The 57,671-nt window shown below is 61.0% G+C and carries 44 protein-coding genes, 1 pseudogene and 1 riboswitch (1 of these 46 running past the window's edge); of the genes and pseudogenes, 24 read left to right on the top strand and 21 right to left on the bottom strand.

The genetic code is table 11. The annotated features are described in order from the left end of the window. From MLC59_RS12225 to MLC59_RS12205, 5 genes are all read right to left on the bottom strand, one after another. On the bottom strand, positions 1 to 248 hold the beginning of the coding sequence (locus tag MLC59_RS12225; RefSeq protein WP_248234583.1) for a 1-acylglycerol-3-phosphate O-acyltransferase, YihG family. The gene continues 646 nt to the left of window position 1, outside the view; only the first 248 of its 894 coding nucleotides appear in the window; the start codon lies at positions 246 to 248; the stop codon falls past the left edge of the window. Positions 249 to 283: 35 nt separating this feature from the next. Then, complete coding sequence (locus MLC59_RS12220) at positions 284 to 742, bottom strand: ATPase (protein WP_248234567.1); 459 nt, start codon at positions 740 to 742, stop codon at positions 284 to 286. A gap of 90 nt (positions 743 to 832) precedes the next feature. Further along, positions 833 to 1,927, bottom strand: coding sequence for a lipocalin-like domain-containing protein (locus tag MLC59_RS12215; protein WP_248234566.1), 1,095 nt, complete (start codon positions 1,925 to 1,927; stop codon positions 833 to 835). Between the two features lie 2 nt (positions 1,928 to 1,929). Then, a complete protein-coding gene (locus tag MLC59_RS12210; RefSeq protein ID WP_248234565.1) occupies positions 1,930 to 4,161 on the bottom strand; it encodes an FtsX-like permease family protein in 2,232 nt (743 codons plus the stop codon). Between the two features lie 3 nt (positions 4,162 to 4,164). After that, positions 4,165 to 4,821 carry an ABC transporter ATP-binding protein gene (locus MLC59_RS12205; protein ID WP_427901726.1) on the bottom strand — a complete coding sequence of 219 codons (657 nt, stop codon included), beginning with the start codon at positions 4,819 to 4,821 and terminating at the stop codon, positions 4,165 to 4,167. Positions 4,822 to 4,869: 48 nt separating this feature from the next. On the opposite strand from MLC59_RS12205, the gene MLC59_RS12200 reads away from it, so the two are divergent. Together MLC59_RS12200 and MLC59_RS12195 are read left to right on the top strand one after the other, a co-directional pair. Continuing rightward, positions 4,870 to 5,370: a DUF6231 family protein gene (locus MLC59_RS12200; protein ID WP_248234563.1), complete on the top strand. Its 501-nt coding sequence runs from the start codon at positions 4,870 to 4,872 to the stop codon at positions 5,368 to 5,370. Positions 5,371 to 5,478: 108 nt separating this feature from the next. Next, the gene (locus MLC59_RS12195) at positions 5,479 to 6,288 is read left to right on the top strand and encodes a 5'-nucleotidase C-terminal domain-containing protein (RefSeq protein ID WP_248234562.1); all 810 of its coding nucleotides are present in this window, start codon (positions 5,479 to 5,481) and stop codon (positions 6,286 to 6,288) included. A 45-nt stretch (positions 6,289 to 6,333) separates the two neighbouring features. Here MLC59_RS12195 and MLC59_RS12190 read toward each other — a convergent pair whose 3' ends face one another. Then, complete coding sequence (locus tag MLC59_RS12190; protein WP_248234561.1) at positions 6,334 to 6,789, bottom strand: META domain-containing protein; 456 nt, start codon at positions 6,787 to 6,789, stop codon at positions 6,334 to 6,336. 309 nt (positions 6,790 to 7,098) lie between these two features. Between MLC59_RS12190 and MLC59_RS12185 the strand changes: the two genes are divergently transcribed. Together MLC59_RS12185 and MLC59_RS12180 are read left to right on the top strand one after the other, a co-directional pair. Then, positions 7,099 to 7,509 (top strand): YkvA family protein, encoded by a 411-nt coding sequence (locus MLC59_RS12185; RefSeq protein ID WP_248234559.1) that lies wholly within the window; start codon positions 7,099 to 7,101, stop codon positions 7,507 to 7,509. A 100-nt stretch (positions 7,510 to 7,609) separates the two neighbouring features. Further along, the gene (locus MLC59_RS12180) at positions 7,610 to 8,857 is read left to right on the top strand and encodes an acyl-CoA dehydrogenase family protein (protein WP_248234557.1); all 1,248 of its coding nucleotides are present in this window, start codon (positions 7,610 to 7,612) and stop codon (positions 8,855 to 8,857) included. Positions 8,858 to 8,895: 38 nt separating this feature from the next. On the opposite strand, the gene MLC59_RS12175 is transcribed toward MLC59_RS12180, so the two are convergent. Beyond that, complete coding sequence (locus tag MLC59_RS12175; RefSeq protein WP_248234555.1) at positions 8,896 to 10,878, bottom strand: acetoacetate--CoA ligase; 1,983 nt, start codon at positions 10,876 to 10,878, stop codon at positions 8,896 to 8,898. A gap of 134 nt (positions 10,879 to 11,012) precedes the next feature. Here MLC59_RS12175 and MLC59_RS12170 point away from each other — a divergent pair, with 134 nt between their 5' ends. The 14 genes and pseudogenes from MLC59_RS12170 to MLC59_RS12105 all read left to right on the top strand — a co-directional run bounded on the left by MLC59_RS12170 (position 11,013) and on the right by MLC59_RS12105 (position 29,156). Next, positions 11,013 to 12,965, top strand: a complete 1,953-nt coding sequence (locus MLC59_RS12170; protein WP_248234554.1) for a helix-turn-helix domain-containing protein — start codon at positions 11,013 to 11,015, stop codon at positions 12,963 to 12,965. Positions 12,966 to 13,201: 236 nt separating this feature from the next. Beyond that, the gene (locus MLC59_RS12165) at positions 13,202 to 14,899 is read left to right on the top strand and encodes a tannase/feruloyl esterase family alpha/beta hydrolase (protein ID WP_248234553.1); all 1,698 of its coding nucleotides are present in this window, start codon (positions 13,202 to 13,204) and stop codon (positions 14,897 to 14,899) included. A 364-nt stretch (positions 14,900 to 15,263) separates the two neighbouring features. Beyond that, positions 15,264 to 16,523 carry a branched-chain amino acid ABC transporter substrate-binding protein gene (locus tag MLC59_RS12160; protein WP_248234552.1) on the top strand — a complete coding sequence of 420 codons (1,260 nt, stop codon included), beginning with the start codon at positions 15,264 to 15,266 and terminating at the stop codon, positions 16,521 to 16,523. Between the two features lie 71 nt (positions 16,524 to 16,594). After that, positions 16,595 to 17,539 (top strand): branched-chain amino acid ABC transporter permease, encoded by a 945-nt coding sequence (locus tag MLC59_RS12155; protein ID WP_248234551.1) that lies wholly within the window; start codon positions 16,595 to 16,597, stop codon positions 17,537 to 17,539. A gap of 35 nt (positions 17,540 to 17,574) precedes the next feature. Next, positions 17,575 to 18,846 carry a branched-chain amino acid ABC transporter permease gene (locus MLC59_RS12150; protein WP_248234550.1) on the top strand — a complete coding sequence of 424 codons (1,272 nt, stop codon included), beginning with the start codon at positions 17,575 to 17,577 and terminating at the stop codon, positions 18,844 to 18,846. Further along, on the top strand, positions 18,843 to 19,598 hold the full coding sequence (locus MLC59_RS12145) for an ABC transporter ATP-binding protein (RefSeq protein WP_248234548.1): 756 nt from the start codon (positions 18,843 to 18,845) through the stop codon (positions 19,596 to 19,598). Before MLC59_RS12150 ends, MLC59_RS12145 begins: the two co-directional genes overlap by 4 nt. Continuing rightward, positions 19,598 to 20,296, top strand: coding sequence for an ABC transporter ATP-binding protein (locus MLC59_RS12140; RefSeq protein ID WP_248234547.1), 699 nt, complete (start codon positions 19,598 to 19,600; stop codon positions 20,294 to 20,296). Before MLC59_RS12145 ends, MLC59_RS12140 begins: the two co-directional genes overlap by 1 nt. Before the next feature lie 54 nt (positions 20,297 to 20,350). Beyond that, positions 20,351 to 22,150 carry an acyl-CoA dehydrogenase gene (locus MLC59_RS12135; protein ID WP_248234546.1) on the top strand — a complete coding sequence of 600 codons (1,800 nt, stop codon included), beginning with the start codon at positions 20,351 to 20,353 and terminating at the stop codon, positions 22,148 to 22,150. 240 nt (positions 22,151 to 22,390) lie between these two features. Then, a pseudogene (locus MLC59_RS12130) lies at positions 22,391 to 23,698 on the top strand (3-hydroxyacyl-CoA dehydrogenase); the annotation flags it as partial. Positions 23,699 to 24,178: 480 nt separating this feature from the next. Next, positions 24,179 to 25,363 carry an acetyl-CoA C-acyltransferase gene (locus MLC59_RS12125; protein WP_248234545.1) on the top strand — a complete coding sequence of 395 codons (1,185 nt, stop codon included), beginning with the start codon at positions 24,179 to 24,181 and terminating at the stop codon, positions 25,361 to 25,363. After that, positions 25,363 to 26,142 (top strand): SDR family NAD(P)-dependent oxidoreductase, encoded by a 780-nt coding sequence (locus MLC59_RS12120; RefSeq protein ID WP_248234544.1) that lies wholly within the window; start codon positions 25,363 to 25,365, stop codon positions 26,140 to 26,142. The genes MLC59_RS12125 and MLC59_RS12120 overlap by 1 nt, the downstream gene beginning before the upstream one ends. 140 nt (positions 26,143 to 26,282) lie before the next feature. Next, positions 26,283 to 27,434 carry an AI-2E family transporter gene (locus MLC59_RS12115; RefSeq protein ID WP_248234543.1) on the top strand — a complete coding sequence of 384 codons (1,152 nt, stop codon included), beginning with the start codon at positions 26,283 to 26,285 and terminating at the stop codon, positions 27,432 to 27,434. A gap of 72 nt (positions 27,435 to 27,506) precedes the next feature. After that, a complete protein-coding gene (locus tag MLC59_RS12110) occupies positions 27,507 to 28,577 on the top strand; it encodes a GGDEF domain-containing protein (RefSeq protein ID WP_248234541.1) in 1,071 nt (356 codons plus the stop codon). A 123-nt stretch (positions 28,578 to 28,700) separates the two neighbouring features. Continuing rightward, positions 28,701 to 29,156 carry a potassium channel family protein gene (locus tag MLC59_RS12105; protein ID WP_248234539.1) on the top strand — a complete coding sequence of 152 codons (456 nt, stop codon included), beginning with the start codon at positions 28,701 to 28,703 and terminating at the stop codon, positions 29,154 to 29,156. 35 nt (positions 29,157 to 29,191) lie between these two features. Here the strand turns inward: MLC59_RS12105 and MLC59_RS12100 are convergent, their stop codons facing one another. From MLC59_RS12100 to MLC59_RS12090, 3 genes are read right to left on the bottom strand one after another with little or no spacing between them, the layout of a single operon-like run. Further along, positions 29,192 to 29,953 carry a ParA family protein gene (locus MLC59_RS12100; RefSeq protein WP_248234537.1) on the bottom strand — a complete coding sequence of 254 codons (762 nt, stop codon included), beginning with the start codon at positions 29,951 to 29,953 and terminating at the stop codon, positions 29,192 to 29,194. 18 nt (positions 29,954 to 29,971) lie between these two features. Continuing rightward, on the bottom strand, positions 29,972 to 33,100 hold the full coding sequence (locus MLC59_RS12095; protein WP_248234536.1) for an efflux RND transporter permease subunit: 3,129 nt from the start codon (positions 33,098 to 33,100) through the stop codon (positions 29,972 to 29,974). Next, positions 33,097 to 34,338 (bottom strand): efflux RND transporter periplasmic adaptor subunit, encoded by a 1,242-nt coding sequence (locus MLC59_RS12090; RefSeq protein WP_248234535.1) that lies wholly within the window; start codon positions 34,336 to 34,338, stop codon positions 33,097 to 33,099. The genes MLC59_RS12095 and MLC59_RS12090 overlap by 4 nt, the downstream gene beginning before the upstream one ends. 392 nt (positions 34,339 to 34,730) lie before the next feature. On the opposite strand from MLC59_RS12090, the gene MLC59_RS12085 reads away from it, so the two are divergent. The 3 genes from MLC59_RS12085 to MLC59_RS12075 are packed head-to-tail and all read left to right on the top strand — an operon-like array spanning position 34,731 to position 39,679. After that, positions 34,731 to 35,795, top strand: a complete 1,065-nt coding sequence (locus MLC59_RS12085) for an HlyD family secretion protein (protein WP_248234534.1) — start codon at positions 34,731 to 34,733, stop codon at positions 35,793 to 35,795. A 12-nt stretch (positions 35,796 to 35,807) separates the two neighbouring features. Next, positions 35,808 to 38,555 (top strand): ribosome-associated ATPase/putative transporter RbbA, encoded by a 2,748-nt coding sequence (gene rbbA / locus MLC59_RS12080; protein WP_248234533.1) that lies wholly within the window; start codon positions 35,808 to 35,810, stop codon positions 38,553 to 38,555. 2 nt (positions 38,556 to 38,557) lie between these two features. Then, entirely contained in the window at positions 38,558 to 39,679 is a 1,122-nt protein-coding gene (locus tag MLC59_RS12075) for an ABC transporter permease (RefSeq protein ID WP_248234531.1), read from the top strand. Positions 39,680 to 39,681: 2 nt separating this feature from the next. Here MLC59_RS12075 and MLC59_RS12070 read toward each other — a convergent pair whose 3' ends face one another. The 5 genes from MLC59_RS12070 to MLC59_RS12050 all read right to left on the bottom strand — a co-directional run bounded on the left by MLC59_RS12070 (position 39,682) and on the right by MLC59_RS12050 (position 44,686). Next, entirely contained in the window at positions 39,682 to 40,023 is a 342-nt protein-coding gene (locus MLC59_RS12070; RefSeq protein WP_248234529.1) for a zinc ribbon domain-containing protein YjdM, read from the bottom strand. A gap of 174 nt (positions 40,024 to 40,197) precedes the next feature. Then, positions 40,198 to 40,968 (bottom strand): ABC transporter ATP-binding protein, encoded by a 771-nt coding sequence (locus MLC59_RS12065; protein WP_248234527.1) that lies wholly within the window; start codon positions 40,966 to 40,968, stop codon positions 40,198 to 40,200. Then, on the bottom strand, positions 40,968 to 41,882 hold the full coding sequence (locus MLC59_RS12060) for a FecCD family ABC transporter permease (RefSeq protein ID WP_282450974.1): 915 nt from the start codon (positions 41,880 to 41,882) through the stop codon (positions 40,968 to 40,970). Before MLC59_RS12060 ends, MLC59_RS12065 begins: the two co-directional genes overlap by 1 nt. 46 nt (positions 41,883 to 41,928) lie before the next feature. Beyond that, a complete protein-coding gene (locus MLC59_RS12055) occupies positions 41,929 to 42,819 on the bottom strand; it encodes a cobalamin-binding protein (protein WP_248234525.1) in 891 nt (296 codons plus the stop codon). 34 nt (positions 42,820 to 42,853) lie between these two features. Continuing rightward, entirely contained in the window at positions 42,854 to 44,686 is a 1,833-nt protein-coding gene (locus MLC59_RS12050) for a TonB-dependent receptor plug domain-containing protein (protein WP_248234524.1), read from the bottom strand. 127 nt (positions 44,687 to 44,813) lie between these two features. Beyond that, positions 44,814 to 45,030, bottom strand: a riboswitch (cobalamin riboswitch). 129 nt (positions 45,031 to 45,159) lie between these two features. Here MLC59_RS12050 and MLC59_RS12045 point away from each other — a divergent pair. Together MLC59_RS12045 and MLC59_RS12040 are read left to right on the top strand one after the other, a co-directional pair. Beyond that, a complete protein-coding gene (locus MLC59_RS12045) occupies positions 45,160 to 47,031 on the top strand; it encodes a DUF294 nucleotidyltransferase-like domain-containing protein (RefSeq protein ID WP_248234523.1) in 1,872 nt (623 codons plus the stop codon). Between the two features lie 33 nt (positions 47,032 to 47,064). Beyond that, positions 47,065 to 47,799 carry a 3'-5' exonuclease gene (locus MLC59_RS12040; RefSeq protein WP_248234522.1) on the top strand — a complete coding sequence of 245 codons (735 nt, stop codon included), beginning with the start codon at positions 47,065 to 47,067 and terminating at the stop codon, positions 47,797 to 47,799. Position 47,800: 1 nt separating this feature from the next. On the opposite strand, the gene msrA is transcribed toward MLC59_RS12040, so the two are convergent. The 5 genes from msrA to MLC59_RS12015 all read right to left on the bottom strand — a co-directional run bounded on the left by msrA (position 47,801) and on the right by MLC59_RS12015 (position 54,621). Next, entirely contained in the window at positions 47,801 to 48,928 is a 1,128-nt protein-coding gene (gene msrA, locus MLC59_RS12035; protein ID WP_248234582.1) for a peptide-methionine (S)-S-oxide reductase MsrA, read from the bottom strand. 307 nt (positions 48,929 to 49,235) lie between these two features. Next, on the bottom strand, positions 49,236 to 50,132 hold the full coding sequence (locus MLC59_RS12030) for an SMP-30/gluconolactonase/LRE family protein (RefSeq protein WP_248234520.1): 897 nt from the start codon (positions 50,130 to 50,132) through the stop codon (positions 49,236 to 49,238). Between the two features lie 12 nt (positions 50,133 to 50,144). After that, positions 50,145 to 51,119 carry an NAD(P)H-dependent flavin oxidoreductase gene (locus MLC59_RS12025; protein ID WP_091848906.1) on the bottom strand — a complete coding sequence of 325 codons (975 nt, stop codon included), beginning with the start codon at positions 51,117 to 51,119 and terminating at the stop codon, positions 50,145 to 50,147. Positions 51,120 to 51,261: 142 nt separating this feature from the next. Beyond that, a complete protein-coding gene (locus tag MLC59_RS12020) occupies positions 51,262 to 53,010 on the bottom strand; it encodes a carboxylesterase/lipase family protein (protein WP_248234519.1) in 1,749 nt (582 codons plus the stop codon). 216 nt (positions 53,011 to 53,226) lie between these two features. Beyond that, complete coding sequence (locus MLC59_RS12015; RefSeq protein ID WP_248234518.1) at positions 53,227 to 54,621, bottom strand: DUF1329 domain-containing protein; 1,395 nt, start codon at positions 54,619 to 54,621, stop codon at positions 53,227 to 53,229. Positions 54,622 to 55,012: 391 nt separating this feature from the next. On the opposite strand from MLC59_RS12015, the gene MLC59_RS12010 reads away from it, so the two are divergent. Beyond that, a complete protein-coding gene (locus MLC59_RS12010; RefSeq protein ID WP_248234517.1) occupies positions 55,013 to 56,689 on the top strand; it encodes a methyl-accepting chemotaxis protein in 1,677 nt (558 codons plus the stop codon). 27 nt (positions 56,690 to 56,716) lie between these two features. Here the strand turns inward: MLC59_RS12010 and MLC59_RS12005 are convergent. Then, the coding region (locus MLC59_RS12005; RefSeq protein ID WP_248234516.1) for a diguanylate cyclase at positions 56,717 to 57,671 on the bottom strand (955 nt) is incomplete at its 5' end.

Below are 57,671 nucleotides of genomic sequence, written 5' to 3'. Positions count from 1 at the left end.
GGCTGGTCCCGGCCCAGCTCGACGTCACTGCGGATATCCCAGATGGTCGGAGTCAACAGGCGGAACAACCATTTGAGGCCTTCTGCCCAGGCCTCCGCAATCCACATCACCCCCAGGGAGCAGACCCGCTGTAGCGGCCTGAACGGCACCAGGGCTTTTACCAGCCCCATCACCAGCATGGGGCCAATACCAATCAGGGTAATGAGCAGGACCAGCAGGCAAAAAAGCGTCGCCCGGAAAAGGTGCAAAACGAACACGTGCGTAACCCCGGCTGGCCGGCCCCTCAGATATCCCTGCTGTTGCTAACCTGTCGCGCCAGGCGCATCGCCTCGTGCTCTTCCATTTCCTTGAGCGAATCCATCAGTTCCTTGGCTTCCGCAATCTCAGCCTTGCCTGCCAGGCTGTCATAGAGGTCGATTACCTGGTCATGGAACTGGAAGACCTCCCGGGCGATGTCATCGAAAGTCAGGGAAGCAAAGTGGGTATCTGACGGATCAGAAACCTTCACGGGCTGATGTTTCATGTAATCGTACAGGCGGGTTCTCAGGGCCTTGGGATCTGCCTGACGTTCAAACTCTTCGGTTATCCGCACCAACTCCTGTTCGTGGTCTGCCAGGTAAGTCAGCAGTGCGCTTGCCTGGTCATTGGCATTACCGGCAGCGCTCTCCCGCAGGCTGCGTGCGAGAAAGCCGTGCATATCACGGACCCAGTCGATCAGGTCTTCAAACGTCTTGATTTCCATAGGCTTCCCTTTTGATGAGATCAGCAACTTTTGGTCTGGCTATACAGGAATCCTACCTCACCAACCCGCTTTCATCCATTCGCGCTGTCATCACGGCCCTCCGCCATAGCCGGTGAGCTCCATATAACCGCTACCGTCTACGGAACCTGAGACAGAGACCGGGCTCTCCCAGTAGGGATACAATCCTTCGTTCCAGTATGTTCCCAGCGGCGCACGGATCTCCAGGGATAACCCCCTGTCCGGAATATCCAGTTGCCAGGCGACCGGCACACGGCCCTGGTTGATCTCCCGGTAATCCAGCGCAGCCAGGTCAATTTCATCGGACGCCAGGGAGTGAACCTGTCCCTGTGGATCAACCCAGGTACCAGAGCGGTAGGCGTTGTCACCATCCCCCACCCGGAACACCATCAGCCGGCTGCCGTCGTCCAGGCGCAGGGCGAACCAGTCCCAGCCGCGCTGATCTGAGCGCAGAAAGCGACTGCTCCACTCCCGGTCCAGCCAACCCAGACCGCTGACCGAGTGGCTCTGTCCATCAAGTACCACTTCACCTTCAATGGCAATATCCGTCAGGCTAAAATACATCGAGCCCTGCCCGTCCGGCGTTTTCGCGCTGAAGCCCTGTTCGCCGTGACGCACCACTTGTCCCTCCGGAACCAGTGCAAGCTCATAGGACCAGCCGTCCCCCGAGGCCGATAGTTGCCACTGTCCGTCTGCCACCTCCATCAGTTGCCAATGATCCAGCCAGACCTGCAGTGGGGCCGCCGTGGCGCCTGCCTGGCCTGTATCACCCCGGGCAAAGCGCTCATCAAACCAGTGCTGTCCGCCGAAGGAGACTGCGCCATGGGCCATCCAGGCGGAGTGTAATGGCCAGAGTGAGGCCTTTGGGGCCGGGTCATCCGTCGACCGTGGTTCCAGGCCCTGACGGAACTGGGTCCACTGCAGCCCGAGGGGTTGTCCAGCCGCAGTTTCCAGGTTGGCGGTGAGGTACCACCATTCAATACGGTATTCCGGATGCGCCCCCCAATCCGCTGGCAGCCGGACAAGGTCCCCCGGTGCTGGCTGCCGGAAGCCCTCTTGCTGGCCCTGCGCAGCAAGTCCGGCGAACCCGGTGTCCGAAGGTTCACCGGAGCAGCCAACCAGGGTGGCAACGGGGATGACAGCCAGCAGCGCAAACAACAGGTTCATTTTCATCGCTCCTCCCCGGTTGCCAGGTCCGGTGCCGATACCTGCGACGGCGCCCTGAGATAGAAGGCTCCCGCAACGATCAGCGCGGAAAGTGCCAGCAACGCCATAAGCTCCAGCCAGAAACCGGGGTAGACAGCCATGGGCAGCGACCAGCCAAACGCCAGGGGATTAATCCGCTGCACCAGCACCCAGGTCAGGGCAATGCCTGTCGGTACTGCCGCAAGCCAGATTACCAGCATCAGCTCCGTCGTCAGTCTGAGCATGACGTGGAACCAGGCCTTCCCGGCCAGGCCCCATGTCGTCAGCAGCTGGTAATACCAATGCCTTGAGCCCAGCACGACCCAACCGGTCAGCAACAGCGCAACCACCGCCAGGCCCAGGGTCAGATAGCTGATCGCGCGGGTCAGCGTGAAGGTCTGTCGGAATATCCGGTTAGCAATCCGGTGCACGGTGGCATTATCCCGTACCTGCAAACCGTTCACTTGCCAGGCCTGCTCCAGCGCAGATACCAGCGAGGCCTGCCTGCTATTGCCGCTGGCCGGCAGGGTTATCGTGAGCGAGCGGAAGCCGGGCTCATAGCCTGACGGCAGAAAGGCCACATCCATCAGTACCTCACCCGACGGGCGCCCGTAGTCCGCGTAGATTCCGGCAACGGTTACCTGGCGGCGTTCTCCCTCGACCAGGATGCTGACGCGGCTGCCCGGAGCCAGGCCCCGGCGCCGGGCCAGCTGCTCGTTCACCAGCACAGCTCCTTTCCTGACGGCTCGCCAGGGCGCTTCACTGGCATGGAGCAGAGACCACTCCCGCACCAGGGGCGAGCGGGTATCGGTCGCCATCAGGTCCAGGATGTGAGTCTGGTCTCCATCGACCAGGGCAACCTGCCCCCGCTCTACCGGATGCCAGCTATCAACCAGGTGCCCTTGCGACAATACCGAAGCCACCGTTGAGATGTTTTTTCCATCGGGAACCTCCACAAAAAGGTCTCCGGCCAGGCGCTGCCCGAGCCATTGGTTGAAGGTTCCCTCAAAGGTGTGCACAAGGGCGTGGACTGCGATGACTGTGCCGGCTGCCAACTGCAGCGCCACCAGCGGCAGCGCAAGCCGGCGCATCAGCACACCCAGCTCCCGGCGTCGCCACAGGTGCAGTGGCGATGCATCACGGTGAGGCAACACCAGCCTTTGCAGCAGCCAGGGTGTGATTAGCCCGGCACCCGCCAGCAGCAATGCAGTTGCCAGGAACGCAACGACCAGGGAGCCGGCCACCAGCACCAACACAACCCCGGCAACCAGCATGGTAAACCCCGCCATGGGCTTCCAGCCGGGGATGAAAGATTGCTCCCGACGGACCTTCAGGAGATCGAGGCCACACCAGGCCACAACCAGCGTCATCACCCCCAGGGTGACCAGGAACCCGGTAACCGACCGGGACGTTTGCAGCAGGCCGGTGTCAAACAGGTTATCCATGGCCGCACCAAACCCTGCGCCGAGCATCTCCGCCAACAAGAGCCCGAGGCCATGGCCGGGCAGCGCCCCCAACAGGGCGAGAACGCCCAGCTCCAGCAGCAAATAGCGACGCAGCCGGCGACGCTGGACACCATAACGCTCCAGCAGTTGCAGCCCGTGCCGGCGCTGGGCAAGCCCCAGCGTATAGACACTGCGTATCAGCAACGCTGACACCAGCACCACCAGTACCGCCAGGGCGTTGAGGTTGAGCAGGAAGCTGTCCGCCAGTTCACCGGTGTCCAGTGCCGACGGGTCGGGCTGGCGCCTCCAGCCCTCTGGCAGCCGGTCTGTCTCCCTGGCAAGGTACAGGCGCAGCCTTGAAGGCCTTTTCAGGGCCAGGCCGGCGGCTTCGGCGATATCTACGAAGGGCTCGCCATCCAGCGCGGGTGCCGTACCGGACCGGGCGGAGTCTGCGCAGCTCATCGCCAGCGGGTCCACACCAATAACCCGGGCACCTCCGCTGCCGACCACAACCTCCAACCATGGCACCACGCAGAGGCCCTGTCGGCGCAGGGTGGCGAAGTCTTCAACGGTTACCTCAGCGCCATCCTGACGGGCCAGTAATTGTTGCCCGGCCAGCTGACGATCGCCGACCTGCATACTGTCCCGGGCCTGGTCGGTCAGTGTCCATACCCCGGACCAGAGCGCAGTCGCCAGGGTGAGAATGGCCCATAGTGCCAGTAACTGCATCGGGTGGCGCCGGTAGTGACTGAGAATTGCCCGCAGCAACATGGTTCAGTTTCCGCCGGCCAGGTCCAGGTGCTGGTCACAACGGTCCGCCAGCGACAGGTCGTGGGTGGCCAGCACCAGGGTACAGCCACGACGCCGTTGCCACAGGAAAAGTTCATCAGCCACGTCATGGGCGGTATTCCGGTCAAGGCTGCCCGTGGGTTCATCTGCAAGGATCAGGTCCGGCGCCATGGCAAACACCATTGCCAGGGACGCTCGCTGACGCTGCCCACCGGAAACCTGGTCCGGATAGCGCCTCTCCAGACCCTTCAGTCCCAGCCGCTCGAGCCAGTCCCGAACGGGACCAAAGGACTGACCAGCCAGGTCGGCACGCAGACGTACATTCTCTTCCAGGGTGAGGGCCGGCATCAGGTTACTGTCCTGGAACACCACCCCGATCCGGCGCCGCCGAAGTTCTGCCCAGTCCCCCGGGCTTCGCTGAGCCGCAACCCTCCCGAACAGGGTGATGACTCCGCGATCGGTCGTTTCCATCCCACACAGAATATTCAGCAAGGTACTCTTGCCGGACCCGGAAGGCCCCGTCAGGGCAAGCGAATGCCCCGTCTCAACCGAGAAAGACAGGCCTTCGAAAACGGGCACCCGTCCGGCCCCGGTGCGGTAGGACTTATGGAGATCTGCAACCTTGATGGCAGCCAAAACCAACTCCTTCAAACATTACTGGGGAGGCCGGGAGCAGCCCCGGAGCGTATGATGACAGATTCAGCGGAGGATATTGCCATGAAGCCACAGGCCATCTTCGAACCCATCATCCTGGACGCCCGGCCTTCGTCGTTGCTGGTAGCCGGCAGTGCGGCTGAAGTGACCGCCGGGGCATGGCAGTCGTCAGCACAGGCCATCCGGGTAGATGTACTGGTCCACAGCCAGGGTGAGCTTACCGGCGAAAGCGCAGGGCCCCACGACCTGGCCCTTATCTCGGATACGCTGGAAGCCATGGACCGGACCACGGGGACGCTGCTGCTGGGGCAACTGCGTAACCTGGGTAACCGGCGTATCGCCGTTCTGGTGGAAAACGCCAGTGGCTGGCGGCTGACCGATTTCCTGGCCCTGGGTTTCACCCGCCAGGCCGTTGGAGACGAAGGCACCAGCCACAGTCTGTATACCTACAACATCGACACCTACAACCACAAGCGGGACTGGAACAACCCGAAATACTGGGCCAACCCGGAAATGTGGGACAAGGCCCGGTGGTAAAGGCCCTGTCGCCAACCCGTCACAAAAATCTCATGTCGCCGTCATAGTCTGACGGCACCCTGATCAACAGGCTCCCGACGGAGTCCGAAACACCCAGCGCATCCGGAAGTGGGCACCCCGCTGGCGCCGACAGCGCAGGATGATTACATAAAGCCCTATACCGTGCGGGAAATCGATGGCGCACGGGTGGGTATCATTGGCATCGATATCGCCAACAAGACCCGCAACAGCTCCAGTCCCCTTGAAACCACCGAGTTCCTGGATGAACAGGCAACCGCACAGGCAATGATCGACGAACTGACCGGGAGCGGCATCAACAAGATTATCCTGCTGACCCACTACCAGTATCAGAACGACCTTGAGCTGGCCAACAGGCTAAGCGGGGTCGATGTCATTATCGGCGGCGACTCCCACTCACTCCTTGGCGACTTTTCCGCCTATGGCCTGGAAAGCTCCGGCCCCTACCCGACCCTGACTACCAACGCAGACGGCGACCAGGTCTGCGTCGCCCAGGCCTGGCAGTATTCCTGGGTCGTAGGCGAGTTGAGTGTGGAGTGGAACGACGAAGGGGTTGGTCAGTCGTGTAACGGTGTCCCCCACCTGCTGCTGGATGAGCCACTGGTTCGCGAAGACGCGAACGAGGAGGAATACGAGCTTACAGGCGCCGAAATACGCTCGGTGCTCAACGAGGCCGTCGACTACGCCCACACTGACTCCAGTGGCGCCTACCCCTATGCCGCTGGCCTGCGCTGGTACGTAGACATGAATCGCAGCGCCGGCACAAGACTGCACGATATCGAGTATCGGGAGCGTAACGAAGGAGCCTGGCTGCCGCTGAACGACGACACCCACCTGACCGTGGTCAGTAAGCCTTCCATGGACGAATACTCCACACAAAACTATACGGCCGCGCCGTAACCCGAACTGGCCGGGGACCATGCGGGTTCCCGGCCAACCTGGCATTCAGGGCAGGGCCACCGCCTCGAAACGGGCCAGCCCATGGCCCTGGTCATCCAGCAGCTTGAGCACCTTGCCTTCCAGGAACACCCCGGCCGTATCGGCAAATACGTCGTAAAGCACAGTTTCATAGCTGTCGTCCGGGCACGCCATACGGGTGCTGGCCATGGAATCGAACAGCAGGTTGGCACCAGTGACTGTGTACTCACCCACGAACCGGTTGCAACCGCTGAAGCCATTCACCTTGCCGTCGTCCCGAAAGATCATATGGGGCTCGCCCTGCTCTCCCTGCGGGACGTCCACCGCGTTGCCCTGAAGCTCCATCAGCTTCCAGTAGGTGTTGGTCAGGGGTGCTGTGGGCACAGGTCCACCCTGCTGTGAGCCAGGTCCGGAGGCACAGGCCGCCAGCAATGCCAGGCAACCGAGCACGATAATCCGACCAGCTACGCTCATTCCATTCATGGTTGGTAACCCTCCTGAGTCTGCGGCCCGGGCCGCCCGTTCGAAAACGCCATCATACCAGTGCCGACACTCAACCGTCCGTGGTCGGGATGACAATCCTGCAAACCATTCACTTGCAGGCAACCAGTCCGGCATCGCATGGGGTGTTTCCGGCCTGTACCCCACCTTGTAATTTTGGGGTAAGCACCCGCAATATTCCCGTGTATCGATCGGGTGCTAGAATCCTTGAAAGGCGACCGATCACCTTTCACCGAAGTTCAGCTTCGCGTGATGCCCGCCTACCCACTCTTCAGCAAACACGAGGATGCCATGGCAGCCATCAGCCAGGAGCGCGCCCGGGAGGAACTTGACCGGGAAAGCAGCAAGGTAAACCAGGACGACATCGAGACCCTGCTGGAACGGCAGAAAAAGATCGAAGCCAAGGTGCAGGCCGGGGGCAAGCTTGAGCGGTTTTCCACGGATATCCGCCTGATGTTCTCGCTGCTGCGGGATTACTGGAACGGCCGCTACCGGCAGGTTCCCTGGAAAAGCGTGGCGGCCATAGCCGGCGCCCTGCTCTATGTACTGAACCCACTGGACCTGATTCCCGATGTGCTGATCGGCTTTGGCCTGCTGGACGATGCCGGCGTGGTAGCCCTCTGCCTGAAAATGGTGGAGTCAGACCTGCACCGCTACGCCGCCTGGAAGGAGCTGGACGCCGAGGCCGCCGCCAGCGCCTGAGTACCGGCTTGACGTGCATCAACGCCCAGGCGGTGGTGATAACGTAGTGTGTCCACAGGCCGGTTTACCGGAATCTGTCCAACAGCTACCAGGGCCCACCATGGATTTTGATTATTCCGAAGACGCCCGCCAGGTCCAGGACCTGATGCGACGGTTCATGAAAAAACACGTCCTGCCACGCAACAGCGATTGGTTGCGCAGCGCAGAGGATGGCGTCTACCCACTGGACATTATCGAACCCATCAAGGCCCAGGCCCGGGAAGACGGTCTCTGGAACCTGTTCCTGCCGGAGCTGAAAGACCACGAGCCGGGCACGCCCATGTCCAACCTGGACTATGCCCCACTGGCCGAGATCATGGGCCGGCTGCCCTGGGCCGCTGAGCTATTCAACTGCAGTGCGCCGGACACCGGCAATATGGAACTTCTGCACCGGTTCGCCACCGATGAGCAGTACGAGACCTGGCTGAAACCCCAGCTGGACGGCACCATTCGCTCCTGCTTCGCCATGAGTGAGCCGGACACGGCCTCCTCCGACGCCACCAATATCAGCACGACCATCCGGCGCGACGGTGACGAGTACGTCGTAGACGGCCGCAAGTGGTTCATCACCGGCGCCAATCACCCCAACTGTCGATTTGCCATTGTGCTGGGCCGTTGCGATGACGGCCCCGGTGACAACCGCCACCACGAACACTCCATGGTCATCGTGCCCATGGATGCTCCCGGCCTGGAGGTGGTCCGCAACATTCCCATCATGCAGCACCACTCCCCGGAGGGGCATTGCGAGATCGCCTTCCGCAACGTGCGGGTACCGGCAAGGAACTTGCTGGGCAAACCCGGCGAAGGCTTTGCCATGGCCCAGGCGCGCCTGGGTCCGGGCCGGGTCCACCATTGCATGCGCACCATCGGTCAGTGCGAACTGGCACTGGAGATGATGACCGAACGCTCCCTGGAACGGCGCACCTTTGGCAAGTTTCTCAGTGAGTTTGAGAACGTCAGGGACTGGATCGCCGAGTCGCGGCTGGAAATCGACCAGGCCCGCCTGCTGGTGTTACAGGCGGCCTGGAAAATGGATCAGTACGGTAACCAGGCGGCGCGGGTGGACGTATCCGCCATCAAACTGGTGGCCGCACGCCTTCAGACCCGTGTCGTGGACCGGGCCATGCAGGTATTCGGCGCCATGGGACTGACGCCTGATACCCCCCTAGCCTACCTGTGGACCTGGGGCCGTGCCCTGCGCTTCCTCGACGGCCCGGATGAGGTGCACCTGCGCACCGTGGCCCGGGCCGAGATCGAGAAGGCGAAGGAGCACCGGGGCTCAACGGCGGCTTACTACAACCTCCGCTGAGCCCCTGATACCCGTCAGGGTATGGCTGCCGGGCAGCCTTACTCTGCGGGCGCCGTACCTCGCTCTTCGGCAAAGTTGATGTAGAAATCCAGGCTGCCCGGATTGGCCATGGCATCCGGGCTCGCCACCTGGGACAGGGGCTTGCCCAGCAAGAGCTTGCGGATGGGCAGCTCCATTTTCTTGCCGGTCAGCGTGTAGGGAATCTCCGCTGTCGGGATGATCTCATTGGGCACGTGACGGGCTGACAGGTTGTCCCGGATCGCTGCACGAATCCTCCCCTTCAGGTCATCATCCAGGGTGACACCTTCACGCAACACCACGAACAGCGGCATGTAGGATTCCCGCCCCAGGTATTCCAGGTCCACGATCAGTGAGTCCATGACCTCCGGGATCTCTTCCACTACCCGGTAGATTTCACCGGTACCCATGCGTACGCCCTGGCGGTTGATAGTGGTATCCGAACGGCCATAGATGATGGCGCCACCCCGTGGGGTAATACGAATCCAGTCACCATGGCGCCAGATGCCCGGATAGGTATCGAAGTAGCTGTCGTGATAGCGATGGCCGCCTTCGTCGCCCCAGAAGTACAGGGGCATGGAGGGCATGGGCCTGGTAACCACCAGCTCACCTACCTCGTCTTCCAGCGGCTTACCGTCCTCGTCAAACGCATAGACCGCCGTACCCAGGGTGCAGCACTGCATCTCACCGGCGTACACCGGCATGATCGGGTTACAGCCCACATAGAAAGCCGCAACATCGGTACCACCGCTGATAGGTGCCACCAGCACGTCATCGCCGATTTCGTTCATGATCCACTTGTAGCCTTCATCCGGCAGTGGTGAGCCGGTGGAGCCCACGGAATGGATCCGGCTCAGGTCGGCGTAGTCCCGCGGGTGAATCTCGGCCTTCTTGCAGTTGAGGAAGTAGGCGGCGCCTGCGCCGAAGAAGGTCACCCCGGCTTCCCCGGCAAACCGCCAGAGGGTGCCCAGGTCCGGATAGCCCGGGTTGCCGTCGTAGATACAGATGGTCGAGCCCAGCAGCAAACCGCCAATCTGGGCGTTCCACATGATCCAGCCGGTGGTGGTGAACCACAGGTAGCGGTCATCCGGCTGCAGGTCCATATGCAGCCCCTGACCCTGCAGCCCCTCCAGCAGGGCGCCACCATGGCTGTGCACAATGGGTTTGGGCATGCCGGTAGTGCCGGAGGAGTAAACCACCCACAGGGGATGGTCGAAGGGCAGCTGTTCGAAGCTCATAGGCTCTTCGTGGGCCAGCATGTCCGACCAGGGTACGCTGTTTTCCATGGTCACCCCGGTATCCAGGTACGGCAGCAACACGACCTGCTCCAGGGTGGGCAGCTCTTCCCGTAACTGGCTGACTACCTCCATGCGGCTGAAATCCTTGCCACCGTAGCGATAGCCGTCCACGGCAATCATTACCTTGGGATCGATCTGGCGGAACCGGTCAATCACGCTGCGGGTGCCCATATCCGGCGAGCAGCTGGACCAGATGGCGCCGATACTGGCGCAGGCGTAGAAAGCCACCACTGCCTCCGGAATGTTGGGCAGGTAGGCCACCACGCGGTCACCGGATGTAACCCCCATCTGTCGCAGGCCATGGGCAAAGGACGCGACCTGTTTCTTCAGGTCACCCCAGGAAAGCTCCTGCAGCTCGCGAGTCTCGGACCGGGAGATGATCGCAGGGCGCCCGGGCTCATCCTCATGGAAGCGGAATGCCTGCTCGATCATGTTTATCCGGGCGCCCTCAAACCAGGTGGCGCCTGGCATGCGGTCGCCGTCCAGCACCCGGGAATAAGGGGCCGAATGCCGGATATCGAAATAGTCCCAGAACGCAGCCCAGAAATCTTCCAGGTGATCTACGGACCACTGCCAGAGCGCACTGTAATCGTCAAAATTCTGGTCTTTGTGTGTGTTCAGCCACTGCATGAAATCGTGCATGAGGCTGCGCTCGATACGAGCCTGGTCGGGTTGCCAGAGGCATTCGGGGGTCTGGTCTGTCATGGGCGGGTCTCCATTTATTATTGACTGTCATAGGTAGACATCAGATTGCGATCGGGGGCGGCACCTGCCAACTTGTGGTACAAGCGCTCGCTATAATGGGTGACATACTATCGGATAAACAGGGCCTGAGCTCAATGTCAAAATCCACCCACGCACTCCTGATCCACACGTATCAGGCCATTCTGGATGACCTGGATAAAGGGCGGGGAGCAAGCGAACTCTCCAGGCATCTTTCCGAGGCCGAATCACTCTCCCTCAGCCTGGAGGAAAAGTCTGATCTGCTCGAAGCTGTCGGAAAAGCCATCAACCTGGCCCAACGGAACGAGCAATATCAGCTCAACGAACGCTCGCTTCGGGCCGTATCAGAAAGCGCTGAAACACTCACCGAACTGAAGGACCCGGAAGCGGTCCTTAACAGCATCGTGACTCGCGGGCGCAAGTTGCTACGCAGTGATATTGCCTGGCTGGCCGGGCAAGCCCCGGACAAGGAGGGAAGGATTCTGGCCACTGATGGCGTCTACACCGAGCTTATCAAGGATCTCAGAGGGCCCGGGGAAGCAGGCATCGCCGGCCATGTGCGAAACTCCCGGTCAGCCTTTACTACCCGCAACTACCTGACGGAAGACCAGTTCATCCATGATCCCCTGATGGACAGGGCCATGGCAGAAGAGGGAATCCAGTCGGTACTGTCCGTGCCGATCATGTCGAACTCCGTGGTCATCGGTGTCCTGTTCGTTGCCGACCGTTACGAGCGGTTCCATCAGCCCTGGGAGATTTCCGTACTCGGCACCCTAGCCGCCCATGCTTCCGTAGCGATCCGCAATGCGCAAATCTTCGAACAGAAGCAGCACGCCCTCAGGTACGCCGAGCAGGCAAACCGGGAGCTGCAGGACAAGGTAGCCATGCTGGAGCATGCCACCGACGCCCATGAGAAACTGACCTCCCGGATCGCCAGGGGCGGCAGCCAGCCGGACATGATCCGCCTGGTCGCCGACCTGCTCGATGGTGAACTCGGATTTATCGACCCCATGGGATCCGTCACCTTTGCCGTCCCGGCAAGCGCCCTGCCGTTCTTCGAAACCATCACCCTGAACAGCCAGTCCAGCAGGCCGATGAACAAAGCCATCGAAGCCAGCCGGCTGACGGGTCGCTCAGTGACCCTGGATAACCACCAGCACATCCTCAACCTGATGGCTGTTTCAAGTGGCAATGATCACCTGGGGTCGCTGCTTATCCGCACCCAGGCTCCGTTATCCGGTCACCAGACCCGGATCTTCGAGCGTTCGTCCACCGCGCTTGCAGTACTGAACCTGCTTGAGGAAAAGAAGACCGCCTCTGACCTGCTCGACATCAGGACCACCATTGCCAACCTTCTGGACCCGAAAGACCCGGCCCGGCCACCCACCAGAACCCAGGCCCTGAAAATCGGCCTCGACACACAGTCCCCGATGGTGCTGGCGGTGATTGCCCTTGAGCCGTCAAAGGTTCATTTTTTCCTGAAAAAGATCAATAAACGACTGAAGCCCCTGTCCGGGGTGGCGACGGAAATCGACGGCCGGATCGTCCTGCTGTTTAACCAGAACGATACCCAGGCTATCCGGCGCCTCCTTCATGAACACATGAGTAACGAGCCCACCTGGACCGGACTGACGGCCCTCTCCCACCCCATCAGGCAGCCAGAGGACCTACCCGGTGAGTATCGGCTGGCGATACAGTCGCTGCACGTCGCGAAGCACCTGGGGCGCAACAACGGGACATTTTTCTACCATGAGTACGCTATATATACGCCATTGCTCGGCAACAGGACGCCGGTGGATGTGGCAGCCTTTATCCGGGCAACGATTGGCGAACTCATCGAATCGGACCGTGCCAGGAAAACAGAGCTGGTCCGAACCCTGCAGATATTCATGAGCGAGCAGCAGAATGCCAGGGCTACCGCCCGCAAGCTGAAGCTCCACGTCAACACCATTCATAACCGGCTTGACGCCATCAACGCCATACTGGGTCCGTGGCAGCAGGATAACCGGTCGCTGGAGATCCAGCTGGCACTGCGGCTGTACAGCCTGAGGAAAAAAGCCGGCAGGTAAGAGCAGAAAGCACGGCAGCCCCGCCACCCTCCCGCCGGCTTCCTGCCCGGGAACACCGGTATCAGCTGACTCGCGGAGGCGTGGCAGAAAAACCACTGTGACTCTCACACATATCTGGTCGCCCAAAAATGTAACTGACTCACATTGTCAGCCCGGACAGAGTTGCTTATGGTCCGGGGTCGGCGCCCATGGCACCGAAGCCCCCAAAAACAACGACAACAAACAAGGAAGCAGCAATGAAGAACATCAATTTGAAATTGCCAGGCCTTGCGGCTGGCTGTCTGGCCATCACGCTGATCGCCGGTTGCGGAGGCAGCTCTTCCTCAAGCGATAAACCAATGGCCTGTACAGACCTGGAAGGACTGGAGATTCCCGCCGGGGAAATAGCCCTGGCAACCTCCGGCGGCACCATTACAGCCGCAGAAGTTGTGGAAGCCAGTGGCAGCGGCGCTGCGGCCATACCGGAGCACTGCCTTGTTTCCGGAAGCATCGCGCCAGTCGACCCCGAAGCACCCGACATTCTTTTCCAGGTGGCACTGCCAGCCGACTGGAACTCGAAGGCACTCATGTTTGGCGGGGGCGGCTTTAACGGCACCATTCCGGCCATTACCGCTAACGTTCCCCAGAGCGCCCCTGATGCGCTGACACCCCTCGGTCGTGGCTATGCCACCTTCGCCAGCGACTCCGGCCATCAAGCCAACGAATATGGCTCACAAGACGGACGCTGGGGGCTCAACGACGAAGCGGTGCGCAACTTTGGCGGCGAAGCCCTCAAGAAAACCCGCGATGCTGCCGTTTTTGTTGTAGGCAAGCGATACGCCAGTGAACCCGAGAAGAGCTATTTCGCAGGCGGCTCCACCGGTGGACGCGAGGCCCTGACCAGCATCCAGAGATGGCCAGACGACTGGGACGGCGCTATCGCCTGGTATCCAGCCTGGAACAACATGTCGGCATGGCTGGCCGGACAACATATCAGCCTGGCCTTGGCCGAATCCGGGGCCTACCCCAACTCCGCCAAACGCCAGCTGCTGCTGGACGCCGCTCTCGAATCCTGCGATGCCCTGGACGGGCTCGAGGACGGCATAATCGGTGACCAGCGCCAGTGCAACGATAACTTCGACCCTGACACCGCAACTATCAATGGCAATTCGCTACGATGCGCCAGCGGAAATGACGAAGGGAACCACTGCCTGTCCGATGCCCAGATCACCGCACTAAAGGCCATGAACGATGGCGTAGAGTTCAAGTTTGATCTGGCCAACGGTGAAACCGGCTACCCCGGCAGCAACGTCTGGGGTGCAGACCTTGGCATCACTACAATCGATACACCGGTACAGCCGGTTGTTGTGTTCCTCGCCCTGGGCACCAGCCAGCCTGCCATGCCAATGCCACCCACGGCGCCTTACCTGAGTGTGCTGGTGGACCAGTGGGTCCGGTATTCCGTGGCGCAGGACGCCAATTTCAATTCCTTCGACTTCGACCCGATCGAGCCCCGACCGGAATTTGCCGAGCGCATCAGCAAGCTGAGCATTCTTTTTAACGCCGGCACCGACATCTCCGGGTTTGCGGAAAAAGGTGGTAAGCTGCTGCTGGCCCATGGCCTCTCGGACATTCTGGTCAGCTCAAGGGCCACCGAAATTTATTACGAACGACTGGTGGAGCAGATGGGCCAGCAGGATGTGGACAGTTTTGTTCGCTACTACGAGGTTCCCGGGTTCGGGCACGGGGCAAGCTCCTTCTTCAACGCAACCTGGGATTCGCTCTCAGCGCTGGAGGAGTGGGCGGAGCAGGACATCGCCCCGAAAAACCAGATCACCATGGACACTGTCGGCATAGCCGGTCGTACACGGCCACTGTGTGACTATCCGGCCTGGCCGGAATACATTGATGGCGGGGACCCGCTTTCAGCCACTTCATTTAAATGCGTGGAATGACAAGTCGTCCGGCGCCAGAGACGAGAGTCAGGCGCCGGCCATGACACACAGAGTCGGGCGGTCGCAACGATGCTGCTTGCGGCCGAACAGCCCCCAGGACTTGCCTGGAGCCGCCGGCTACAGTAAATATTAGGTAAACGCGGCTTCACTGGTTGAACTGGTTGAGTAATTCAACTATACCTTTGATTCGAGGGGCAAAACGCAACTGCCTGAATCCATCACCAATTCCGGGAGGTATTTTCATAGTAAAAAATAATGAAAGTCCAGATTGAATAGAACAAGCGCTCGCTATACAGTCTGAACCACTAAGCAACAAATACAAGAAGACAGCTGCCATGCTGGCAGCGAATATCAGGAGAAAATCATGCTACGAAACAAGAAGACCGGCCTGTTCACCGGCACCATGATCGGCCTTTCCATGGCCATTTCATCCATCACCTATGCGCAGGATGGTCCCATCCGCATTTCCTACATCGAGCCGCTGTCCGGGCCCTTCGCCAACGTGGGTGACCAAGGCCTGAAGCATTTCCGGTTTGCTGCAGAGAAGATGAATGAGCAGGGTGGCATCCTTGGCCGCGACATTGAGATCGTTGCCATGGATAACAAGCAAAGCCCCTCTGAGTCAGTGCAGCTGATCCAGCGCTCTGTCGACGACGGTATCAAGTTCGTCACTCAGGGCAACGGCTCCAACGTGGCCGGTGCCATGGTCGAAGCGGTGGATCGCAACAACCGTCGTAACGAAGACAACAAGGTTCTGTACCTGAACTACGCCGCGGTAGATCCGGCCCTCACCAATGAGCGCTGCAGCTTCTACCACTTCCGCTTTGATGCCGCCTCCGACATCAAGCTGGAAGCACTGTCCAACTACATGAAGACTCGCGATGACGACATCGACAAGATCTTCCTGATCAACATGGACTACTCACACGGCCAGTTCATCTCCAAGCGCATGAAGGAGCTGGTGGACGAGAAAGGCCTCGACGCCGAGGTGGTCGGCGACGTCATGCACCCGATTGGCCAGGTGCGCGACTTCTCTCCCTATGTCTCCCGTATCCAGCAGTCCGGTGCTGATACCGTAGTATCCGGCAACTGGGGTAACGACCTGTCCCTGCTGGTTCGCGCCATCGACAGTGCCGGCCTGGACGTCAACATCTACACCTACTATGGCGGTGGCCTTGGCACGCCTGCAGCGGTTGGTCCACGCGGTGAAGACAAACTCCACCAGATCACCGAATGGCACGCTGACGTCAACGTCGACGAAGGTCTGGAGGACTACGAGAAGTGGTTCCAGGAGTTCAAGGAGCGCTACCCGGAGATCGACTGGTACTACCACCGCATCTACAACCAGATGCACATGCTGAAAGCGGCCATCGAGGAAGTGGGTAACGCCGAGGATATCGACGCTATCGCCAAGGCCCTGGAAGGCATGGAATTCGATTCGCCCACCGGCACAGTGACCATGCGCGCTCAGGACCACCAGATCCTGCAGCCCATGTACCTGTCTGTAATGGACACCGAGGCCAAGTACGATGCCGATAATTCCGGCGTTGGCTTCCGTACTGTCGCCAACATCCCGGTAGAACAGGCTACGGTTGATACCACCTGCGACATGAGACGTCCGTAAGCCCCAGCCATACTCCGGTGGCGCAATGCCACCGGAGCTTTTCAGAACAATAAACCAGGATTCGTCTCACCATGCTCGAAACCATCGCTTATTCGATCTTCAATGGCGTGCTCTACGGTACGCTGCTGTTCATGATGTCCAGCGGCCTGACCCTGATCTTCGGGATGATGGGTGTCTTGAACTTTGCCCACGCCAGCTTTTATATGCTTGGCGCCTACTTCGCCTACACCTTCGGCCTGGGAACCGGGTTCTGGGTGGCGCTTTTCCTCGCACCCATCGCTGTCGGTGTCATGGGTGCGCTGGTTGAACGCTATGGCCTGCGCCGGGTTCACCAGTACGGTCACGTACCGGAACTGCTCTTCACCTTCGGCCTCGCCTACGTCATCGAGGAGCTGGTCGCTCTGTTCTGGGGCACCGTGCCGGTTGCCTACAAGGCCCCTGCTGCCCTGAATACCACCGCATTCACCATGTTTGGCCTGGATTACTCCTGGTTCAAGGTCTTCATCCTGCTGGTCGCCGTTGCCATGTTTATCGGCCTGTGGGTTCTGATAAAGAAAACCCGTGCCGGCCTGATCATCCAGGGCGCCCTGTCCCGCCCGGATATGGTTGGTGCACTGGGTCATAACGTACCGATGGTCTTTACCCTCGTATTCGCCTTTGGTTGCGCACTGGCTGGTCTTGGTGGCGTCGTCGGAGGTATTCACTTTGTCACCGACCCCGGCATGGCGTTCATGATGGGGCCAATTGTCTTCGTGGTGGTGGTACTGGGTGGCCTTGGCTCGGTTCCCGGGGCACTGGTGGCCTCACTGATCATAGGGATCCTGCAGACCTTCTTCCTGTCAGTGAACTTCTCCCTGGCCGACAGTATCGGCGCGCTGGGTATCGAGGACTCCGGCTTCTTCGGTGTGCTCTGGCATATGGAAGCCACCCGTATTGCCCCCGTACTTCCGTTCCTGCTGCTGGTACTGACCCTGATCTTCAGACCTCGCGGCCTGTTCGGGAAGCGTGAAGCATGACCACCACAACAACAATGCAACAGGAAACCAAATCTATGGCTACCAATACCGCAGCAGGGGGAACCAACCTGCTGAAGTTATGGCCCTGGGTGGTCGTACCGCTTGTGGCGATCGTGCTGCCCTTCATCTTTGATTCGGGCCATGCCATCAACCTGCTCAGCCATATGGGCGTGGCGATCATCTTCGCCCTGTCCTATAACATGCTGCTGGGCAATACCGGTCTGCTGTCCTTCGGGCACGCGGTCTATTACGGTCTGGGCGCCTTCGTAGCCATGCACCTGCTGCGCAGCATCAATGACGCTGGCGGCGAAGGCCTGCCCCTTGAACTGCTGCCCGTGGTCGGTGCTGGCGCCGGCCTGTTCTTCGGTATCATCTTCGGCACCTTCTCGGTTCGTCGGGCTGGCGTCGTGTTTGCGATGATCACCCTGGGCCTGGGTGCCCTGGTGCACTCCAGCTCACTGATGTTCACCGACTTCTTCGGTGGTGAGGCCGGCCTGTTCGGCTACCGGGACGAAGCACCGTCGCTGTTTGGCGTGGACTACGCCCCCAGCCGTAACGTGTACTTCCTGGTGGTGGCCTGGACGTTTATTGCCGCTATTCTGATCTACCTGCTCAGGAAAACCCCACTGGGCTGGATGGCAAACGCCGTGCGGGACAACCCGGAACGGGCGCAGTTTGTGGGCTACAACCCGACCATCGTGCGATTCATCCAGTTCGCCCTGTCAGCCATGTTTGCCGGCCTTGCTGGTGGCCTTTTCGTGATCACCGACGAGATCGTCAACGACGAAGCAGTAAACGCACTCACATCCGGTGCCGTATTGCTGGGCACCTATATCGGCGGCATCGGCTACTTCATTGGCCCGATCGTGGGCGGCACGCTGGTGACCTTCCTGGAAAGCTCCCTCTCCACCTACACCGAGGCCTGGGTGCTGTATTTCGGCCTGATGTTCATCGCCATCGTCATGTTTGCTCCGATGGGTCTGGTAGGTATCGTCCATACCCAGTACCTCAGCTGGAAAGCGGGCGGCTGGAAAGGCAACACCGGTGCCCGGCTGTATATCCTGCTGACCGGCCTGGTAGGCATCTTTGGCCTGATCTGCGTGATCGAGCTGGCCTACCACTACTTCCGTAGCTGGGACCCGAGCGCTCCCTTCGCCCTGATGGGTGTCACCGTTGATGCCACCAACGCCCTGCCCTGGCTGGTGTCCTTTGGTATCGCCATCATCGGTTTCGGGCTGATGCTGTTCCACGGCAACCCGATGCTCAAGCGTAAACTCGACGCCAAGTCAGACGGAGGTAAGGCATGACTACCCGTAACGCACTCGAACTCAAGGGCGTAAAGAAGAACTTCGGGCGCGCCGAGATCATCCGCGGCCTGAACCTCGAGGTTCATGAACACGAACGCCACGTCATCATCGGCCCTAATGGCGCCGGCAAGTCCACCATGTTCAACCTGATCAGTGGACGGATGAAAGTGTCCGATGGCTCTATCAAGCTTTTCGGTAATGACATCCATAACCTGCCGGCCCATAAGGTCAACCGCATGGGCCTGAGCCGCAGCTTCCAGGTAACCAACCTGTTCCAGAACATGACAGTGATGCAGAACCTGCGTTGCTCGCTGCTCTGGTCGGAAGGCCACAAATACGCTTTCTGGAAGAGTGTCATGGGCCAGAAGGCGGTGACGGAGCGGGCCTATGAACTGGCCGAGCGCCTGAACCTGACCGAGCAAGCCGAGGTACCAGCCTCCCTGCTCACCTACGCCCAGCAACGGTCACTGGAGATCGGCTGCACCGTCGCTTCCGGTGCCAAGGTGATCCTGCTGGACGAGCCCACAGCGGGCATGAGCCGTACCGAAGCCAACGACGTCATCCAGCTGATCCAGCGCATGACCGGCGAAAACACCCTGGTGGTGGTAGAGCACGACCTGAGCGTGGTCTTCGAACTGGCAGACCGCATTTCCGTACTGGTGTATGGCGAAATCATCGCCACCGGCACCCCGGAAGAAATCCGCAACAACGCGGCCGTTCAGGAAGCCTATCTCGGTACGGAGGTCCACTGATGCTCAAGATCCAGGATTTACACGCCTACTATGGCAAGAGCCACGTGCTTCGTGGCGCCAACATGACCGTCAACCGGGGCGAGATCGTCAGCCTGCTGGGCCGAAACGGGGTCGGGCGATCCACCCTGTGCAAGGCGGTGATGGGCCTGGTGCCACCGGTGGGGCATATCGAGTTCGATGGCAATACCATCAGCGGCAAGCAGTCTCATGAAATTGCCCACGTCGGCATTGGCTATGTCCCGGAAGACCGCGCCATTTTCCCCGGCCTTTCCGTACTGCAGAACCTCGAGCTGGGCATGAAGAAAAAGGGCCAGACCGGTGAGAAGTGGACCCTCGACAAGGTCTACGAGTGGTTCCCCCGCCTCAAGGAGCGGGAGCATACCCCGGCCGAGGTGCTGTCCGGTGGTGAGCAACAGATGCTCAGCATGTTCCGCGCCCTGATGGGAGATCCCCAGTGCATACTGGTGGACGAACCCACCGAGGGCCTGGCGCCCAAGGTAGTCGCCGACGTGGCCGCCATCCTCAAACAGATGGCAAACGATGGCCTGGCGGTGCTGCTGGTAGAGCAGAAGCTGTCCATCGCCCTGGACATTGCTGACCGTATCTACATCATGGGGGATGGCAACATCGTCTACGAAGGCACCCCGGAAGAGCTGAAAAACAACCCCGAAATCCGCAAAGAATGGCTGGAGGTCTAGGAAGCAGCCCACCCGGAGCAGCTCGCCCCGGGTGGGCTGCCCCGGAAACTGTCAATGGCAAAACTGCTTAACGATCGCGATCTCGAATTCCAACTCTACGAAGTCCTCGACACCGAATCCCTGCTGCAACGGCCCCGCTACGCGGAGCATGACCGTGCCATCTTCGATGCCACGCTCAACACCGCACGGGACATAGCCGCCGAGTATTTCGCGCCCCACAATCAAAAGGGGGATGCCAACGAACCCACGTTCGATGGTAAAAAAGTCACCCTGATCCCGGAAACCCAGCCGGCCTGGAATGCTTTCGCCGAAGCCGGTTTCCTGGCATCCCACCATGATTTCGACGACGGCGGCTCACAGCTGCCGGAAGTGGTGCTGCGGGCCAGCATGGCCTATTTCAACGCCGCTAACGTCTCCAGCACCGCCTACTCGTTTCTCACCATCGGCGCCGCCAACCTGCTCAAAAGCTTTGGCAGCGACGAGCTGAAGGACAAGTACCTGCCGGCCATGCTCGATGGCCGCTACAGCGGCACCATGGCATTGACCGAGCCGGGGCAGGGCTCTGCCCTCGGCGACCTTCGCACCATGGCGAAGCCGGCCGATGATGGCAGCTATCGCCTGTTCGGCAACAAGATGTACATCTCCGGTGGCGACCACGAACTCACCGACAACATCGTCCACATGGTGCTGGCCCGCATTGAGGGCGCACCGGCCGGCGTTCGCGGTATCTCCCTGTTCCTGGTACCCAAGTTCCACGTTAACAACGACGGCACCCGGGGCGACCGCAACGACGTCGCCCTGGCCGGCCTGCTGCACAAGATGGGCTACCGGAACACCACCTCCACCGTACTGAACTTTGGCGAAAAAGACGGTGCGGTTGGCTACCTGGTGGGCGAGCCCAACAAGGGTCTGGGCTACATGTTCCAGATGATGAACGAAGCCCGCATCGGTGTCGGCCTGGGCGCGGCCGCCATGGGTTACCAGAGCTACCTGGAAGCCCTGGACTATGCCCGCGACCGCCCACAGGGCCGCCTGCCCGGCAACAAGAACCCGGACGCCCCCCAGGTCAAGATCGTTGAACACGCGGATGTGCGCCGCATGCTGCTGATGCAGAAGGCCTACGCCGAAGGTAGCCTGGCCCTGTGCCTGTACGCAAGCACCCTGGTGGAAGATGCCAGCACAGCAGCAGATGACAGTGAACGCAAGGCCGCCGCTGAGCTGCTTGACCTGATCACCCCCATGGTCAAGACCTGGCCGTCCAAGTACGGCGTCATCGCCTCAGACCTCGGTATCCAGGTTCTCGGTGGCGCCGGCTATACCCGGGAATACCCGCTTGAGCAGCTTTACCGGGACAACCGCCTGAACCCCATCCACGAAGGCACGGAAGGCATCCAGGGCATCGACCTGCTGGGCCGCAAACTGGGCCCCAAAGGCGGCGACGGCTACGCCGAATTCCAGCATCGCATCCAGGCTACCCTGGATGAAGCCGCCAACCTGGACACCTGCGGGCCGCTGGCCAGCCAGCTGACGCAAGCACTGAACACCCTCAAGTCGGTAACCTCTGAGCTTCAGAAGCAACTGGCGGCGGACCCGGACCACGGTCTGTCCAACGCCACCATGTACCTGGACATGTTCGGCAAGGTACTGGTGGGCTGGATCTGGCTCAAGCAGGCCATGGCGGCCGAGAAGGCCCTGACTGCCGGCGCGTCCGGTTCGGAAGAACAGTTCTACCAGGGCAAGGTCCATGCGGCCCGCTATTTCATGAACTGGGAACTGGCTCCGCTCGAAGGCTACGCCCGGCTGCTGGCTAACGGCAACCGCGACAACCTGGATATGGAGAACGACTGGTTCTGATGTTCGCCAGGTTTTGAGTTTGCCCTCCGGAGTCAGGGGGGCCGGGCACTTTTTCCGGGACACACCGTAAATACGTCCCTGTAGGCTCGTCGAAAAGGTCCATCTTTTCGACGGTCCCGGAAAAAGTGCCCGGCCCCCCTGCCTCTCGACCTTGTGCAAGCCGCATCTTCGCCAAGCCCTCTACTCGGATATTCAAAGGAAAACATCATGACAAGTCCCCAAGACCACTACACCCCGGAACAGCAAAAAGCCCTGGACCATGTAAAACAGGCCGAGAAAGTCGCGAGCGACATCCCCGGCATCAGCCCGGATATTCAGCTGCGCCCCATCATGAAAGTGGCCGTTATCGGCGCCGGCACCATGGGCGGTGGTATTGCCATGAACTATGCCAACGCCGGCATCCCGGTGGTCATGCTGGAACTCAAGCAGGAAGCCCTGGACAAGGGCCTGGAGATCATCCGCAAGAACTACCAGCGCACCGTCACCAAGGGCAAACTCAGCCAGGAAGAAATGGACCAGCGCATGGCCCTGCTCTCAGGCACCCTCAGCTACGACGACCTGGGTGATGCCGACCTGGTGATCGAGGCTGTCTTCGAGAGCATGAACGTCAAGAAGCAGGTGTTCGGCACCCTCGACAAGGTGTGCAAGCCCGGCGCCATCCTCGCCTCCAACACCTCCACCCTGGACGTGGACCAGATTGCTGCATCTACCAACCGTCCCCAGGACGTTATCGGCCTGCACTTCTTCAGCCCGGCTAACGTGATGCGGCTGCTGGAAATCGTTCGTGGAGAGAAAACCGCTGACGATGTGCTGGCCACCTGCCTGAATATGGCTGAGACTATCAAAAAGGTCGCGGTGGTTTCCGGGGTCTGCTTCGGCTTTATCGGCAACCGCATGCTTGAACCCTACGCCCGTGAAGCCCACCGCCTGGTACTGGAAGGCGCGACCCCGGCCCAGGTGGACGGCGTGATGACCTCCACCGGCCTGGCCATGGGTGTACTGTCCATGTACGACCTGGCCGGTATCGACGTGGGCTACCTGGTACGGGAATCCCGCCGGGATGAAATCAGCCAGGACCCGGGCTACTGCAAACTGGCGGACGAGCTCTATCACCTGGGCCGTTACGGTCAGAAGACCGGTCGCGGGTTTTATATCTATGAAGACCGGGAGAAGAAAGAAGATCCTGAGGTGACCCAACTGGCCGAGAAAATCGCTGCTGACCTGGGCATCGAGCGCCGGGAGATCAGCAACGAGGAAATCCACGATCGCTGTCTGTACATGCTGATCAACGAGGGTATCCAGATTCTGGACGAGGGCATTGCCCTGCGCAGTGGTGATATCGACCTGGTGTGGATCAACGGTTACGGCTTCCCGGCCTGGCTGGGTGGACCCATGCATTACGCCGAGCAGATCGGGTTGGAGAAGATCCTCGATACCATCCGTCACTATCGCGATACCCTGGGTGATTACGGCACAATGTGGTTTGAGCCGGCACCGCTGTTGGAAAAGCTGGTTGCGGAAGGCAAGACGAAGATCGAGAAAGTCTGAAGCGAAAAAACGATCTGGCAGGATAAACAGAATTATTCCAAAGGCGGACAGCACGGAGCTCACACGGACTTCCGGTGGGGGTACTTCCGCAGCAGGGCCATGGATGGCCCGGTGCAAGGTCGGTCCAGGACGGGCCGTGAATTGCAGCGGAGGAAGTACCCCCACCGGGAGGCCAGGCACCTCATTCACAGTCTGGGTGAGCATGCTTGGAACCGCTGATCAAGCCGAAAATGATTTGCTGAAGTCACGAGAAACAAGGTAGTCCGTCGCTCGCCCGCCGGGACAGGCTTTCTCCGCCGCAATTCACGGCCCATCCCTGGACCGGCCTTGCTCCGCGCCATCCATGGCGCTGCTGCGAAAGCCTGTCCCGCCGGTCGATCGACTCCGTGGAGGTCTGGGACCTGTTACGTGAACACTAAACAGAAACGTCAGGTTTGAGCCGGCCCGATAGAATATTTTTAACACCAAGAGGAAGAGATCATGAGAGAAGCAGTCATCGTATCCACCGCACGTACCCCCATTGGCAAAGCCTTCCGGGGACTGTTCAACAACACCAAGTCACCCACCATGGCGTCCTTCGCCATCAAGGCTGCCGTTGAGCGCGCCAAGGTCGATCCGGCAGAAATCGAAGACCTGGTAATGGGTACCGCCATGCAGGGCGGCACAGCCGGCATGAACCTCGGACGCCTGACAGCATTGGCCTCAGGGCTGCCCCTGACCGTCAGTGGCATGACCATCGACCGCCAGTGCGCCTCTGGCCTGATGGCAATCGCGACCGCCGCCAAGCAGATTATCCATGACGGCCAGGACGTCGCCATTGGCGCCGGACACGAGAACATTTCCTTGGTTCAGCAGAAGAACTTCGAGTGGATGGCCAACGAACGTGACGAGACCGTCATCAAACATGCTGCTCATGCCTACATGCCAATGCTGGAAACCGCGGAGAACGTGGCCAACGTCTACGGCATCAGCCGTGAAGCCCAGGACGAGTATGCGCTTCAGTCCCAGCAGCGCACCGCTGTCGCCCAGGAAAAGGGTCTGTACGATGACGAAATTGTACCGGTCACCACCACAAAGGCGGTGATGAACAAGGAAACCAAGGAAGTCACCTACGAAGAAGCCACCCTCGACAAGGACGAAGGCAACCGTCCGTCCACCCAGCTCGAAGGCCTGGCCGGCCTCAACCCGGTCATCGAAGGCGGCTGCATCACCGCCGGCAACGCCAGCCAGCTCTCCGATGGCGCCAGCGCCTGCGTGCTGATGGACTCCAAGCTTGCCGAACAGCGTGGCCTGCAGCCCCTGGGTGCCTACCGTGGCATGGCCGTCGCGGGTCTCAAGCCCGAAGAAATGGGTATCGGCCCGGTCTACGCCGTACCCAAGCTGCTCAAGCAACATGGCCTGAAAGTGGACGATATCGGTCTGTGGGAGCTGAACGAAGCCTTCGCCGTACAGGTGCTGTACTGCCGCGACAAGCTGGGTATCCCCGATGACCGCCTGAACGTCAACGGTGGCGCCATCTCTATCGGTCACCCCTACGGCATGAGTGGTGCCCGGATGGTAGGTCATGCCCTGCTCGAAGGTAAGCGTCGTGGCGTCAAATACGTGGTCGTTACCATGTGTGTTGGCGGCGGCATGGGCGCAGCCGGGCTGTTTGAGGTGCTGTGATGAGCCATCCCCTTGATGCCTTCTCGCTCAAGGGCAAAACCGTCATGGTCACTGGTGCGTCCAGTGGCCTTGGCGCGCACTTTGCCCGTATCTGCAGCCAGGTGGGTGCCCGTGTTGTCATCGGCGCTCGCAGGGTAGAAAAACTCAATCAGCTCGCTGACGACATTCGCGGCGAAGGCGGCGAAGTGCTCTCCGTTGCCATGGACGTTACCTCGCGGGAGAGCGTGGAAGCAGCCTTCGACGCTGCCGAGGAAGCCTTTGGCGTCGTGGACGTGGTACTCAACAACGCCGGTGTCGGCGGTGCCGCCCGGGCGCTGGAAATCAGTGAGGAAGACTGGCGCTTCATGCTGGGCACCAACCTGGACGGCGTCTGGCGTGTGGCACAGTGCGGCGGACAGCGCATGGCGAAGGCCGGCAAGTCCGGCAGCATCGTCAATATCGCTTCCATCCTCGGACTTCGTGTGGGTAAGGGGCTCAGCCACTATGCCACGTCCAAGGCTGCCGTGGTGCAGCTCACCAAGTCCCTGGGCATGGAGCTCGCGCGATACAAGATCCGGGTCAACGCCATAGCACCGGGCTATTTCCGCACCGAGATCAACGAAGACTTCTTCGACACCGACCAGGGTCAGGACTTCATCCAGAAGGGCGTGCCCATGCGCCGTCTCGGCCAGCTTGACGAACTCAACGGCGCCATGCTGTTGCTCGCCAGCAATGCGGGTCAGTTCATGACCGGGTCTGTCATCACCGTGGATGGTGGCCACGTCGTCAACCCACTGTAATACGTTGCGGCCACCTCCCCGGTGGCCGCCACTTCCCCTGCCAACCTTACGAAACCATTAATCTCCTGCCGATTTCCTGTACCCCGGGGCAACCCGTTGCCATCATGTAGGAACGGATCCACCACCAGAGCAGGGATGGAATGCAGAGTCATACAGGCAATACACCATCACCCGGCGACGACCAGAAAGGGCGGTCCGTCGCGGCCAATGCCATCAATTTCTACTATATCGCCCCCATTCTCATCGCCGGCATGGGCTTTATCGTTTTCCTGGACTGGGCGCAGGCCGTGCTGCTGCCATTGGTAGCCGGCATCATGATCAGCTACGCCCTGGACCCGGTGGTCTCCCTGCTGGACCGGCTGCGTGTTCCCCGTCCGATCAGTGCCGCCCTGGTACTGAGCAGTTTGCTGGCGATTCTGGCCCTGGCAGCAATGCCCCTGCAAAGCGAAGCCATGAGAATGCTGGAGCGCATCCCCGACGCCGTCCAGCAATTCGAGCGGGAGAGCAGCCGCCAGCCCAAGTCTGAAGGGCTGATGGAGAAAGCACAGGAGGCCGCCAAGGAGATCGAGGAATCCGCTTCCAAATCCAGGGAGGAGCAACGCAGCCGTGTGCAGGCGACAGCCGTGCGTGTCGTTGAAGAGCCTTTCAACCTCAGGGACTACCTTATGGAGCGCGCAGCGGGCGGGACCATGATGGTTACCCAGCTGTTCTCCGTGCTGTTCCTCGTCTACTTCGTACTTGCCATCGGCAAGCTCTACAAACGCAAGATCGTGCGCATGTCGGGACCGGATTTTCACAGCATGCGAAAGGTTGCTCGCATGCTGAACGAATTTCACTACCAGATGCGCCGCTTCATCTTCGTGATGTTTCTGGGGGCCGTGTTCGTGGGCGTGCTTACCTGGCTGGCGTTTGTGCTGATCGGCGTCGAACAGTCCCTTTTGTGGGGCGTCCTGGCGGGTATTGCCAGCGCTATCCCCTACCTCGGACCATTCCTGGTCTTTATCGGTTCCGGCGCAGCAGCCTTTATCCAGTTCGGCTCCATGGACATGGCCCTCGCGGTATCCGGGGCATCACTGGTGATTACCAGTATCCAGGGCTACCTGCTGACGCCGTGGCTCACCAGCCAGGTATCCAGCCTTAACGCGGTCGTGATCTTCATTGGCCTGCTGTTCTGGGGCTGGCTGTGGGGCCCCGTGGGGCTGATCCTGGCGACACCGATTCTGATGATGACCAAGACACTTTGCGACCATGTGGAGAATCTGCAGGGGCTGGGGGAATTGCTCGGAAAATAACCGACGCAAGTATTTTAACGACAGGTAATTTGTGATCAAATTCACGCACAAAAAATTACCGGATCGCAGCCCATGGACGCACACCCGGATACACTCACCCAGCTTGCCCGTCCCCATCGCAAGGCAGTGCTGGTCGCACTGCTCTGGATCACCATCAGCGGTGGCATTCTTTTCGGCCTCCTCAATGCCATGAAAGGCACCTGGACGCTGGCCACCGTGGAATGGGGTATGGGGCTCTACTCAGCAGTCCTGCTGTACTACGCCCACCGGACCCGGCACCTGGAACGGTGGATACTGGCGTATATCGTCCCCTTCTTCACTGCCATGATGATTGCCATCGCCACGCCCACCGCCAGCGTGACTATCTTCGGCTGGGTACTGCTGATTCCGCTGGTCAGTCACCTGCTGCTGGGGCGTCGGGCTGGCCTGGCGATTTCGCTACTGTTTATCGTTATCGCCGCCGTTATCTTCCTGTGGAGGTTCATGGACGACAGCGCCATTATGGATATACGTTCCGTGGCGAACATGATCGTCCTGACCGCCTGCATCACCGTATTTTCCCACGTCTATGAAGTTAGTCGGGAGCGCAGCGAAACCCAGCTTTTACACATGGCCCAGACCGATTTCCTTACCGGCCTGCCCAATCGCTCCCGCATCAAGGTATTCTTCGAACGGGAGAAAAGCCGGGCCGTACGGGAAGGGCAGCCGTTGTCTCTGCTGGTCATCGACCTGGACCACTTCAAGCAGGTGAATGACTTGTACGGCCATGAGGCAGGCGACTGTGCCCTGGTTTTCTTCGCCGACCTGCTACGACGGAGGCTCAGGACCTCCGACCTGGCGGGTCGGCTGGGCGGTGAGGAGTTCGGGGTGATCCTGGTTAACACCGCCACCGTCACAGCCAGCCAGGTGGCAGAAGAACTGCGAAAGGCCCTGGCCACCGCCAATATCGAACACGCCGGCGAAGCCATACCCCTGTCGCTGAGCGTCGGCGTTGCCGAACTGGGGGTGGATGGTGAAACACTGCAGGACCTGCTGGCCATGGCTGACAGCCGCCTTTACCAGGCCAAGGAGCAGGGGCGTAACCAGGTTGTCCCGCCACCAGCACCGACGGAGCCTGAGGTTCCGGCTTCAACTGTACGCTGAGTGGAACGCCGCCCGGGGAAGTCTTCACCCGGGAAGCAAACAAACACCGGCACCATGCCCGGCTGACATGACTGACAAAGCCGGGTTTCGCCACTGATCCATAACGAGAGAATCTAACTGCCGATGGAGCTTGCTGACCACGCCAGCCTGTTAAACGTAACGCTGCTGAACAGCCTGATTGTCATTATCGTGGTGCTTATCCACCATGAGAGTCTGGTCCGGCTCAGCGGCATACTGGAAAGCCTTCACCACACCCGCACACGGCACTTCCGGTTGATCGTGGCGGTATTCGGCATATTGATTGCCCACACGGTCCAGGTCTGGCTGTTCGCCAGTGTGTACTACTTCATGCACCATGCCGAAGGCTGGGGGCAGCTGGCCGGGAACTTCTCCGGGGCGTTTATCGATGCCGTCTACTTCTCCTACACGACCTTCACCACCCTGGGCTATGGCGACATCGAGCCTTTGGGAGCACTGCGGTATCTCACGGGTATCGAGGCGCTGGCTGGGCTGGTACTGATCACCTGGAGTGCTTCGTTCCTCTATATGGAAATGCAGCGGTACTGGCCTACCCGCTAGCAAACATGGGCCTGCACCTGACAGTCAGGAACGGATCAGAGATCGAGTGATCGTTTTCCCTTACTGAGACTGCGCCATAGCAGACGGTAGGCCAGCGCCGCCGGGGAGCGGGGTGCAAACCAGTGGACCGGCTGGCGCAGTTCACCCATGCGTTCCACGTCACTGGCATAGGGAATGCACCCCGGCATCAGCTGCTCCAGCTCTTTTGGTGGTTGCTCCAGCAACTGGCGATGAAGCCGCTTGCGCCGGTCGACCATGGTCCAGAAGGGGTAGAACTTGCGTCGATCGACTTTCTTGTCGGCAATGAATGCCTGCATCTGGTGCCAGCTGTTCAGCGACAGCCAGGTGGGTACCAGTGGCACCAGCACCCGGTCCGAGACCCGGAACACCTGCTCCGCCAGCCGGGACAGGGAAGGCGGGCAGTCCAGGACGACCAGGCCGTAATCCTCCCCCAGGGGCTCCAGCCAGTCCGCCAGGGTATTGCGGTCACCGTGCTTTTCCAGTTGCAGGTCAATATTGCGGAAGCTGACGTCCGCCGGAATCAGGTCCAGGTTATCGATCCCGGTGGGCACAATGGTCTTGCCGATTGGCGTCTTGCCCTTGACCAGCTTGCCGGCCTTCGGCACCCGGGAATGGCCGTCACCGGTATTGCCGAAGTACCAGCTCACCGCCCCCTGAGGGTCAAGGTCCCATAACAGTGTCGGAATGCCGGCTTCGGCGGCCAGGGCCGCAATATTGGAGGCTGCTGCGGTTTTCCCGACGCCCCCCTTGAGGTTGTGGAGTGCGATGACCTTCAACTGCAATACTCCCTGTGATCAGTTGGTTGACGTTTCGCGTGACCCGGCTGTCCGCCAGCCATGGAACTGTTCCAGTAACGAAAGCAGCGCCGGAATGACGATCAGCACCAGCACCGTCGCAAGGGCCAGCCCGAAAGTAATCGACGCCGCCATGGGTATCAGGAACTGGGCCTGCAGGGACGTCTCGAACATCAGCGGCAACAGCCCGCCGATCGTCGTGAGAGAGGTCAGTATAACGGCCCTGACCCTTTGTACCACCGCCTCGTTCAGTGCTTCGTCAACACCAAGTCCCTTCTTGCGCTCGGCCTGGTAGAAGGACACCAGGATAATGGCATTGTTCACCACGATACCTGACAGGCCAAACAGACCGAACAGGGACAGCACGGTAAGCTCCAGGCCCATGGCCCAGTGGCCCAGCAAGGCGCCGATCAGCGCAAAGGGAATGATGGCCATGACGATCAGCGGCGTGCTCCAGGAAGAGAACACCCACACCAACACAACGTACATCAGTGCCAGGCCGGCGATAGCCCCCATCTTCATGTCATCGAGGGTCTGGCGCTGGTCCGCCGAGCGCCCCTCAAAGCTGTACCGAACGCCCCAGGTGTCCGCCAGTTCCGGCAGGGTGTGGGTACGCAGGGATTCCAGCACCCGACCGGCGTTGGTTTGCGCCGGGTCCAGCTGGGCTGTCACTTCCACTGCCAGCTGGCCGTCGGCATGGCGCAGCGCATCGAAGCCCTGGCGGGGGCTGAGATCAATTACCTGCTCCAGTGGCACAAATCGACCATCAGGCAGGCGGATGGTGAGCCGTGAAAGCGTACTGACCCGCTCCCGCTGCTCCCTGGGCAACTGGACCCGGACCTCAACCTCGTCGCGATCATCCTGGTAGATCTGCACCACCCGGCCGTCAAAGGCTGCCCGCAACTGTCGCCCGACATCCAGCGTGGTCAGCCCGAGGCTCTCGCCCCGGGGCGAGACTTCGTAGATCAGCTGCTGCCGTCCCCAGGGCAGGTCATCCTCGGAGTCAAGCACACCCGGCAGCGAGCGCATCGCTGCAGAGAGAGACTCTGCGGCCCGCTTCAGACTGATGGTATCGGCCCCGGTAAGGCGGACATTCACATCCCGGCCCGGCGGACCTGCCTGCCGCTCGGTAATGGTCAGGTTCTCCATGCCCGGGGGCAGCTGTATTCTTTCGCGCCACGCACGGACAAACTCTGCGTTGCGAACGGTGCGGTCATCCGGGTCAACAAGCTCCAGCATCATCGAGCCCACATCATCACCGGAGCGGGCTGTACCGCCACCGGACTGTGCACTGCCGTGGGTGGTAACCGCGTGGAGGATCAGGTTACCCCCCAGGGCTTCCTCGGTTTCATTGAGGGTTTCTTCCAGGTGGACCAGGAAGCGGTCCACGGTCTCCCGGTCGGTACCGGCGACGAAATTGGCATTGGCATAGAGCACGCTTGGCTCGGGCGTCGGAAAGAAACTGAAGCCGATACGGTCCCCCGCCCACAGGCCGAAGGTGCCTGCGGTCAATGTGAACAGGCTCGCCAGCACGATGGCACGGTGCGCCAGTGTCCAGCGGGAAAGCCTCCGGCAGGGTCCCTGGCGGAACGCCTCAAAACGCCGGTCGAAGCCCTGTCGAATCCGTTCCAGCCGGCCAACGCGGGCACCTGGCTTACCCGGGGTAAAGGCATGGCGGAGGTGGGCCGGCAGCACGATAAAGCACTCAAGCAGCGAGGCTACCAGTACACAAATCATGACAACGGGGATATCCCCCAGGATGTTACCGATGACGCCACTGACCACCAGTAACGGCATGAACGCCGCCACCGTGGTCAGTGAAGAGGCCAGCACCGGCCACACCATGCGCTTGGCCGCCCCCTCCGACGCATAGGCGGACTGTTCCCCCATCCGGGCATGGGCATCGGCGTCTTCCCCCACCACGATGGCGTCATCGACGATGACACCCAGGGCCATGATCAGGGCGAACAGCGACATCATGTTGATGGAGCCGCCGTACAGCCAGAGCGCACCCAGTGCGGCCATGAAAGCCGTGGGAATACCCACTGCCACCCACAGGGCAACCCGACCCGGCAGGAACAGGTACAGTAATATCAGCACCAATACCAACCCGCCCAGGCCGTTACTGGTCAGTAGCGAGATCCGCTGATCGATCAGCTCCCAGGTCTGGTCATAGACTTCCAGCGACACCGTCGCGGGCAGCTGGGGCCGGGTTTCGTCCATCCACTTTTCCAGTACCTCAGCCGCACGCAGGGAATGCCCCTGCTCGGCCCTCAGCAGGCGCAGTTCCACGGCAGGCTTGCCGTCCCGGGTCAGGGTGACCTGCTGGTCCCGGGCTTCCTGCCGGATAACGGCAATATCCCCCAGGCGGATCCGTTCCCGGTTGTCTGCAATGACCGAAAGGTCGGCAAAGTCCTCCGGGGAACGCCCCTGGCTGGTAGCCCGCAGCTCCCGGGTGGCATCCTGCTGCCCCATCAACCCGGCGGGCAGGTCCTGTGACTGGGCCTGGACCCGGTCAGCAATGTCATCCAGCGACAACCCCAGGGCCTGCAACCGCTCCACCGGCACGTCGATGCTCATCTGCACGTCCGGCAGGCCGGTGATCTCGATACGGTCAATGCCGGCCCGCAACAGCTCGTCCTCATAGCGATAGGCCAGGCGACGGAGTTCTTCCGGCGCCAGGTCGCCATACATCAGCAGACGGGCCACTGGCTCATAGCGGCCAACCCGGCTGACCCGGGGTGTCTCGGCATCGGCCGGCAGGTTACTGAATTCCTCCACCTGCTGGCGTACATCATCCACCGCCTGGATGGGCTCGGTGCCTTCCTCAAACTCCAGGGTGATACTGGCCACCCCCTGGGCAGAGGTGGACGTCATTTTTTTCAGGCCATTGATACTGCGGAAGCGCTGCTCCAGGGGATCAGTAATGCCCTGCTCTATGTCTTCCGCCGCAGCCCCGCTCCAGACCACCTGGACATTGACGATATCCAGGGCAAAGGTGGGAAAGAACTGGATATTCATGCGCATCAGGCCCAGGGCACCGGCCAGCAGCATGAGGATCATCACCAGGTTGGCGGCAACCCGGTGGTGTACAAAGAAGCCGATAATTCCCTTGCGGCGACGGCTCATTCAGTTTCTGCTCCCGAGGCTTCCGCCACGGCGACTTTCAGGCCTTCGATGGCATTGGGCAGGTGGGTGGTGATGATGAGGTCACCCTGCTGCAACCGCTCGCTACGCACCAGGGCGTCATAATAGCCACCTTCCCTGAGAACTTCCCCCACCTGCTCGACCGGCACCCGGTGCATACGCCCTTCTTCGGTCATCACATACAGACTGTCGCTCCCGTAAAGGGCGCTGTAGGGCACAGCCACCACCGAATCCACCGCCGGACGAAGCACTACCAGGGGCACCATGTCGCCAGGTCGAAGGCCAGCCTGGTCTTCCCGGAGCCGGAAAAGCCCCAGCGGCCCCCGGGGGTCGCTCTCGCCCGCGAAGCCGGTCAGTGTCAACCGGAACCGCTGATCTTCAGAGGTTGCCTGCACTGGCTGATCGTCCGCCAGTGCCGTCTCCAGCGCCTGCGCAAACCGGGCAGGTATGCGGGCACGCACTTCCAGGGCCCCGGGCTGATAGAGGGACAACAGCGGCGAATTGGCGGTCACCCGGTCGCCCACGGCCACTTCAACCCGTGCCACCACACCATCGAAAACGGCGGTTGCCGAGGCCCGCTCAGCATCCCGCCGGGCCGCCGCCAGGGCTGCCTCGGCACGTTGCAACCTGGCTTCCAGGCTGTCCAGCCGGGCCGGGTGTTCTGCCAGGTTCTGCTGTCGCAGGGTCACCGCCAGCTCTGCTTGCTCCATGACGTCGCGGGCAGTGTCCAGGTCCCGCTGGGAAGCCAGGTTGCTACCCTGCAGCGACCGGGTACGTTCAAGTTGCCGGCGGGCGTTTTCACGAATGGCCTGTTCCCGGGCCAGCGCCTTGCGGTCGGTTTCCACCCGGATCTGCTCACTGCGTATCTGGGCCCGCAGGTCAGCCGCTTCGGCCTCCGCCTGTTGCAATGCGGGCTGCACGTCGGCGGGATCCAGGGCCACAAGCAGGTCGCCCCTGGCGACACGGCTTCCCTCACTGACCGGTCGTTCCGCTATCCGGCCTGAAACTGGTGCAGTAACGGTCATCAGGTCGGGCGCCACCACCTCGCCATAGACCGGCAGCGCCGGCCGCCAGGCGCCAAATTCGGCTTCCATCACCTGCACAGGCCAGGAGCGTTCGGTCTGACCGGCGGGCTCAGGTTCCGGACGGGTCAGCTTCAGCAAGTGGAAAATGGCGATACCGGCAATGATGATAAACAGGGGGATCAGGCGTCTGATCATGGTCAGGCACTCGTCAGAAAGCGATTGCACCAGGAGAAAGGCACCCGGCACCTTTATACGAACTGCACAGTATAGGTCAGCGGGCTATATCGGAGGACAGGGGTGCCTTGACCCGCATCATAAAAAAAGCCCTGAACGGAAAATCCGTGCAGGGCTGAACCGGTTATGCCCGTTCTGTGGATACGGACAACCGCCATTACCGGGTCAGTATATAACCTTCGCCGGTCCCGGGAATGAGGCAGAACGTCGCAGGCCAGCGACGATAGTTGCCCCGATAAACAAATGATCCCGGACAGGAACCTGACCGGTTCCGCTGGCATTGCAGGGTATGGCGCCCTTAAGCTTGGCATAGTGATTTTCGAAACCTCGGCCAACCACACACGGACTGCGTTATGTCGGCAAAGAAATGGCTCCCCTGGATCCTGATGGGCTTACTGGCGATTGTCGCAACCTGGGCCTGGAACCAGTACCGCCCCGGCGAACTGCCGGACTATGTCGCCAGTGGCAATGGCCGCATTGAAGCGACGGAAATCGACATTGCCACCCGGTCCGGCGGACGGCTGCTGGAAGTCATGGTTCGGGAGGGCGACTTTGTTGATGCCCGACAGTTGCTTGCGAGGATGGATACCCAAAGCCTGCAGGCGTCACTGGCGGAGGCACAGGCCCAGGTCCAGCAGGCCAGGCACTCTGAAATGGCCGCCGAAGCCCTGGTGTCACAACGGGAGAGCGAGAAAGCGGCCAGCCTGTCTGTGGTGGCGCAGCGACAGACTGAGCTGAACTCCGCCCGTAATCGCCTCAAGCGCTCCCGGGCCCTCGCTGAGCGTGGGTCCATTTCAACCCAGCAACTGGAAGATCACCAGGCCGCTGTGGACGGTGCCGCAGCCGCCCTGAATGCAGCAAAGGCGCAGGTCTCCTCCATGGATGCCGCTATCGCCGCAGCCAGGGCACAGGTAGTCCAGGCGCAGTCCCTGATCAGGGCGACCGAAGCGACCGTGGAGCGGCTGCAGGTGGAGATCGAGGACGCGGATCTCAAGGCACCCCGTGCCGGCCGCGTACAGTACCGGGTGGCGGAACCCGGTGAGGTGCTGGCCCCCGGCGGTCGCGTGCTGAACATGATCGACATCAGCGAGGTGTTCATGACCTTCTACCTGCCAACCACCGCTGTCGGCCGGGTGGCGCTGGGTACCGAGGTGCGGCTGGTGCTGGATGCCGCACCGGATGTCATCGTACCGGCCAGGATTTCCTTTGTGGCTAGCGAAGCCCAGTTCACACCAAAGACCGTCGAGACCCAGAGCGAGCGGCTCAAGCTGATGTTCCGGGTGAAGGCCAGCATTGATCCGGCACTTCTCAAAAAATACGCCCGCCAGGTGAAAACCGGGCTGCCCGGCATGGCTTACGTGCGGCTGGATGACACCCGGGACTGGCCGGCGGAGCTCCAGATGCCACAAGTGCAATAACCGGTGTGTCCCATGAATGGCCGCAAAGACGCCCCGCCCGCGCCGGTGATCCGGCTTGACGGCGTCACCTTGCACTACCGCAAGCACCCTGCCCTGCGGGAAATCAGCCTCGAGGTCCCATCTGGCTGCATGGTCGGGCTGATCGGGCCCGATGGCGTCGGAAAGTCCAGCCTGCTATCCCTGATTGCCGGCGCCCGCAGTATCCAGCAGGGCACGGTTCAGGTACTCGGCGGCGATATGGCGGATGCCAGCCACCGCAGGCACACCGGCCCCCGTATCGCCTACATGCCACAAGGGCTGGGCAAGAACCTCTATGCCACCCTGTCGGTTCAGGAAAACCTGGATTTCTTCGCCCGGTTGTTTGGCCATGGCCGGCAGGAGAGAGGCCAGCGCGTTAACGAACTCCTGGCTGCCACCGGCCTGCTGGAATTCCGTGACCGGCCCGCCGGCAAGCTGTCCGGCGGTATGAAGCAGAAGCTGGGGCTGTGCTGTGCATTGATCCATGACCCGGACCTGCTGGTACTGGATGAGCCCACCACCGGGGTCGATCCACTCTCCCGCTCCCAGTTCTGGGCGCTGGTGGAACGGGTCCGCAGCCGCCGCCCGGGCATGAGCGTGGTGATTGCCACCGCCTACATGGAAGAGGCCGAACGCTTTGACTGGCTGGTCGCCATGGATGAAGGCCGGGTACTGGCCACGGGAACCGCAGAGGCATTACGGCAGCGCACCGGGGCGGACACGCTGGAAGCCGCCTTTATCCGTCTGCTGCCGGAGGAGAAACGCCGCAAGCACCACCCGGTCACTATTCCACCACGCACAGACGGACAGGACGGACAACCCGATATCGCCATCGAGGCCGAAGGGCTGACCATGCGATTTGGCGACTTTGTGGCAGTGCAGGACGTTAACCTGCGGGTAGAGCGGGGCGAAATCTTTGGCTTCCTGGGCTCCAACGGTTGCGGCAAGACCACCACCATGAAAATGCTGACGGGCCTGTTGCCAGCGTCGGAAGGCAATGCCCGACTGTTCGGGCACCCGGTGGATGCCACGGACCTGGATACCCGCCGCCGGGTGGGCTATATGTCCCAGTCCTTTTCCCTGTACTCCGAACTGACCGTACGCCAGAACCTGGAGTTACACGCCAGGCTGTTTCACCTGCCACCGGACAGCATTCCCGCACGTGTTGCGGAAATGCTGGAGCGTTTTGGCCTCGGGGGTGTGGAGGACGAACTTCCCTCCGCCCTGCCCCTGGGGGTCCGGCAGCGCCTCTCCCTGGCCGTGGCCGTGATCCATCGCCCCGAACTGCTGATACTGGATGAACCCACCTCCGGGGTGGACCCCATTGCCCGCGACCAGTTCTGGCAACTGCTGATCGACCTGTCCCGGGAAGACAGGGTAACGATCTTTATCTCCACCCATTTCATGAACGAAGCGGAGCGCTGTGACCGGGTCTCGCTGATGCATGCCGGCCAGGTCCTGGCCAGCGACACACCCACCGCCCTCAGGGAAACCAGGGGCGCAGAAACCCTCAACGATGCCTTCGTTGCCTGGCTGGAAGAAGCCGCCGGCAAGGCTGATGAAAGCGTGGCGCCGCCGGTGGCCAGGGGCAATGAAAACGGCAGGACACCCGGACGCTTCAGCCTGCTTCGCCTGTGCAGCTACACCCGCCGGGAAAGCCTGGAGCTGCAGCGCGACCCGATCAGGGCAACCCTGGCCTTACTGGGGTCGGTGATCCTGCTGGTGATCATGGGTTACGGCATCAGTATGGATGTGGAAGACATCCGCTTTGCCGTTCTGGACCGGGACCAGACCAGCACCAGCCGCCAGTACCTGCTGAACCTCAGCGGCTCGAACTACTTCCTCGAGCGCACCCCGATTACCGACTACGGTGAACTGGACCGGCGCATGCGCAGCGGTGAACTGGAGCTCGCCCTGGAGATACCACCAGGGTTCGCCCGTGACCTGCAACATGGCCGGCCGGTGGCCATCGGCGCCTGGGTGGACGGCGCCATGCCCAGCCGGGCAGAAACCGTGGCCGGTTATCTGCAGGCACTGCATGGGGGCTGGCTGCAGGAGCAACTGCGCTTCCAGTCCACGCCTGTCACTCAGCCGCTCTCTATCAATGTGGAAACCCGTTATCGGTACAACCCTGAAGTCGCCAGCCTGGTGGCCATCGTGCCCACGGTTATTCCGTTGCTGCTGATGATGATTCCCGCCATGCTGACGGCCCTGAGCGTGGTACGGGAAAAAGAGCTGGGCTCCATTATCAACTTCTACGTGACGCCGGTGACACAGCTGGAATTCCTGCTGGGCAAGCAGATCCCCTATATCGTACTGGCGATGGCGAACTTCCTGCTGCTCACGGCGCTGGCGGTTTTCGCCTTTGGCGTTCCCTTCAAGGGCAGTTACCTCGCCTATGTGACTGCCGCCCTGCTCTATGTGATGGCCGCCACCGGCCTGGGACTGCTGGTGTCCAGCTTTATGCGCAGCCAGACCGCGGCCATCTTCGGCACCACCATTATCACCCTGATACCGGCTGTGACCTTTTCCGGTATGACAACACCCGTATCGGCGCTGGAGGGTATTCCCCGGATCATCGGTGAGATCTACCCCACCTCCCACTTCCTGACCATCAGCAGTGGCACCTTTTCCAAGGCCCCGGGGTTTGCCGACCTGTCCGGCTCGTTCTGGCCGCTGGCGTTGTCCGTGCCCGTCATCCTGGGGCTCAGCCTGATGGCCCTGAAGAAGCAGGAGCGCTGACCGTGCAACCGCTGGCCAACATCTTCCACCTGACCATCAAGGAATGGCGCAGCCTGGGCCGGGACCGGATCATGCTCGCGCTGATCCTGTTCGCCTTCAGCGTCAACATCTACATCAGCAGTGCCAGCATCCCCGAAACCCTGCACATGGCACCCATCGCCATCGTGGATGAAGACCGCTCGCCGCTGTCGATCCGCATGACCGGTGCCCTCTACCCGCCCTGGTTCCTTCCCCCCGCCAGTATCGAACAGCGCCAGATCGATCCCCTGATGGACGCCGGCGACTTCACCTTTGTGCTGGATATTCCGCCCGGACTACAGCGTGAGCTGTTGTCAGGTAACCAGCCCACCATCCAGCTCAATGTGGATGCCACCAAGCTGACCCAGGCGTTTCTGGGGGCTGGCTACATCCAGGCGATTCTCAGCGAGGAGACCCGGGCGTTTGTGCAGGGTGACCGCAGGAGCACGTCACCGGTGGCGCTGGAGATTCGCAACCGCTTCAACCCCGCCCTCAACCAGGGCTGGTTCGGCGCGGTGATTGAACTGATCGACAACATCACCATGCTGTCGATCATCCTCACTGGTGCAGCCCTGATCCGGGAGCGGGAGCACGGCACCATCGAACACCTGCTGGTGATGCCACTGCGGCCGGTGGAGATCATGGTAGCCAAGGTAGTGGCTATGGGGCTGGTGGTACTGCTCGCTTCCAGTGCCTCCCTGGTACTGGTGGTCAAGGGGTGGATGCAGGTGCCTGTTGAGGGTTCAACACTGCTCTTCGTGCTGGTGGCGGCCCTGCACCTGTTTGCCACCACCTCCATGGGTATCTTCCTGGCAACAGTGGCCCGATCCATGCCGCAGCTGGGGATGCTGATCATCCTGGTGCTGATCCCCCTGCAACTGCTTTCCGGCGGCGCGACACCGTTCGAGAACATGCCTGCCTTCATCCAGGGCATCATGCAGCTGGCACCCACCACCCACTTCATCAGCCTGGCCCAGGCCATCCTGTTCCGGGGAGCCGGGCTGGCCATTGTCTGGCCACCCCTGCTTGGGCTGATGGTGATCGGCGGCGTGTTCTTTGCCCTGTCGTTGCGGCGTTTCCGCAGGAGTATTGCGGGAATGGCCTGATATCAGGCCTTCTTGACGAACTCGGACTTCAGCTTCATCGGGCCGATACCGTCGATCTTGCAATCGATATCATGGTCGCCATCCACCAGGCGGATGTTCTTGACCTTGGTGCCAACCTTGACCACCGAGGACGATCCCTTCACCTTCAGATCCTTGATCACGGTCACCGTGTCACCGTCCGCCAGTGGGTTGCCGTTCGCATCGCTGACAGCAAGCCCCGCAGAGGCTTCCGAGGGCTCGCCACCGGCTTGCCATTCATGCCCACACTCCGGGCAAACAAGGAACTCACCGTCCTCATAGGTGAATTCAGACTGGCATTCAGGACAACTCGGTAAACTGCTCACGATAAGCCTCGCTCTGTGGAAGGTCACAAGCGCTGGATGAGGCAGACGGGACACTAGACGCCTGGCCACTCAGTACCCAACACTTCAAGGGGCGGGCATTATAGCGTATGGAGACAACTCAATGGGGGGCACACCCCACATGGGTGCCTGGGGACTGAGGGTGGCCTCCCTGAACTACCCCTTTGCCGGCACAAAAACCGGCGCACCGTCGGCTTCCACGGTGATCAGTTTCTGGTTATACAGGCTCTCCAGGGCAGACGGGACCAGCATCTGGCTGGCATGGCCCCAGCAGGCCTCACCATTCGGAAAGAGTAACAGAAGGTGGTCGCACCAGCGGGCGGCCAGGTTCAGGTCATGCAGGCACATGAAAATGGCCCGGCCGGCCTCGGCCTGCTGCTTCAGCAACTGCATGACGGCAACCTGGTGGTGAAGATCCAGGTGGTTGGTGGGTTCATCCAGCAACCAGGTATCCGGGGTCTGGGTCAGTACCGTGGCGATGGCGACCCGCTGACGCTCGCCTCCGGAGAGCGTGCTCACCAGCCGATCCTTCAGGTGGTCCACATCCAGGGCCTGTAGCGCTGCCTCTGCCCGGTTCAGGTCATCCCCGCTTTCCATCTGCCAGGGGGACAGCCACGGATGGCGTCCGATCAGGGCGGTTTCCAGTACGGTGGCCGGAAAGCCATCCTGCCGGTCCTGGAACACCAGGCCCAGCTGTCGGGCCACACTACGCCGACGGAGCTCCGTCAGCGGGCAGTCACCCAGGCGAACCTCGCCCTCCCGCGGTGATCGCAGGCCCGCCAGCGTATGCAGTAAGGTGGTTTTGCCGGCACCATTCGGCCCCAGCACACCCCACACCTGGCCCGCTTCAACCGTCAGGTTCAGCGGGGAACCACCCGTCCGCCCCGGAATATCGATCACCAGCTGACGAGCCTGCAAGGTGTCCATCAGCGACTCCGGTACAGCAGATAGAGGAAGGTGGGCACCCCCAGCAGCGCGGTGATGACACCCACAGGCAGTTGTTCCGGGGCAATCACCACCCGGGCGAGGGTATCTGCCAGCACCAGCAGGGCCCCGCCACCCAGGGCACAGGCAGGCAGGATCATACGCTGATCATTGCCCAGCACCAATCGGAGCATATGGGGCACCACCAGCCCGACGAAGCCGATGCTGCCGGCCGTGGTAACCGCCGTAGCGGTCAGCAGGCTGGCACCAATGTAAATGGCCCATTCCATGGGGCGCACGTTGACGCCGAGGGCAGCGGCCTGCAAGGGGCCCCGGGCGAGCACATTCAGGCTGCGGCCCGCAGGTATCACCAGAAGGCAGGCGAGTACCAGCAGCACAAAGGCCGGCCAGGGCGTACCGGCGTAGGCCACGTCACCCATCAGCCAGTACAGCATGCCTGGCAGCTCACGGGTCGGGGCAAGGGCCAGTAACAGCGTAATGATTGCGCCCCAGCCCGCCGCCACCACCACGCCGGTCAGTAACAGCCGGGTGGGTGTCCAGCTTCCGGTACCGTGGGCCAGGCCGAAAACCATCAGTGTTGATAACAGGGCACCGCCGAAGGCAGAAGCGGTAATCAGGGCACCGGCCAACCCGCCCAGCATGCTCAGCAAGGCCCCTACCGCTGCGCCGCCGGACAGCCCCAGCACATAGGGGTCCGCCAGCGGGTTGCGCAGCAATACCTGCATCAGTGCGCCGGCTACCGCCAGCAAGCCGCCGGTGGCGAAGGCGGCAAGGGTTCGGGGCAGGCGCAGTTCCAGTACCAGCGTACGATTCAGTTCATTGCCGCTGCCCGTGAGAGCCGCCAGGGTATCCGCCAGCGACAGGCCGGCACTGCCTACGCTGACCGATAGCACCATAGCCCCAAGCCCTGCCAGGGCCAGCAGTGCCAGGGGGCGCAAGGTGTCAAAGGCGGGCACGGGCCTGCTCCAACAGGTCGCACAGCTCACGGGTGCCATCCAGCATGCGGAAGGTGGCCCGCTGTAGCAGGTCCGGGGAAACCAGGAAGAGGTTGTCATTAGCCACTGCCGTCAGCGAGGGGTAGTCCCGCCAACGCTGCAGCCAGCCCTGGTCCGAGTCACCCCGGCCGGCGGTGACGATCACTTCCGGGTCCATCGTGAGCAGGGTTTCCACCGAAATACGGGGGACCAGGCGGGGCAGGTCACCAAAGACATTGGTGCCACCACAAAGCTGTATGGCCTTGCTGATCAGTTCGTCGTCATTGACGGTCATCAGTGGCTGGTCCCACACCTGGTAGAACACCCGCACGGGCCGGGCAGCGTCATACTGTGATTCGATCGCTCTGATATCGGCCAGAAACTCTCCAGCACGCTGCTCTGCCAGCGCCTGGTGACCAGTAAGCAGACCCAGGGTTTCAACGGCGGCGGCGATATCGTCGAAGGTCCGTGGGGCCAGCCAGAACACGGGCACACCCAGCTCCGCCAGCCGGTCCAGTTGCGCCCTAGAATTGCCGTCGGTCCAGCCGATCACCAGGTCCGGCTCAAGGGTAAGGATGGCTTCCAGGTCCACCCGGTTGCTGTCCCCTACCCGGGGCAGATCCCTTGCCTCAGGCGGGTAGTCACTCCAGGCGCCGGCACCTACCAACTGGTCACCAGCGCCTGCGGAGTAGACCAGTTCGGTGGCGCCGGGCGACAGCGACACAATCCGGTCGGCCGGCTCCGACAGGCAGACCTCCCGCCCGAAGGCGTCAACGGCACACAGCCCTTGCGCTGTTACTGGCGCAGGTGCCAGCAACAGGAGCAGCAGGAAGGTGATCGTGGGCCCAGGTCTGATCATGGCGAGGCAGCTACCGGATGGAAGTGGCTAATGGTTATCGGCTGAAATCATAACGCAACGACGCCATGTAGGTGCGGCCCGCCGCCAGGTATTCAAACGGTTCAAACGTCACACTGTCATTACCCAGGCTGGTGGTGTAGCGACGATCCAGCACGTTGTCCACCTTGAACGTGGCAGACCACCCGGGCAGGAAATTCCAGGCCGCTCGCAGGTCAGCGGTGCCATACCCGGACAACAGGCTGGTGTTTTCTGCATCGTTATAGCGATCACTCTCCGCAACCAGGCTGGCCCCGACGGACCAGCTACCGAAAAGCCGGTCCGCATCCAGCCGGATGATTTTGGCAGCGCGGCGCGGTAAACGAGCACCGGTGTCCCTGTTTTCTGTGTCAGCGTAGGTCAGCGCTGCGCCGAGATTCCAGTTGCCTGCCTCATAGCCGGAAGACAGTTCCACACCACGAATCCGGGCAGTTTCCACGTTTTCCATGGTGCCATCCCAGGTGACCGGGTCCGACACGTAGGTAATCAGGTCATCGATGTCGTTCTGATACACCGCCACATCCCAGAACCAGGAGCTGTAACGACCGGAGAAGCCCAGCTCCACCATCTGGCCCTGCTCTGCGTCCAGGTCGGGGTTGCCGGTGTAATAGGGCGTTGTCAGGTAAAGGTCATTGAAGGTGGGGGCCCTGAACGAGGTCGCGTAGCTCACCCGCATGCGGTGTTCCCGGTCAAACTGGTGACCGAAGGCAATTCCGCCGGTCTCTTCCTTGCCAAAGGCCTCGTTGTCATCCAGGCGCAGGCTGAGCATAACCTCGCTCGGGCCAAAGTTCAGGCGCCCCTGACCATAGACCGCCGCATTGGTGCGGCTGGTTTCGGCAAAGTCATCGCTGCCTTCCACTTCGTCCACCATGACTTCGGAGCCCAGTACCAGTTCGTGTACCCCGGCCGTCAGGGTGTTATCCCAGCGGGCGGAGCGAGAGAGGGTATTATAGGTGCTCGGGTAGCTGCCAAAGGTGTCCTGCTCGTCCCTGGCCTCAGAAAACTGGATACGGGTGCGCCAGTAATCACTGGCAACGGCTTCCACGTACAGGCCTGCCGCGCGGATCATGAAATCGGTGTCGCCGCCCTCAAACTCGGTGTTTCCCTCTGACTGGAAAACGGTCAGTCCCATCCCGCCGCCCTGGTCGAAACGGTGGTTCAGTTTGGCAAGGCCGCCCGCATTGCGAAACCCCCTGTCCTCTCCACCGGCACGCAGGTTGGTGCCATCCGTATCGGAATAGAGGCCACTGGCCAGGAACGAGGTCTGCCTGGCCTTCCCGGCAACCCCGGCACTGGTTGCCCGGGTAGCATGGGAGCCCCCGGAAACCTCGACCCAACCCTGACGCTCTGCTTCGGGCTCCAGTGTGAACGCCTGCACCACACCACCAACTGCATCAGCGCCATACAGCGAACTTTTCGCACCGCGCACCAGTTCAACCCGCCCCATCAGGTCCGCTGGCAGGAACTGCCAGGGGGGAATACCGGCAGTACCGGAGCGCAGGCGGATACCATCAAGCAGCAATACCGTGCCTGAGCTGCCGGTTCCCCGCAGGAACAGGCTGGTGGTCTTGCCAAAGCCGCCTTCAGAAGACAGGTTCACCCCGGGCTGGCCCCGCAACAGGTCCCGGAATTCGGTCGGTTGCCGACGTTTGATATCTGACTGGTCGATCACGGTAACGGAGGAAAGGCTCTCACCAACGGTTTCCGGCCCCAGTGTGGCGGTTACCACGATAGGGTCCAGGGATTCCGTATCAGACGGGGACTGGGCAAAGGCATTCTGGGAAGCTGCAAGCAGGGAGGCCCCTGCCACCAAAACTGGAAACTTGAACATCACACTACTCCACAAACCGCGCGCACCCGCACGGGCTCAAGACATGCATTACGGAGTAGTCAGCGGGGCAGGCAGGACGGAGAGCGGGAAGATGCCGGGAGTCGCCTACCCGAGCCGCCCTCCGCAACTCCGGGTGTGTTTTCAGGCCGGTCTCCGGGCTTTTGAGCGAACCGCGGTGCGGTTACGGGTAACCGCCTTCCCACGACCGTGCGCAGTGGCGGATTGGTTACCCTTATCTCAATTACCGTTGCGGGGGCAGCGTCGGACTGGCCCGAAGGCGCACCGACTTCCCGTTTCATCCCGCGCCATAATGGCAACAGGACACCTGAAAACAGGGCGCAAGGCTAGCAACACCCCCTGTGGTGGTCAATGTAATTCGTCAAGTGTTGCAGGGCAGCCGTTCGCGAACCGCCTTGCTGCCCTGCTATATTGCAGTGGTTACCCTCAATGACACCACAGCAACAGGGCGGCCCATGCAAGCGGAACTGATCGACATCCGTAACCACCTACAGCAACACGCACCCTTCAATGGACTGCCGGACGAGGCGCTGGACCGGGTGGCCGGCAGTATCGAGATTGCCTATTTCCGGGCGGGGGAAAAAATCCTCGAACTGGGCCAGACCAATACCGACCTGCATTATATCCGCAGCGGTGCCGCCGAACTCTACCGGCGCTCCGGGGAGCTGTACAACCGGCTCGGTGAGGGGGAGATCTTCGGGCAAATCGGCTTGCTGATGGGGCGCCAGGTGCGCTTTCCCGCCACGGCGCTGGAAGACACGCTGGTCTACCTGATCCCCTACCCGGTGTTCCAGGACCTGTTCGATAACCACGATGTCTTCGCCGACTTCGTGGAGGTCGAAGATAAAAGCCGCCTGCGCCAGGCCGTCACCCGGGCAGACCAGACCAACGACTCCATGACGGCGAAGGTCTCCCGGCTGATTTCCCGCCAACCGGTCACCGCCCCGTCCACTGTGCGTCTGCAGGAGGCCGCACGCATCATGACCGATAACCGGGTATCGTCCCTGTTGCTGGTTGAAGGCAGCGGCGACGACGAGGGCAACCTGGTGGGCATCATCACCGACCGGGATCTGCGCACCCGGGCCGTGGCCGACGCCCTGCCTTCTGAAACCCCGGTGGCCGATATCATGTCACCGGACCTGATCACCATCCGGCCCGATGCCCTGGTGTTCGAGGCGATGCTGCAAATGCTGCACAACAACGTGCATCACCTGCCGGTCATCGAAAAGGGCAAGCCCCGGGGTGTGGTGGCCCTGTCGGATATCGTCAAATATGAATCCCAGAACAGCCTGTACGTGGTCAGCAACATTCACCGCCAGCCCGATGTGAAGGGCCTCAAGGCCATCAGCGAGGAAGTTCGCAACAGCTTTATCCGGATGGTAAGCGAAGACGCCAACTCCCACATGATCGGCAGTGCCATGGCCGGCATCGGCCGCAGCTTTACCCAGCGACTGTTAGAGCTGGGGGAAGAAAAACTCGGTCCGCCCCCGGTGCCATACTGCTTCCTGGCGCTGGGTTCCATGGCACGGGATGAGCAGCTTATTGTCACCGACCAGGACAATGCGATGGTGCTGGATGACAGCTTCAACCCGGCAGAGCATGATGAGTATTTTCTGGCCCTGGCAAAGTTTGTCAGCGACGGCCTGGCAGAGTGCGGCTACACCTACTGCTCCGGCGACATCATGGCCACCAACCCAAAGTGGCGGCAACCCCTGAAAGTATGGAAGGAATACTTCACCGACTGGATCGACAACCCCAAGGCGGAAGCCCTGCTCAACAGCAATATTTTCTTTGACCTGGACGGGGTGTACGGTGAAGAGCGTTACGCCGAAGCCCTCAAGGAACTGATTGCCGAGAAAGCACAGAACAGTCAGCGATTCCTGGCCCTGCTGGCTCGCAATGCCCTCAATCGAACCCCACCGCTGGGCTTTTTCCGTCAGTTCGTGATGGAAGAGGACGGCAAGCAGCAGAAAACCTTCAACCTGAAGCGTCGGGGTACGGCGCCGGTCTCCGACCTGATCCGGGTACATGCCCTGGCCTGTGGCTCCCGGGCCCAGAACTCCTTTGACCGGCTGCAGGACATTGGCAAGACCCGCCTGCTGCCGGAAGACGGCGTGGGCAACCTGCGGGATGCCATGGAGTTCATCGCCATTGTCCGCATCCGCCACCAGGCCCTGGCCATGGAGGACGGGCGCGAGCCGGACAACAACGTGCGCCCGGAGGACCTTTCCCCCTTCGAGCGCAGTCACCTGAAAGACGCCTTCCAGGTCGTCAGCCAGGCGCAGAAATTCCTGCGTTATCGTTACAACGCCCAGATACCCCGGTAAGTCCGTGATAACAACGTTGTACACAGGAGAGCCATGAGCACCCGACGCGAAGCATCCGGCGGGGCCCACCTGCCGTCCGGCGACTGGCCAGAGCACATGTCGTCACTGGCCGAAGAGGCCAGTGACGCTCGCCTGAAGGCATTCTATGAGGCCTTCTGCATGAAACCGGATACGCCCATGGAAGAGGTGCCGATGGTGGCCATGGATTTCGAGACCACCGGCCTGGAGCCGGACCAGCATTCCATCGTCAGTATTGGCCTGGTGCCTTTCACCCTGAATAGAATCCGCCTGGCCGAGGCCCGCCACTGGGTCGTAAGACCGCAGCTGCCGCTGCACCAGACGTCGGTCACCATTCATGGCATCACCCATACGGATATCGAGGAAGCACCGGATCTGGGGGATATACTGGATGAATTACTGCCGGCCCTGGCCGGGCGCATCCCGGTGGTCCATTACCGGGCCATAGAGCGGCCCTTCCTCGATGTGGCATTGCAGTGGCGTCTGAAGGAAGGGATCGACTTCCCGGTGATCGACACCATGGCCATCGAGGCCCACCTTCACCCGGACCGCAACCCCACCCGCTGGCAGCGATTGTGGGGCAAGAAGCCGGTATCCATCCGCCTGGCGGACAGCCGGCTGCGCTATAACCTGCCCCACTACCCGGGACATAACGCGTTGATTGACGCCATTGGCACGGCGGAGCTGCTGCAGGCACAGGTCCGCCATCATTTCGGACCGGACACGCCTGTCCGGGATCTCTGGCTGTAGATCAGTCCTCCCGGACCTGGTCGATGTAATCCCCGTAGCCGGCCGCTTCCATCTGGTCGAGGGGAATAAAGGCCATGGCCGCCGAGTTCATACAGTATCGCAGGCCAGTGGGCTCCGGTCCGTCATTGAACACGTGTCCCAGGTGCGAGTCGGCATAGCGGCTGCGGATCTCTGTGCGGGTCATCCACAGCTTGTTGTCTTCCCGCTCCACCACCGCATCCGCGTTGATGGGACGGGTAAAACTGGGCCACCCGGTGCCGGATTTGTACATATCCCGTGACGAGAACAGGGGCTCACCCGAGACGATATCCACGTAGAGACCCGGCTCCTTGTTGTCCCAGTACTCGTTATCAAACGCCCTTTCGGTACCATCCTCACGAGCCACGTCGTACTGGAGGTCGGTGAGTTCCGAGCGCAGCGTCGCCTCGTCCGGCATCCGGAAACGCTCCGGATCAAAGCCGGGGCCAGCCACGATACGGTTGATTGCTGAGCTGGTAATGCCAGCAGCCTGGTCCTGGCCATCGGGCCGGTACTGTGAGAAGTCCAGTTCCTGGTCTTCTCCCCACACCTTGTCAATAAACTGGAAACGGCCGCTGTTGAAAGTGTAGACCTTGTAGCGGATGGGGTTCTTTTCGTAGTAATCCTGGTGGTATCCCTCGGCGTCCCAGAACTTGTCCAGGGCAACGATTTCGATCACAACCGGGTCGTCATAGCGGCCGGAATCGGCCAGCGCCTGCTTCGAGGCCTCGGCAACTTCCCTTTGTGCTTGATCATGATAGAAAATGGCCGGGCGATACTGCTGCCCCCGGTCCACGAACTGGCCGTTGGCATCCGTTGGGTCCATAAAGCGCCAGAAACCTTCCACCAGGCCCTCGTAAGTGATCTCGTCCGGATCGTAGTACACCTGCACTGCCTCGGTATGGCCGGTACGCCCTGAGGAGACCTGCTCATAGGTGGGTGATGGTTCCTCACCGCCTGCATACCCGGAGACCGCTTCCACCACCCCCGGAATCTTCTCGAACCCCGCCTCCACACACCAGAAGCAGCCGCCGGCGAAGGTGGCTATCGCCAGGTCAGGGTCATCCGGCGCATAGGCGGACTGACCGGACTCGTTCTGGGCGGCTGCCATGGCCCACACACCCAGTGCACCTGCCGCAAACAGCGCCAACCATCCTGTACGTTTGTTCAAAATTCTGTCCCCTTTGCCGAATAGGTAAGCACACCGCCACATCCTGGCAACACCAGAGGATTCAAGCGGCCTTTCAGGCTTTGAGAGGTAACGGCCCAATGGGTTCCCCTCGAGTGAATGCCACGCCGGCTGGCGTGGAGAAATCTGGGGAGGTATACGGAGGAGCGCACTGGATAGTGCATAGGGGAATGCCGAAAACCGGCTCCCGGACCGTTGCAGCCCGGGAACCTGGCACCTGAATCACCGGTCAGGGATTACCGGCGTGGGGAACCGCCACCCGGGCGGTGTACAGGGTGGCCTCGTTGGCCTGTTTGCGGCGCTTGGCGGAGGAGTCCGGGGCACAGCACATCAGTAGGGTGCGGCCATCGGTATCACCCAGCATGCAGGCGAACACCCCCTGGCCTTCCGGTGCCTTGATCTCCTCAGTGATCTCGCCACCCTCAGCCACGCGGATACAGCGCTGGTTGAAGGCATCGGCAATCCAGATCTGCCCTTCGGCGTCCAGGCAGCAGCCGTCGGGGCCGATGCTGAGCTGTTTCAGCATATCGGCACGGGGGCCAGGCGCGGGTCTCGGGCCGAACTCGGCCCAGTCCCGGCGGTCATAGAGTTCGCCGTCGTCCGCGATGGTGAACGCGGTCATGCGATTGCCGAAGGTTTCGCCCACTACCAGGGTTTTCTGGTCCGGTGTAATCACCATGCCGTTGGGGAAGTACAGGTCTTCCGCCGCGACACTGAGATTGCCTTCCGGGTCAATCCGCATCAGCTTTGCCGGTTGCAGGTCGGCCCCTTCCATCAGGTCGAAGCCGAAATTGCCTACCCAGACATTACCATCATTGGCGGCTACCAGGTCATTCACATGCCCTGTTGCGTGGCCTGACAGGTCCGCATACACGCTGGTCTCACCATCGGGTGAGCGGCGCATGACCTTGCGATCCACCATCGACACCCAGACCAGGGAACCGTCCGGCAACCAGCCCAGACCGGATGACTGCTGCGGCGCATCCAGCACCTTTTCCACCAGGCCGTCGGTAGTGACCGTGTAAACACCGTGGCGGTAGAAATCGGACACCCACCAGCGGCCATCCCGCCAGCGGGGGCCTTCGAAGAAACTGCCACCATCGGTAAGAAGGTTCAGTTCTGCCATGATTGTGTCTCCTCAGAGAGCGCCCATCAGGCGATCACGAATGATGCTTTCCGCCTCGCCCATGATGCGGTTGATCAGCTCTTCACAGGATGGCACATCGTGGATCAGTCCGGCCACCATGCCGCAACTCCAGGCAGCCTCGTCCATCTTGCCCTCATGCAGCACCATCTTGCCCTTGGCGCCGGTGACCAGGTGACGGATGTCGTCGATCTGGGTGTCTGCGCCCTTCTCTTTCTCGATCCGCAGGATCTCATCCACCGCGGCGTTCTTCATCACCCGCTCGGTATTGCGCAGCGGGCGCATCACCAGCCGGGTCTGCAGCTCGTCGGCTTCCACGATGGTCTGCTTGACCGTGTCATGGACCGGGGCATCCTTGGTGGCCAGGAAGCGAGTGCCCATATTCATGCCGTCCGCACCGAGGGCCATTGCCGCCACCAGGCTACGTCCGTCGGCCATGCCGCCGGATGCCACGAACGGGATATCCAGCTCCTCGGCCGCCCGGGGCAGAAGGATGAAGTTGGGCACGTCATCCTCGCCCGGGTGACCGCCACACTCGAAGCCATCCACGCTGACGGCGTCACAACCGATCTTCTGGGCCTTGAGGGCATGGCGCACTGAGGTGCACTTGTGAATTACCTTGATACCGGCTTCCTTGAGGGCCGGCATGTACTTCTCCGGGCTGCGACCGGCGGTTTCAACGACCTTCACACCACCGTCGATAATGGCCTGGATGTACTCGGGATAGGGGGGTTCCTGGAACGATGGCAGGAAGGTGAGGTTCACGCCGAAAGGCTTATCGGTCATCTCCTTGCAGCGGGCGATTTCCTTCGCCAGGTCTTCCGGGGTGGGCTGGGTCAGCGCCGTGATAATGCCCAGGCCGCCGGCGTTGGAAACGGCAGCTGCCAGCTCCGCATAGCCAACCCAGTGCATGCCACCCTGGATGATCGGGTGCTCGATACCAAACAGTTCAGTGATTCTTGTCTTCATGGAACTCCCCTGATGAATATCAGTGTTGTTTATCGAAATGGCGTTCCATTATTCATCAGGGGAGAGGGATTTACAAAGCCGGAGGCAATTCAGGGTTACACTGCCTGAATTGCCGCTCCGGTTATGCCGGGGTGCCCCGGCCTCAGATCTGGTCAGGTGCCAGCGGTGGGTTCGCCCAATAGGCGCAGTTATGGGCTGCCGCGGCCTCACTCACGTTCACCAGCGACTCTGAAGCCGGGATTTCCGGTGTCAGCTCCACGAGCTGGCTGCCAGCCGCGTAGTCCGGCCAGGTGGCGGTGCCGTCAGCGGAACTGGGATCGCCATAGCGAGCAAACTGCACCCAATGGTCGATCATCCGTTCTGAGAGGGCAAGCTGTTCATCACTGGCACCACGCGCCCGCATGGTAGCTTCGCTGTTCAGCACGTACTGGATTTCCAATGCATGGGCAGCACCCAGGTCAAAGCTCAGCATCGGCGTGAGCTCAGGGCCGAACAGGCTGGGAGCATCCTCATCGGTAAACCAGTAGCCGAAGGTCGGAACCCCCTGGCCTGACAGGCTGCCGACCTGGGCCAGCTGATTACAGGCGAAGCGCCACGAGGTCTGGATGGATGCCAGTGCCAGGGTGAAACGGTCTGCAGCGGCCGGATCGGTTACTGGCGGTGTCGCAAGGGGACTGCTGTCCGTATTCAGGTAATCTGCAGCGACCTGGTCGGCGTCCAGGCCCCTGGGATCAGACGCCAGCAAGGCACCGACCTCGGCCTGGTACTCCTCCAGGGTGTCCACCGGGTCTGGCGCACCCGCCAGGGTAGCCGAGATCTCGTCCAGCGCCAGGAACAGCCGGCCCTCATGCAGGTTATTACCCGTCATTACCGGAACACCCTGGGGGAAGGCAGCGCCGCCTGCCTGGCTCAGGGCCGCCTGAATGGAATATGGCAGCATGCCCTGACCCCAGGTGGGGTTAAACCACAAGTCTCCCTGAGCCTCGAGGATGGCCGCCGTCGTAACGCTTTCATCCCGCAGGCAGGCTGCGACATCGCCGGCATCGCTGCAGCCCAGGGCCGCTACCACCGGTGAACCAATCAGGACCTCACCCACGGGCTGGGGAACCTGGGTGGGCTGGTACGCACCACTTTGCACAATGGCTTTGTGGAACAATCCTTCAGACCCTGTGCCCGCACCTGCGGAAACCAGCTGCGACAATACGCTGTGGCCACCAGCGGACTCACCGAAAATGGTGACATTGCCGGCATCACCACCGAAGGCATCAATATTGTCCTGCACCCACTTCAGTGCCAGTTGCTGGTCCAACAACCCGAACTGGCCGTTGCCTTCGGGTAAACCCGCTGCAGGCAGGAAGCCGAGCACACCCAGGCGGTAGTTCATGGTCACCACGACCACTCCCTGATCGACCAGCCGCGAGGGCTCATAGGACTCACCGCCGGATCCTGTGATAAACGCACCGCCATGAATCCAGACCATGACCGGATGATTCTCACCCTCGGTGGGGGTATACACATTCAGATAGAGGCAGTCTTCGTCCAGGCTATCGGTGAAGCCATTGAATGCACTGCCAGTCTGGGGACAGCTGTTACCAAACTCACTGGCATCGAGCACACCCTCCCACGCATCAGCCGGCTGCGGCGGCGCAAAGCGCAAGTCACCCACTGGCGGTTTCGCAAAGGGAATGCCCTTGAACATGCGCACAGCGCCCTGCTCTACGCCTTCCACCTGACCCGACTGGGTCTGTCGAACATTGGGCGGCAATTCAGCTGTATCATCAGAGTCAGAGGAAGAGCCCGACGATGAGCCACCACATCCAGCAAGCATGGCGGCGGCCAACGCGGTTGTCATGGACATACGCCAGAAAGATTGGTTCTGCAGGAAATTCATGGTTCGTTCTGCCTTGGTCTGTTGTTGTCGTTATCCGGCCGTTTACCCGGGAAGGCCGGAGGCGCCTTCGACAGGCCGGGCCCTGAAGCCTGGCCATCGAAAACCTGTACACAGATTAAGGGCAAGCGGGGATACCTGTCTGGCGCCCCGGGGATTAACTATTGGAAGGAATGGCATCTCGTGTCACGTCCCTGTGACACAGTTTTATGAATCGTCTCAGTAGCCAGAAAGGCGACGACGCAGGGTGAAGGGTGAGAAGTAGCGCTTGCCCGGGAACTCATCCTTGAATAAACGGGTGCCCTCAGATTCATTGATCAGGCCCGTGGCGTGGTATATGCCTTTTTTAAGGTCATGGTAGACCTCGAGGTCTGACCAGACACCGGGCATGTCATAGAAGTTCTTGAGCATGGCCATGGTCACCCGGTAAAGGTTGCCCTCGTCGTCATACTGGTCAACCAGGGCGATATTCCAGCTGTCCTCATCGATATAGAACACCCGCTTGTGGTAGAGGTGGCGGGCATCTTCACGCAGGTTGGCTTCTACCACGTGCACCCGATGCAACTCCCAGCGCATCAGGTCAGGGTTGAGGTGCTGCTTGTCCAGCACATCATCGTACGAATATTTGTCGCTGGTAATGTCGAAGTTGTTGTAGGGAATCAGCTTTTCATGCAGTCCCTTATACTCCCAGTTGTACCGGTCGAGTGCACCGCTGAACGTGTCGGTATCATCAACGGTACGCAGGTTACCGGACGAGGCAATGGGCGAATCGTAGCCCAGGCTCGGGGCACGGCGTACTTCACCGGCACTGAACCCCCAGGCTGGACGGGGCTCTTCCGCCTGGTTCAGGGTTTCATGGACCAGGATGCCGCCGCCGGCATATTGCTCAGGTGCAATCACGGTAGACAGGTAGTAGTTGATGATTTTATCCAGATCTTCCCAGGAGCCGCCTTTCTTGTTCCAGTTGAAGAAGACTTCCTGACGCATGGTGACACCGCCGTACTGGCCGTTTACCACCACGACCTCTGTGTATTCCCTCTCGACCCAGCGCCCCCGCCAGCGGGTCAGGTGGTTCCACATGGCCTGCATGCCCTTTTCTTCGTCTGAGCCGTGCAGAATCGGGAACGGGTGCCCGCCAAAGGCATTCTCGATGCTGTATCCCTCACTGACCAGGGTCGCGCTGGTCGCGTTCTTGCGGGTATTTTCGACGATATGATCAGGCGCAGTATGGGGCCTTCGGGTTGGATAAACCTGCAGGTTGAACGATTCCGGGTAGGCTTCGAACATGGCAGCCACGCCGTCAGCCAGCACGCCCCGGTATTCCTCCATGTTTTCCGCTTTTACCACGTAGCGGGGCTCGTCATCGGGATAGGGATTGGCATGGTGGTCACCGCTACCTTCGTAACCATCCGGAATGGTGGTATCGCCACCCGTCCAGCGTGGGATAGTTCCCGCCGAGTTGCCAGCACGGATGGCACCGAACGGCGTAAGACTGTTACCCAGACGGTTGGCTTCGGCCTGGGAAACAGCGGCCTGGCTGGGCGCAGCGCTGGTCAGGGCCAGCAGTGAAACACAAAGGGCGGGGATCAGTTTTTTCTGCATCGTCTCGTACATCAGGGCCGACCATCTTATTGTTTTGACTACCAGGCAGGACTCCGAAAGCCGGGAAGCCTGCCGCGCGTGCCGTGTGGGCGTTACGGGATTTCGTCTCATTCTTCACTATTTGCCGGGAGCTTGCCACCCTGCCGCGGATGCGTCGTGCACGGGCATGGAATCTTTGGCAAACGGTCACAGTCATTTAACAAGGTTTTACAGTTTACCTTCAGCTGCGTACCAAGCAGGCAGGCACCCTCAAGCTATGACCTAACCGGCCGATAACCAGGACATAGCGATAGTCCGGTTACATTTCGGAACGGCAATCCCGCCATACATCCGGATAATTAGCGACCGACTTATTCCGACCTGATGTCCTTTTCAGATTGCCTGGAGTTTTACCATAAAACTGATGGAGCGACTGCGCATCCGTTCACGTCTGTTGATTGCCGTACTGGTGCCGGTGCTGGTCACCGCTGGCGTTACGGCTTGGATCACCACAAACCAGTTAACGCAGAACGGCAAGCACGAGGTGGAGCGCCTCAGGGATAACCTGATCGAGACTCACAAGGAAAGCCTGAAACATATCGTTCAAGCCGCCAGAACCGCTATCGACGCCGACTACTCCGACCCCTCACTGGATGAGGAAGAGGCGAAGCTGCGGGTTCGGGACACCATTCGCTCCATGGGGTTCGGAGAGAACAATTACATCTTTGCCTACACCCATGATTCGTTCAATCTGGCGTTCCGGCCCAAGCCGTCGGCAGAGGGTTACGTAAAGAACAGCACCCCGGAGTCCAAGGCATTACTCCGTAATCTGTTCGAAGCGGGCAAGTCCGGCGACGGCTACCATAGCTACGAATGGAAGAACCCGGCGACGGGGAACGTCGAACCCAAGATCTCCTATTCGCTCTACCTGGAAAAGTGGAACTGGGTAATCGGTACCGGGGTTTACGTGACCAGCGTGGACGAGACCATCGCCGCTGCCCGTGCCGAAATCGATGAGCAGATCAGCAGTGCTCTGTTCTCGATTCTCCTGATTACAGTGGTGATCGTAGTCCTCGCTATCAGCTTTGGCCTGTTTATGGGCCGCAGCGTCACCGCACCCCTGAACCGGGTCACCCGGACCATGGAAGACATCGCCGCTGGTGAAGGCGACCTCACACGCCGTTTGCCAGCGGAAGGCACGGATGAGCTGGCCGACCTTGGGCGACAGTTCAACGCCTTTGTGGCCAAGATCCACACCACCATCCGCGAGGTGGGCGACACCACCAACCAGGTGGCTTCTGCTGCGGAAGAGCTCAGCCGCGTGGCTGAAGAAACCCGAGCATCGGTCCAGACCCAGGGGTCCGAAACCGATCAGATTGCTTCCGCCATTAATGAGATGGCCGCCACCATCCACCAGATCTCGAAGAACGCCAACGAGGTCCAGAGTGCCGGTGCCGACGCGGACCGGCTGGCGAAGGATGGCGGCCAGACCATGGCCGGCTCCCAGCAGTCGGTAAACGAACTGTCCCGGAACATCCTGCAAAGCGCGGAGGCCATCGAGGCCCTTGCGTCCCGCAGTGACGAGATCCAGAAGGTGCTGGATGTTATCCACGAGGTGACCGACCAGACCAACCTGCTGGCCCTGAACGCTGCCATTGAAGCTGCCCGTGCTGGCGAACACGGCCGGGGCTTCGCAGTAGTCGCAGATGAAGTGCGTCAGCTGGCCCAGCGCAGCGGCGAGTCCGCCGGGCAGATCCGCGAGATGATTGATGGCTTTATCAATGAGTCCCGCAGTGCGGTGGAGCGGATGCGCTCATCCCAGGGGCTGTCCGAAGAGACGGTAGAGCGAATTAACCACGCCAGCTCCGCCCTGAATACCATTGAGCAATCCGTGGAGCACATCCACGACCAGGTAACCCAGATTGCCACCGCCGCCGAACAGCAAAGCCAGGTGGCCGAGGAGATCAACCAGAACGTGGTGCGCATCGTGGAAGCGGCCCAGAACAGCGATACCGGCGTCACCCAGACCAACGAAGCCAGTCAGGAACTGGCCCGCCTGGGCGAACGGCTGCGGGAGCTGGTTGCACAGTTCCGGGTGTAATTCACTGGCAAACGGGGAGGCTGCGGGTCAGGCAGACTCCCCGGCACCTGCCCCGTCCGCCAGTGCTGCAATGACCGCCCGGTCCCGGCCTTCATCCTTGGCCTGGTAGAGTGCCCGGTCAGCAAGCCGAAAGAGGGCTTCCCTCTCTGATGCGTGCTCCGGTACGCAGGCCAGGCCTGCTGAAAATGTCAGACGCTCTGGCCCGCCGGGGCTGAAATCCATAGCCGAGAACTCACCCCGGAGGCGCCCTATCACTTCCAGGGCACCTTCCGGGTCCAGGCCAGGCAGCACCAGGACAAATTCCTCGCCCCCGAAGCGGGCCGCCACATCCTGCTTGCGGCTGCCATCCTGCAGCAACTTTGCCAGGGCCACGAGGATACGGTCGCCAACATCATGGCCCCACTTGTCATTGACCCGTTTGAAGTGGTCCAGGTCGAGGATGCAGAAAGTCAGCGGCCTTTGCTCCCGCAAGGCCCGGGGAATTTCGTGCTCCAGTACTTCGTCCAGCCAGCGCCGATTGTAGAGCCCGGTCAGCGGGTCGCGAATGGATTCTTCCTTGAGTGCATTACGCAGTTCTTCGATGCGCTCGAGCTTTTCCCGAAGATCGGCTTCCTTCTGCTTCAGGTCCGTGACATCCCGGAAGCTGTATATAACTCCGCGAACCTTGCCACTTGTGCCATGGAAGACGTTTTTCTTGACGTTCAGGGTGCGCCCGTCAAGTTCGATCTCGCTAGCCACCTCGCGGCCTGAATACAGACCCGGGATAAACTCCTGCACCGGCTCTCCCCGTTCGAACGGCTGCCCGGTGCCGGCCAGCAGGTGGCGTGCCGAGGGGTTACTGTCCACCAGGCGGCCATGCCCGTCGGTCACCAGCACACCGTCAGTCATGTGCTGGAAAACCAGGGTGCGTATTCCAGACCAAGGTTGCCACTGATTCCAGACGAAGCCTGCCACCCATTCCACGCGAAAGCTGCCACTGATT

Source organism: Marinobacter bryozoorum (assembly GCF_023156245.1).
In the GTDB taxonomy this organism is placed as follows: domain Bacteria; phylum Pseudomonadota; class Gammaproteobacteria; order Pseudomonadales; family Oleiphilaceae; genus Marinobacter; species Marinobacter bryozoorum.
Note: the sequence above shows the minus strand (reverse complement) of the source record. Positions and strands in the feature narration are given on the sequence as shown.

What these genes read in the sequence shown, in the direction of transcription:
- MLC59_RS12115 (WP_248234543.1), top strand. Translation starts at nt 26,283, where the DNA reads ATGCAGAGTCATACAGGCAATACACCATCACCCGGCGACGACCAGAAA.
- rbbA (WP_248234533.1), top strand. Translation starts at nt 35,808, where the DNA reads ATGAATGGCCGCAAAGACGCCCCGCCCGCGCCGGTGATCCGGCTTGAC.
- MLC59_RS12170 (WP_248234554.1), top strand. Translation starts at nt 11,013, where the DNA reads ATGTCAAAATCCACCCACGCACTCCTGATCCACACGTATCAGGCCATT.
- MLC59_RS12160 (WP_248234552.1), top strand. Translation starts at nt 15,264, where the DNA reads ATGCTACGAAACAAGAAGACCGGCCTGTTCACCGGCACCATGATCGGC.
- MLC59_RS12165 (WP_248234553.1), top strand. Translation starts at nt 13,202, where the DNA reads ATGAAGAACATCAATTTGAAATTGCCAGGCCTTGCGGCTGGCTGTCTG.
- MLC59_RS12040 (WP_248234522.1), top strand. Translation starts at nt 47,065, where the DNA reads ATGAGCACCCGACGCGAAGCATCCGGCGGGGCCCACCTGCCGTCCGGC.
- MLC59_RS12155 (WP_248234551.1), top strand. Translation starts at nt 16,595, where the DNA reads ATGCTCGAAACCATCGCTTATTCGATCTTCAATGGCGTGCTCTACGGT.
- MLC59_RS12125 (WP_248234545.1), top strand. Translation starts at nt 24,179, where the DNA reads ATGAGAGAAGCAGTCATCGTATCCACCGCACGTACCCCCATTGGCAAA.
- MLC59_RS12180 (WP_248234557.1), top strand. Translation starts at nt 7,610, where the DNA reads ATGGATTTTGATTATTCCGAAGACGCCCGCCAGGTCCAGGACCTGATG.
- MLC59_RS12135 (WP_248234546.1), top strand. Translation starts at nt 20,351, where the DNA reads ATGGCAAAACTGCTTAACGATCGCGATCTCGAATTCCAACTCTACGAA.
- MLC59_RS12190 (WP_248234561.1), bottom strand. Translation starts at nt 6,789, where the DNA reads ATGAATGGAATGAGCGTAGCTGGTCGGATTATCGTGCTCGGTTGCCTG.
- MLC59_RS12015 (WP_248234518.1), bottom strand. Translation starts at nt 54,621, where the DNA reads ATGTACGAGACGATGCAGAAAAAACTGATCCCCGCCCTTTGTGTTTCA.
- MLC59_RS12145 (WP_248234548.1), top strand. Translation starts at nt 18,843, where the DNA reads ATGACTACCCGTAACGCACTCGAACTCAAGGGCGTAAAGAAGAACTTC.
- MLC59_RS12220 (WP_248234567.1), bottom strand. Translation starts at nt 742, where the DNA reads ATGGAAATCAAGACGTTTGAAGACCTGATCGACTGGGTCCGTGATATG.
- MLC59_RS12110 (WP_248234541.1), top strand. Translation starts at nt 27,507, where the DNA reads ATGGACGCACACCCGGATACACTCACCCAGCTTGCCCGTCCCCATCGC.
- msrA (WP_248234582.1), bottom strand. Translation starts at nt 48,928, where the DNA reads ATGGCAGCCGCCCAGAACGAGTCCGGTCAGTCCGCCTATGCGCCGGAT.
- MLC59_RS12090 (WP_248234535.1), bottom strand. Translation starts at nt 34,338, where the DNA reads ATGATCAGACGCCTGATCCCCCTGTTTATCATCATTGCCGGTATCGCC.
- MLC59_RS12020 (WP_248234519.1), bottom strand. Translation starts at nt 53,010, where the DNA reads ATGAATTTCCTGCAGAACCAATCTTTCTGGCGTATGTCCATGACAACC.
- MLC59_RS12065 (WP_248234527.1), bottom strand. Translation starts at nt 40,968, where the DNA reads ATGGACACCTTGCAGGCTCGTCAGCTGGTGATCGATATTCCGGGGCGG.
- MLC59_RS12010 (WP_248234517.1), top strand. Translation starts at nt 55,013, where the DNA reads ATGGAGCGACTGCGCATCCGTTCACGTCTGTTGATTGCCGTACTGGTG.
- MLC59_RS12150 (WP_248234550.1), top strand. Translation starts at nt 17,575, where the DNA reads ATGGCTACCAATACCGCAGCAGGGGGAACCAACCTGCTGAAGTTATGG.
- MLC59_RS12210 (WP_248234565.1), bottom strand. Translation starts at nt 4,161, where the DNA reads ATGTTGCTGCGGGCAATTCTCAGTCACTACCGGCGCCACCCGATGCAG.
- MLC59_RS12120 (WP_248234544.1), top strand. Translation starts at nt 25,363, where the DNA reads ATGAGCCATCCCCTTGATGCCTTCTCGCTCAAGGGCAAAACCGTCATG.
- MLC59_RS12060 (WP_282450974.1), bottom strand. Translation starts at nt 41,882, where the DNA reads ATGGTGCTATCGGTCAGCGTAGGCAGTGCCGGCCTGTCGCTGGCGGAT.
- MLC59_RS12055 (WP_248234525.1), bottom strand. Translation starts at nt 42,819, where the DNA reads ATGATCAGACCTGGGCCCACGATCACCTTCCTGCTGCTCCTGTTGCTG.
- MLC59_RS12045 (WP_248234523.1), top strand. Translation starts at nt 45,160, where the DNA reads ATGCAAGCGGAACTGATCGACATCCGTAACCACCTACAGCAACACGCA.
- MLC59_RS12050 (WP_248234524.1), bottom strand. Translation starts at nt 44,686, where the DNA reads ATGTTCAAGTTTCCAGTTTTGGTGGCAGGGGCCTCCCTGCTTGCAGCT.
- MLC59_RS12025 (WP_091848906.1), bottom strand. Translation starts at nt 51,119, where the DNA reads ATGAAGACAAGAATCACTGAACTGTTTGGTATCGAGCACCCGATCATC.
- MLC59_RS12030 (WP_248234520.1), bottom strand. Translation starts at nt 50,132, where the DNA reads ATGGCAGAACTGAACCTTCTTACCGATGGTGGCAGTTTCTTCGAAGGC.
- MLC59_RS12215 (WP_248234566.1), bottom strand. Translation starts at nt 1,927, where the DNA reads ATGAACCTGTTGTTTGCGCTGCTGGCTGTCATCCCCGTTGCCACCCTG.
- MLC59_RS12085 (WP_248234534.1), top strand. Translation starts at nt 34,731, where the DNA reads ATGTCGGCAAAGAAATGGCTCCCCTGGATCCTGATGGGCTTACTGGCG.
- MLC59_RS12200 (WP_248234563.1), top strand. Translation starts at nt 4,870, where the DNA reads ATGACAGATTCAGCGGAGGATATTGCCATGAAGCCACAGGCCATCTTC.
- MLC59_RS12095 (WP_248234536.1), bottom strand. Translation starts at nt 33,100, where the DNA reads ATGAGCCGTCGCCGCAAGGGAATTATCGGCTTCTTTGTACACCACCGG.
- MLC59_RS12185 (WP_248234559.1), top strand. Translation starts at nt 7,099, where the DNA reads ATGGCAGCCATCAGCCAGGAGCGCGCCCGGGAGGAACTTGACCGGGAA.
- MLC59_RS12175 (WP_248234555.1), bottom strand. Translation starts at nt 10,878, where the DNA reads ATGACAGACCAGACCCCCGAATGCCTCTGGCAACCCGACCAGGCTCGT.
- MLC59_RS12105 (WP_248234539.1), top strand. Translation starts at nt 28,701, where the DNA reads ATGGAGCTTGCTGACCACGCCAGCCTGTTAAACGTAACGCTGCTGAAC.
- MLC59_RS12140 (WP_248234547.1), top strand. Translation starts at nt 19,598, where the DNA reads ATGCTCAAGATCCAGGATTTACACGCCTACTATGGCAAGAGCCACGTG.